Below are 57,288 nucleotides of genomic sequence, written 5' to 3' on the forward strand. Positions count from 1 at the left end.
AGGTGGAGAATCCTGTTTCTTTTTTCATCAGCTGTCGTATTGTAGATGACGCGCTTTCTTGGCGACGGTCTCTCCTGTGTAATAGCTCCATCATAGATCGCGTCGGCGCTGCGAATGCCTGGCCATGCCGTTCCGTAACCACTCATTCGTCATTGAGCTTGTTGAGCGGGTACGGACTGTTCTGCCGTTTCCCGTTCGGGTCTCGATACGATAGCGACAACGATACTGCGTTCGTGAACGAGGCCGTGTTCGACTTCTGCAAGGCGACGGTATCGAGCTGACCCGCTCACGCGCCTACAAAAAGAATGATCAAGCCTGGGTCGAGCAGAAGAACGGTGATTGTGCGACGGTTGGTCGGCTACGGCAAACTGAGAGGCATGGAAGATACCGAAACACTCGCGTCGCTCTATCGAACCTCGCGGCTGTACATCAACTATTTCCGGCCGTCATTCAAGCTGAAGTAGAAGACGCGCCACGGCGCGCACGTCATGCAATGCTACGAGCCACCGCTGACGCTGCTCGATGCCATGACGAGACGACGCAGGACAGTCGAGCACGTGTTCGGCACACACAAGCGCTGGATGGGTTCGACGCGCTGCCAGACGCGCGGGCTTGGTCCTGTTGCAGCCGAAATGAGTTTGCATGTGCTGGCAAGATTCTCGGATTCGCGAAGACGATGCGCGCAATGAAGCTGGCAGGCACGTGAACTCGCGCGCCGACGTTGTTCACCAGAAATGCACAATCACGTCATCCGCTTGCGTCGCGGTCCAAAGCAATCGTGCTCCCGGCAAGACTTCACCAACCGGCCGTTCTGCGCGTTTTTACACGGCCTCGGCCAAAGTATGACAGGCGGCAAGCTCAATCTAAACTGGCTGAACAGGACACCCGGTGACGCGATGCATGCGGAGCTCTGCACTGCTGGTCAGGACCTAGCCTCCGGAAGCGGGGGATCCTCTCGAAGCCAGTTCCTTGATTAGCTCCCTATTTTGGAACAAAGGCCACATTGATTAGATCGAACGCTTCGTGGCCGGTGATAGCTCGGCCGAGATCACCATGACCGCCTGCAGCGATTTCGTGACATTCATATCCGAGGCTCGACATAAACTCGATGTATTCGACCGGATGCACTCTACTTACGCGAGCTAGTTGTCCACGATGGATTTCGGACATGACGACTGGCTTAGTTTGCGCGATGTAATCTTTGCAGCTATTCAATACCATGTGTTCCGCGCCTTCTACATCGATTTTGATAAAATCGGCATGAATATCACCAACAAAATCTGTAAGTGGGGCGGTCGGAACTGTTACGCTTGCATGGTCCGGCAAACCAGTACCATCAAACGATAGGAATGCGCCGCCCCAATTGGGAGAGCCTGGTGCATAGATTAGCTGTGCCTGCCCTCTTTGGGAGGCCAAGGCAACGTTATGAATAATGCAGTGGTCAAATTGATTTTCCCTGACGGAACAAATAGCAGATTCGTGCAAAAAGGTCAGCGCCTCAAAGCCGATAACACGCCCCGTCGGACCAACGAGTTTAGAACATAATAGCGAAAAGAAGCCCAGATTTGCTCCGATATCGATCACGGAATTTCCTTTCTTCACATTCCGCATGACGAAATCCGTTTCATTTGGTTCAAAATCGCCATCGATAATGCACCACGAAACTGCGGTGTCCGCCGTATTTACCCAGATGCGGAACCCTAGCTTGTGTTCAACCATAACCCAGCGATCCTTAGCGGATACCAGATAGGGATGCTTGTCGAAGAATTCGGCTGACTCCATGAAGGCATCTGCAAGCGCTCTTATTGACGGGCAATGCAGTTTTTCTTCGATGACCTTTTCCGATTCAGGATCTCTATCCAACAAAATCCTGTACGCCCAAATGACTTGATCCCTTGTAAGCATAGATACCCCTCAGCGATTAGATGGCAGCGATAGCTCGCCCCGCAGAAACGTAATTTATTGTGACATAGGCGGCCTCTTGCTGATAGTACCTACACAAACTAACCTGCCTCGCCTAAACGCACCGGCTGCTCAACTTCGGACTGGAACCAGAATGCGTGCTCCCAGACAACGTCGATGACCACGCGATAAGTGCCAACACTGAGCCCGCTTGCGTCCAAGATCACGTCAACTACGACTGCAGCGCCAGGTGGCACATCGACGCCGCTGAGCTCGCCCCTGCCCTCCCGTATCACCTGATCGTCTGCTCCATAAAGCCTGACTCCAAGGCGGATGGGCTCATTCGCCGAGGCGATATTCCAGCCTTTCGTACCGTCATTACAAACAGAAATTCCACTGAACCTGATCTGCTCCCCATCAGATACACCAGGCGTCGAAACGGCAATGCTTGCCACATAGTTGTCTTGATCCCAGCGCGGAACCTTGTCATGATGCCGTTCCGACGCCGTTTTGAGCGACGGAGTCAGGTAAATGATTGACGCACTTCTGGAAAGTCGGTCCGAATCGGGCATTGACAACGGAACACCGCGTTTTACCTGGTCGATTAACGTCCTCGTCAACTGAACGTAGAAATCGCCATACTCCAACGTCGGCTCTATATTCGTGGTCTCAAAATATTCGTTCCAGCCATAGATTAAAATGTTTCCAGCTCCCGACTCCACTGCGCGAGAAAACTGAGAGAAAAGAGTCTTTCCGTCATCTCTATCAACGGTGGGCGCCAGTTGGGGAGTTCTGCGCATTAGGAGGTCATCGTAACCCGGCGCAATTGAGGCGAATCCGTTGACTTCCAGTGACTGATGCGTAGGCTGCCAAAACTGGACATAGTTGAGATCCTCAAGGATGTCTCGAATCGTTTTACGCTCACTTCGGTAGCCCTGGAAAAAGACATCAAACAGATGATTTAGTGTCGAGCTGTTCTGCTCAGAGATCCAATCATCCAGCTCTTGGAACGTTCCCCAAGTCGGCATCCAGACAGGAAAATAAACTCGCAGATCCGGGTATCGTGATGAAATTTTCGCTGCCTCGGCGCAGTCCGGACTAAAGCCGAATAAAATCGGTTTTTGAAATTCGTCACGCTTACACTTATCCAGCCAGCCTCGCGCATCGATTTCGGCGAGCATGTCCGAGAAGGAATCGGAGTAAGACTTTTGTTGATCGATGCGAACGTCTAGTAGAAAGGTGTAGCCGATGCCCAGTTCCAAGAGCCTCGGCATCATCGCGGCAATAGTGGACATCGTGGCGCTAAAGCACCAATCAGAAGTCGGCACAAGTTCAAAAACTATATAGTCGACCCCAGTCGAGGCCAACATCGCAGTTTGCCAATCAATGACCGCATCGTTCGCGGATTCATACCAGCCCACCACCGGCGTGTGTCGGACAGCGTGTTCGGACCACTTTTTCCCTGAGTACCAAGAGTAGAAGTACAAACCGAATTCTGGCACCACTTTTTGCATTAAAACTCCTTTGCCCCCTATTACGGAGCCGACGGTGAAGAGGACGTGAGACCCGTAGGTTCTCGGCAGCGCCAAGAAACGCTGTGCTGATGTAGTCACAGAGATGTAGTCATAGCCCGGTCGCAATGGACGGCAGATCTTCCTTCCGCTGGCCCGCAAACGCGGCTGCGCCGAGGTGCACAGCCGTTTCAGGGGGCAATCAAAATGCTCGGCGTCACGTATCGGACCGCACCTGCTTCAACCGTCAGTGTTATGAGTCGCGGTCCGCGGCAATGACTACGACATTCCCGTCCGTGATCGCTCGCAACGCGTCGAACGATTCAAAAATTATTCGGGTATGGGCAGGTGATCGGGCATTTCCACAATGTTCACCCACGCGCTGTCGAGAACTTGAAAGTCGCACGCGGAGCAGCGAAAGGCTTCCCAGCATGGAATTGGCTTCTCCAAGAGCTGGAACCCAGACTCCAAAACATTGCCGATCGATGCATAATGCGGCAGTGCCTTGTCACCGAACAACTTGGTTCGATCGATCGCGCTCATGCACGTGTACGCGTTGCCATCGCCGTCAACATTGATGCGGCGGCTGCCCGCACTGCAGTATATGGGTGCGTGCAGGTCCAGTTCGGAGCCATCTTCATCCCCCCAGTATGGCTTGTGTTCAAACTGATAGACCTCTTTGCGCCCAAGCTGCTCCACTAGCGCAGCAGCTTTTTTTGTCCAAACCTTCATCTGCTCGATCTGGCCCGGAGTGCGCTGAAGCATACTAATCTTCGCAGGAGTATATGGGTCAAATCTCAACTCGACCCGATGCTGCTCGCACCAGTCATAGACCCGCTGGGCATGCTCTAGGTGGGGAGGGTATAGCACCATCTCCACCTTCAGATTTCTGAAGCCGGCTTTGGCCAACCGCTCGAGCTTGGCAAAGTAGTCATCGAAGCTCGTTTGAGAAGGATGGAAACTGAACGTGAGTTCCTTGAATCTATCTAGCGCAACAAACTCAATGAACTTCTCCACCGAGAAAGACGGCCCGAGATTGGAGTGCATGACGAGCTCGATACTGCGATCGAGCAGCGAGATGAATTCTGGAAGAGCTTTGTAGAGGCTTGGCTCGCCGCCGGAAAGAAACAGTTCGGCCGGATTCAAGCGATTGAAGCTCTCCGCCCATTCCCGCGGCGACGTCTTCGAGATGGTACCGATCCGGTATTTGTCCGACTCCACTTCTTGCCAGCAGTATTCGCAGCTGTAATTGCAGTGCCATGTCACAAACCACTGGATCGACAGCGGAATGTGCCCGCTACGGTCCGTCGCGATCGCCAAACGCTCTTGGTTTGCACCAGACTGGTTGAGCTGCAGAAAATCGTAAAAATCTTTCCGCACCACAGCGGAAATCACTTCAAATTCGGTCGAAGATCGAAACGCCAGATAGCCATTTTCGATTGCATGGCGCGGCAGCATCACCGAGATCAATCGAGGACCTCCAGTAAGCAGGGCTGAAGTGACGGCTCCCCCGCAAAATTCGATACTTCCCCGTTGCTGCGTCGAATACGAGATGTCGACATACACCTGAGCGAGAACTTCGTTACTCTCGGCCACGCACAAAGCAATCTGTCCCGACACAGATAACGAAACATCGCTGATCGGAAAAATCCTCTTTGTTTTGCTCGCTGCGTCCATCGTGCATCCTGTGTTGGGTCCAAAGTGCCGATCCTTCCAGCCCTTTATTGAATTGAGTGCGTACACCTTGCCTCTCGTCCCTGTGTCGCGGAGCTTCACGCCTTCGCCAGAGACGGCTCCCAGGAATGGGCGAGTAGGCACGCCGCTAGTAGCTAGTATAATCGCGAGTTCACGCCGGTGGATGGTGTGGTGAACGCTCTGGATCGACACGTGCCGGTGTCACCCCGGATAATGGTACCTGGACGCGCTGCGGGGCTTGAGCGCCCCGCACTTTGATGCGGAAAAGTTCCAGGCCAACCTGTGGAGCAATACGCAAAAATCGTACGGCGCACAGTCTGCGGCGAATACGATTTGAGCGTCCGACGGAACCCAAACACGCTACCAGTTGACCGCCCCAAGAAATAAGCCTGTGACGAATACTCTGATGACACACGACAATATTGGCATCGCGAAGGGTGCTTACGCAGATGAATGGGATGCCGCTGCCGACGCGCCTTTCTGTTGGCTGTCGAGACAAGTGACGTTGGAAGTCAACGGCACGGGAATGCTCGTGATCGAAGGCGAATGCCCTGTGCCGCAAGGCACGGTCCGCATCACCACCCCTCAAAGCGCCTACACCGTCCCCCTAGCAGGCGGACATCAAGCCATCCAGGTGCCACTGGCGCATTCGCCCGATGCGCACCGCGTGACACTTGAGTTCGGCGCTGCGGCCGACGTTCCCGCCGACACTCGCGAACTCTGCTTCAAGGCTCGAAACATCCACCTGAGGGACTGCGCGGCGTCTACAACCGCAGCAACCAATGCGGGGCTCGTGGCGGACCGCGGTCTCCTCGAAGGTAATGTCAGCGTCACCTTCGCGAATGGCTGGCTGCGCCTGAACGCTCGCAAAACGGCCGCTGGTCGCCTGCACGTTAGCGGCATTCTGGTGCCGCCTCTGCACGCGCAGACGGGCCTTGAGCTGGTGGTGAACAGACGCCCCGTGTCTGGCATGACCTACGGTCTCTTCAATCCCGACTACGCGTTCCTAGGCAACGTCGCTTTCGAGGGCGAAATCGACCTTGCTCCCTACCGCGGTCAGCGCGAGCTGCGAATCGGCAGCATCGTTTCCGCTCAGTCGGAACCTGCTACGCCGTGGCATCAGGACTGGATCTACCCGCTCGACCCGCCGAACTTGCCAGTGCCCGGCAGCGAGAATATGCGTCGGATTGGATCGGGCGAGGTGGAGTGGTTCTTGCTGTCAGGCGCTACCTTCATCGGCAAGCTCGACGAGGTTCTTTCCCGCTACGGATCTGCTCCGCCTAGCACGTTTGACGTGCTCGATTGGGGATGCGGCTGTGGCAGGCTCACCCGCCATTTGCTTAGCCGAGGATTCAACGTCGTCGGGATCGACATCGACGAAACCAACATCGCGTGGTGCCGCGAAAACCTTCCGGCCGGCGATTTCAGGCTTGTGAGCCCCGACCTGCCGACATCGTTGCCGTCGGAATGCTTCGACCTTGTTGTCGGGCATTCCATCTTTACGCACCTGGCAGAGCTCGACCAGTTTCTCTGGCTCTGCGAGATCAACCGGGTGCTGAAGCCGGGCGGCTTGGCTGTCGTGACGGTGATGGCGAACTTCTCGGCCGCCATCGATCTGTTCACACCCCACGCATTTCATAAGCTTTCGGCAGATGGATTTCTCGACGTCGGCTGGCAGCAGGACGGCGTAGACACTCAGCGCCCAGGCTACTACCGCCGTATTTTCCATACTATCGACTACGTCCGGAGGCGCTGGTCTTCCTTCCTCGACATCGCGGCCATTCTCGAAGGGTATTCCGACCATCAGGCGGCAATCGTCCTCCGCAAAAGGCCATAACCGGCGACCGCGATTTCCCCATTTCAGGGCCCTCCGGGAGAACTGAGGTGGGACCCATATGTCGGGCCAGTTCATCGGCGAATTGATATGTAAAATCAGCGTGTAGAGTTCCGCTCAAGAAGGGAGGATCAGGCGCACGAGTCCGTTCACGACGGACAGTGACGAACCGGCGCGGCAGTGTCACTCGAACTCTCTGCCGCGCAGTGGAAGATTGCGCTTTACGACGGACAGCGCGAACGGCCGGCCGGGCACGGAGGCGCAGCTCCAGGCCCCCGTCTGACTGCAGGCGGTGCTGGGCCTGATCGACCGGCACAACGACAGATGGTCGCTCCATGCGCGGGCGTGCGCATCCTCGTCAACTACGAAGCCGGCTAGGACGCGTTCTGGATCTGCCGCACCCTGCAGGCTCGCGGCATCGAGTGTTACGTCATCGATCCGAGGAGCACTCCGGTCGAGCGCCATCGGCGACGCGCGAAGACCGGCCGGTTCGATGCAATCAAGGTGGTGGTCAATCTGCGTGGCGAGCATGACCGCTTGCACGTGGTGCACGTGCCGTCGCCCCAGGACGAAGGGTCGCGGCAGCTGATGCGCGATCGCGGGAAACTGCAGAAGGAAGTGCTGCAGCATCGAGCGGGTGCACAAACTGCTGGCCACGCTTGGCTGCTGGAAGGCGGTCGCCCGCAATACCGTGCGGTTAGGGGCAGAAGCGAACAGCGTCTAGGTTACGCCACAACGCGCCGACATAGGTACTGAACGGGCGAGCTACATGATTTCAGCGCATACTGCGCGCTCTGGCATGAGAAGCGTCAGGCGCCCGCGTTCTACCGGCGGGCCGTTTGTCGACGAGAGCAAGCTTCCCAGCAATATCTTCCCGCCCTGACAATCGAGGCTTTGACCAGCCACGCCCGGTATGGTTCGTGCGCCCGGTATGATTCGTGCACCCAGTTGCCCATGATCAGTTGGTGGGTACCGCGTCATGGACAAGATACTCGTGTTGGGTTTATTAACGGGACAGATCGGCTATGGTTCAGCGCGACGCCGATGTTAAACTAGCCGTCGCCTTCGCTTGGTGTCAGACCAACTAGGCGTGCGACAAGAAACAACATAAAGACTTGGGGGATTCATGGACAACATCGCCGAAATGAAAATACCCCGCTTTGGCATTTATTATTATCCTTGGTATAGTGCAGCGCGATGGCGCCAGCATCCGCGCCGCCACACCCCACGGATAGGCGAATATCACTCCGGAGACGAAAAGCTCGTCGCCCATCACGCGAAGCAATTGCAGGCGCTCGGAGTCGATTTTATCGTCATCGAGGCGCTACTCGAAACCGACTGGAATTTCGAGGAGACTTTCGCCGCCACGCTGCAGCTCTGCCGGACCCTAAAAGCGCATCAAATAGAATTTACGTTCCTCGTCGACACGTTCGGCGGGGTCTATCGCGAAGAACTGATCGACCAGTTTTCCTCCCTAGTGGACATGCTGAGGGAAAAATCGCTGATCTCCGATAATCACAAGTTACCCCTTTACTTCTTCTCCCCTCAATTACCGCTGGCCACAGATCTGACAGACAGGTTCGACGATAGCTTCGAGTGTTATTTTCCGATTTTCATCCCCGACTGGAACTACCCCAACGCACAACGTTTGGAAGCGCTGGCGCGTCTAGGCTACATCCCGTTTTGGACCCAGACAGACAGGATGTTTGCCTTGCATGGCCATGCCTCAGTTGTTCCAGGCTACGACGATCTGCTGCTCGCCCGTGACCCACAGCTTGCGCCAGTCGTCCCGCGCGAGGACGGACTGACGCTCGTCGAGCAGTTCAGGCGCGCGGTCGAAACAGGTGCAGACAACGTCCTTATCTATGGCTGGAACGAGTACTTCGAGACCACTACGATCGAGCCCACGCTCGAATACGGCGACTTCTACCTGGAGCTCACCCGCGAACTGATTGCGCAAGTCCGGCAGGGCCTGCCCATCCAGCTGCCCGCAGATATCGGGCAGCCCCGGCCAGCCGCTCCGGTCTATCTATCGCCAGAGCTCGAACTCGCGGCCCGGCGCCATCCCGACGGTGTCCCGAGGTGGGACCAGGACGACCACGTAGCCGACCTGGACGCTCCATCGGCCGCCGCGGTCGAGCAGGGTCACGCATTCTATCGCGATGTACTCGTCACCAATACCGGCATGAAGCCTTGGCGCATTGCTACCATGACACATGCCATCCGGCTCGGTATCCGCCTGCGTGCTCCCACCGGCGAAGTCGTCCGTGAAGGCCGCGCAGAACTCGGCACCCACGACATCCTTCCAAAACACAGCGTCAGAACCGACCTAGGGATTGAAGTGACCGGACTCCAGCAGGGAACGTATCAGGCGGAAATCGACGTCGTCTGGGAGGGGAAATTCTGGTTCGGATCCACACAATGCCGCACGCTCACCATCTAAAACGCAACATACCATCACCGATTCGATGCTGACCGTTGAAGATGTGATTGCTGCCTATGATTTCCTCCGAGGACGAGAGACCGAAGACGAAACCGTGGTTGAACACAATCGCGATAGTGCCCCCGGAGGAGAAACACTGCGGAATATCTTTTTTGAATCCGCGGAACACCGTAAAACCAATGAAAAACCGGGAACGCCCGCCGTCATCCATCTGCATGCTCCGAAGACAGCGTGTTCGACGATCGACCGCGTGCTGGTCGAGAATTGCCAAGCCAAAAGCACATACAACTACCATGACCATTTTCTGGGTCATGGACAGATGTCCGACTTTGTCCAGCTCGACGAAGAGTTCGCCATAAGATCGATCTGTTCGTTGGACACGCCCGGCATGGCGTACATAAATTTCTGCGCGAAAACTACATTTATGCACTCTGATTGCACAAGTACTATTCCCGGATACAGAGCCTTTTCTGCTACATGGAAAGGACTCCCGGACACGAATTCCACAAACGCGCGGCGGGGCACTCATTCTGCGAACTCCCGGAGCAATACGAAATTTGCCTGCACGTGCTTTTCGACAACGCCTAGGTCTTGCAGATCTCGGGGTCCTCGCCGCTGCACGGCTCGGTCGGCTATGAACAGGCTTCGCGTGCCGCGTCGACTTCAGACAACACGATTTGGACTAACCGAAAATGTGGCCGAACTGTTCAGACGCATGACCGAACGTGGCATCATCCAGCTTGTTCCTGACTACCGGGGAAAACTCTGCGACAAATCCGTAGCCTTCCGACGTAATTGCTCAGCTACCCGAACGGCAGAGGACGATTCTGGACCGATACGCGCACTACGACTAAAACTTTTTTGACATTTACTCCACCTATCTATGCCGTTGCGAAGCGACGGTATCTCCCCTGAGAGGCAACAGTTCCTTATCTCTAAAGGCCCACCGCTATCCCATTCATGAAAGCACGACTGTTTAAAATCTCCCTAGCAAAAATCCTGATACTTCAGGCATGCTTTTTATTCGTTACATCTGGCCTGACGGCAAATAATCTGGCCAATGCGGCCACGATCGCTGTCAAGGGCCATTCGGCTGAAGCCATCGAGCCCCTCGTCGGAGCTTACTATTACGGCTGGTACGATAAAGACCGCTGGCAATCAACTGCGGCAACCTTCACGCCGCGCCTCGGCCAGTACAAGAGTCTGAACGCGTCGGTGATCGATCAGCATATCGACCAGGCCAAGGAGGCCGGCGTCGATTTTCTGATGATGTCGTGGGTCGGCCAGGTCGATCCACGCGTTGGCGAGACCATCGGTCTCGTGCAGAAGGAATCGGAGAAGAAAGGAATGCACTTCGCCATTCTGTATGACACGGCGATCGCGCTTCGCTCTTCACCCGAACTCATCGATTTCGCCAGCAAGATGCCGGACGGAATGACCCAAGGCGATCGTTTCGTCTCCGACATTCTGCAATTGACCAATACGTATGCGAAATCGCCGGCTTATCAAAAGCAGGACGGCTGCCCCGTCATCGGCATCTATCTGACGCGCAATCTCGTGAATCAGGAGCCGGCTTTTGAGAAGTTGTTCTCGGAACTCAAGAAGCGCAACGAATGCGTCAATCTGGTCGCGGATGTCGTTTTCTGGAATCTCTCGCAGCGCCCGCTCGCACATAACAAGGGCAGTGCTGAAGAGCAATGGTCGTGGCTTGGCCGTTATTTCAAGGCGGTGACCGGCTACAACATGTATTCCGACGACACGAAGCTTTACGCGAGCGCATCGGACAAAGCCCGCCGCCCGCTCGACAAGGCATTCCTGGAGTCGACCAGCAATGAATATGACGCATGGGAAAAGATGGCGACCGCGCACGGTATGAGGTTGTATCCCTCGGTATTTCCGGGCTACGACGACAGAAAGCTGCGCGGATACCAGCGCCCCTATTTCGCGCGCTCGCCCGAATTCTATGCGGCGTTCTGGAAAACTGTCAAACAGCATCAGGATAAGGGGACGATTTACTTCATCACCAGCTTCAACGAGTGGCATGAAGGCACGGAAATCGAACCGAGCGTCGAAGACAAGGGCGACTTCATCAAGTTCACACGGCGGAACATCTCCGATCTGAAGCAGACCTTCAGCCTCAAAGCGGGCGCCGCGAAGCGATAAGCCGACGCCGCGTTCATTCGAACCGCGAGCGGGACATCGAACCAAAAGAAGACGGGAGCTTGCCAACAGCCCCCGTTCCCGCTTCGATCGCTCGATCAGGCCGCTGCCACTTCGCGGTACAGCTCGCTGTAGGCGCGGCCGAGCGCTTCACCCGAGAACAGCTGATCGTAGCGGCGCCGAGCCGCGATTCCCATCGCCACTCTCAAAGGCTTGTCGCTTGCGAGCCGATTCATCGCATCGGCGAGCATCTCCTGCTGACACGGTTCGACGACAAAGCCCGTCACTCCGGGCTCACTTAGGTAGGAAGTTCCCGTGCCGATTTCGCAGCACACCATCGGCTTCCCCAGCATCGCCGCTTCGAACAGCACCATGCCGAACGTTCGGAGCGCAAACGCGAGGGCAGCACCATCGCGCGACAGCCATTCATCAGCGCGACCTTTTCCTCATGCGTGACCTGCCCGGCAAACACGACGTTGCTCGCGCCATGCTCACGCGCCAAGGCGGCGAGCCACTCGCGCCCCGGTCGCGAACCCGCGGTGACGATTTTCGCCTGCACGTGGCGCGCGGCCTCGACGAGCGTATGCAGCCCCTTGTAGTAGCGCAACACGCCGAGCGCCAGAAAATAAGGCCCGCCCGGCGCGAGACCGAGCCGGCTCTCGAGCTTGCGCTGCGCGTCGGCCGGCTGCGGCTGCTCGTCGCGATAATCGATGATGCCGAGCGGAATCGTCTTCAGCCGCTCTTTCGACACGCAGGCGGCGAGCGTCTCGCTGGTCTGTGCATAGGCTGGCGATGTCGTGACCACCGCGGACATGCTGCGCAGCCTACGCCGCATCAGCGGTCAATACCCGGCGCCGAGCAGCTTCTGCCGAACGATGTCGGAGTGATACGTCATCACCGTCGGCTTGTTCGTACGCCCGAGCAGATGCAAGTCGTCGGCGAGCCCCGGCTCGACATGGCCGACGCGGATGCCACGCTGGAACACCGCGAAACCCGCGCAGAACGCAGTCGTCGTATCGCCCTGCACGATCATCCAGTCGGAACGCGTTTCGTCGAGCGCGGCGATCAGCCGCGACGCGAGCGCCAAAGTCGTTGCCTGTTCATTGACTAATAATTTCTGACTGCGCAAGACCGGCAGTGGTGCAACGTCCAAAAACTCAACGCTTTGCCCATCAGGCAAAAACGAACTTCTTGTCGAGCCGATATTTGATGACGTAACCAATCACCAGCCCAATTACGCCACCCGAAAAGCGAGCAGGCTCGGAGTGATAAATCGCATCTGCGCCGAATTCGAAGCCCCAGAAAATGGCGGTAGTTGCGAGCCCCATCACCGTGTATAACAGAAAACTCTGTATGCCGTGCGACAGATTGCGATGGCGATAGCGAAAGATCCAGATCTTATCGAGCGCAAACTTCACCACGAGCCCGACCCCCGTCCCCACGAAAACGGATATCGGCACGCTGAACGCTGCGGAATAGACCATCAGCGAAAGCTTCTGAAAGCCGATATTTGAGAGGATCGAAAGTCCCGCGAATAACGAATAAAAAATAACGAGACGCGACGCGCTCATCGGAGTGGCAGATGTGCTCACGAAAGGGACCACCGTTGTCAGAGAAGGCGAAAAGAACGTCCGCCGGGCGGCATGCGGCGCACTAAAGCGACAGACGCTTGAACACGCGGCCTGGGACGGAGCGGATGATCAGCATGATGGCCGACCAGAACCACGGCGTATAAACGACATCCCTGCCCTTCTCCACCGCTCGCACAATATCGCCGGCGACCTTGTCCGGCGTCGCCACGAGCGGCCCCGGCAATGGCAATCCCGCCGTCATCGGGGTCGCGACGAAGCCCGGCTTGATCGTCACGACATGCGCGCCAACCTTGAACAGGCGCACCCGCAAGCCCTCACAAAAGGCCGACAACGCCGCTTTCGCGCTGCCGTACAGATAGTTCGACTGGCGTCCGCGATCGCCGGCAACCGACGAAATCACCGCAATCGTGCCACGGCGCTGCGCTTCGATCACGTTCGCAACGCGCGTCAGCAACGCGATCACCGACACCGCGTTGGTGTTGAACTCGCGCACCGCAACGTCGGCGTTGTGCTGGCAAACCTGCTGGTCCGGCAAAGTCCCGGGCGCGACCAGCACGATGTCCAGCGCGCCGAGTTCGACGGCGCAGCGCTGCAGCATGGCCGCGTGCTCGCCAAGCTGGTCGATGTCCATCTGCTGGCACAGTACGGTCTGTGCGCCACGTGCCTTCAGGTCGTCCGCGACCTGCTGCAAGCGCTCCGCATTACGCGCGACGAGAAAAAACCGTGCGCCTTCTTTGACCCACTGACGCGCACAGGCCATAGCGATCGCCGAAGTGGCACCTACGATAACGATATTCTTCATACTCGAGTCGTTCGTTCCCAAAAGCTCGACAGCAAAGCCGGATCGCGCAGCGCTTCGACCTGCTGCCACTGCGGATAGCCGGCGCGAAAATCCTCGCCCGACATATGAGCGTCCTTCGCCGGATACATGCGGCCACCGCTCTCGCGCACGATCGCATCAAGCCGCTCGAACAGCTTGCGATTCGAGGCGTCGCGCTGCGGAAAATCGAGGGCAAGCGACGTCCCTTCCAATGGAAAAGACAGCAAGCCCGGCGATTGCAGATCGCCGCAGCGCTTCAGCACCGCGAGTATCGAGCCAGTGCCGCTGCGGGCGATCGCGTCGAGAATCGCGCGGGTGGCATCTCGTGCGACCGGCGCCGGCATCACGCATTGATACTGCTGGAAACCCGCTCGACCGTAAATGCGATTCCATTCGAGCAGGCTGTCGAGCGGGTAAAAGTAAGCATCGTAGCTGACCGTCGAGCGCACCGCGTCCGCACGTTGCCGTCGGTAGTACAGCTCGTTGAAGGCGCGCAGGGTCAGCCGGTTGAACACGGGTATCGGCGACGTGAACGGCACCGTGCGGGTCTTGCGGCGTTCGACGTCGAGCCCTCCGCCCGTCGCATGATCGGCCACCATGAAAATGCCTCTGCCCAGCGCGGCATCGCGGCTCTGACAGTCGACCCAGGCCACGCTGTATTCATGCAGCGCATCGAGCCGCTCGGACAGCGCGAAGAATTCGTCGAGATTGGCAAAGCGGATGCTGATCACGTCGAGCAGGCTCGATTTGATCGGCATCAACTGAATCTCTGCCCAGATGATCAGCCCGGTCATGCCGAGGCCGCCGATCGTCGCCGCAAAGAACTCGGCGTGCGTGTCAGGTGCGCATTCGAACTGCGAGCCATCGCTGCGCAGCAGACCAAACCGCAGCACATGACGGCCAAACGTGCCGCGCACGTGATGGTTCTTGCCGTGTACGTCGTTGGCGATCGCGCCGCCCAGGGTGGCGTATTTGGTGCCTGGCGTGACCGGCAACATCCAGCCGCGCGGGATCGCCACTTCAAGGATCTGCCCGAGCATCATGCCGGGCTCGGCGCGCAAAATCCCATTCTGCCAGTCGGCCGAAATCAGCCGGTCCATCGGCAGCGTCTGGATCACGTGCCCCGAGGAGGCGAGACAACTGTCGCCATAACTGCGTCCATTGCCGAATGCGAGCGTCGTGCGCTGCTCGTTGCCCACCTTGCGCCAGACCGAGTCGGCTGCATCGCGCCACGCGATCGGATGCGCATCTTGTGGCGCGTACGGATAGCGCCCCCAGGAGTGAACTTTCGGCATCGGCTAGATCGCCATCCAGAAAACAATGCCGCACAGCGCGAAGATCAGCCAACTACTGCGGTCCTTCGCCGCGAATACGATCGGATCGTCATGCATCTGCCCGCGATGCGCGATGATCCACGCCCGGCTCACCCAGTAAAGCAGCAACGGACAGGCAATCCAGATGAACTGCGGATGCCGGTACAGGCTCGTGGTATTGGCGTCCTGGATGTAGAGGGCGAGAACCAGTACGGAAAGATAGCCCGAGGCCGCCCCAAGCGACGAGATCAGCGAAAGATCGCCGGACACATAGCCTCGGCCGCGCGACTTCACGAGGCCGCGCTCCTGCAGCGCATGCAGTTCCGCATAGCGCTTGACGAGCGCGAGGCTAAGAAAAATGAACATCGAAAACGCGAGCAGCCAGAATGTGAGTTTGGCATCGATCGCGGCCGCGCCGGCGATGATTCGCGTCGTATAGAGCAAGGCCAATACGACCACGTCCATCATGACCTGGCGCTTGAGATAAAGCGAATAGGCGAGCGTGAGTATGTAATACCCCAGCAGTACCAGCGCGAATTCGTGCGGCAGGCAGAACCACCCAATCGCCCCGCCCAGCACGAGCAGCACAGGAAAAAGCGCCGCGCCCCAGGCGAGCGGCAAGGAGCCGGAAGCGAGCGGGCGTTTGCGCTTTGTAGGGTGATGACGATCGTCGTCGAGATCGAGCAGGTCATTGAGCAGATAGACGCTCGACGCGCACATGCCGAACGCGAGAAAGGCCAGCACCGCTGACAGCAGGAGCGCGGAATCCGACGCTCGATGCGCCGCCAGCAGCGGAACGAAGATCAGCAGATTCTTGAGCCACTGATGCAGCCGCAGCGACTTTGCCCACGTCTTCGACAACTTGGAGCGTCCATCGATAACGCGCGCGACGTTGCCCTGCTTGCGCGCCGCGCGCTCCACACCATTCGACGGATTGACGACATACGCGCGCTCGGCGGCCGCCCAAACAGCCACGTCGTCATGCGAATTGCCCGCGTAGTCGAAACCTTTCTCGCCGAACTCGGCGACCAGTTTGTCGCGCTTGCGATGCGCGGACAGGTTGGTCAGGCCATCGGTCGCGAAGGTCTTGTCGAAGAACCCCAAGTGCTCGGCAATCGCATTCGCGTAGCGCTCGTGGCTCGCGGTGGCGAGGACGAGCGTGCGCCCCGCGGCTCGCTCCTCCTTAAGCCACTCGATGACCGCGGCGTCGTAAGGCAGAACCGTGACGTCGATATTGGTGGCCGCGGCGAGGCGCGCTTTAAGCCCGGCTTTACCCTCACGCACGAGCCACAGAAGCGGCTCATAGAAACGATGCGGGGCGGAACGGGTAAAAGCAAAGCCGCACTCAATCAGCACGTCCGAACGAATGAGCGTTCCGTCGAGGTCGACGACGAGAGGTTTGCTGCTCATTCCGTCGGCCGCCGCTGCGTGGAAATAGGGTGAGAAACCATTGGAGATCGTGGAAACGTAACTTTGCAAAGTTGAGACTGGACGCGACATGCGGCGCACCCTGTCCGCATTGGCGCAAGTATTACAACATCCGATGTGCGCGGCGGCTCCGCACCCATCTTTCAACAGAAGAAAGCGAAAAAATAAAGCTTCAGGAAGACAATACTTGTTCATACAGCGATTTATATGCGCTTCCCAACGCTGGCCCCGAAAATAACCGCTCATACCGCTCCCGCGCCGCCGCCCCCATCGCGCGCGCGAGCGGTTCGTCGAGCGCAAGCCGGTTGATCGCGGCGACGAGCGGCTCCGGCGCCTCGGGCGGCACGACAAAACCCGTCACCCCGTCCTCGTTCACGAACGATGTTCCGGACCCCACCTCACAGCACACCATCGGCTTGCCGAACATCGCCGCTTCGACCAGCACCATCCCGAACGCTTCGGAGCGCAAGTGCGACGGCAGCACCATGGCGCGACAGCCCTTGAGCAGGGCGACCTTTTCCTCATGCGAAACCTGCCCGGCGAACACGACGTTGCCCGCGCCATGCTCGCGCGCCAGCGCGGCGAGCCGCTCGCGCTCCGGTCCCGAGCCCGCGATGACGATCTTCGCCTGCACGTGACGCGCGGCCTCGACGAGCGTATGCAGGCCCTTGTAGTAGCGCAACACGCCGAGCGCCAGGAAATAAGTCTCGCCCGGCGCGAGACCGAGCCGGCTCTCGAGCTTGCGCCGCGCATCGGCCGGCTGGGGCGTGTCGCGATAGTCGATGATCCCCAGCGGAATCGTCTTCAGCCGCTCCTTCGACACGCACGCGGCGAGCGTCTCGCTGGTCCGCGCATAGGCCGGCGACGTCGCGACCACCGCGGACATGCTGCGCAGCGTGCGCCGCATCAGCGGCCCATAGACAGTGCCGAGCAGCTTCTGCCGCACGATGTCGGAGTGGTACGTCATCACCGTCGGCTTCTTGGTGCGTCCGAGCAGATGCAAGACGTCGGCGAACGGCCACGGGAAGTGAAAATGCACGACGTCGGCCCAGTCGGCCATCTCGCGATACCTGATCACCGAGCACGGCCCGCCGAGATCGCACGATGCCGGCGCGGCCCACGATTTCTCGCGGATCACCTGCCCTTCGGGACGCTCGACCACGGTCGGCGTCGGGCTCGGCGACAGGGTCAGGATGCGCGGTTCGACGCCGCGCTTGCGCGTCGCCAGCGCAATCTGGCGGATCGCTTCCTGCAGGCCGCCGGGCGGGTCCGGGAAGTAGGTGCGGTACACATGAACGACCCTCACGTGCGCACCTCCGCACCGTGTGGCTGCGCGCTGCCGCCGCCCGCTTGCGGGTAGCGGAAAGTAATCGCCAGCATCTTGTCCAGCCGCGCTTCCCACGTATTCTCGCCGACCGCCGCGCGCGCTTCGTCCGCGCTCAGCTTGCCGCGTGCAAGCTGCTTGTCGATCGCAGCGATGAACGCTTCCGCATCGCCGCCCACCTCGAGCCCCGCGCGCGGTTCCTTCGCGAAATCGAGCGGCGTCGACACAACCGGCAAACCGGCCGCCAGATATTCGTAGAACTTCATCGGAAACATCGAGTGCGTGTATTCGTTGATCAGCGTCGGCAGCACCCCGACCCGCATGCCGCGCAAATACTGCGGCAGCGCGCGATACGGCCGGTAGCCGAGCAGATGCACGTTCGGCAGACGCTTGAGCTGCGCGAGCAGGTCGCTGCGCTGCCCTTCGCGCTCCTCGCCGATGATCACCCATTGCCACCCCGGGCGCGCCTGCGCGGTCTGCAGCAGCAGCGGCAGGTCGACCTTGAAGTCCGACAGCACGCCGTGGTACACGAGCCGCGGCTCGTCGATCGCGGCGAGCTCGGCGGGCAGCGAGCCGTCTTCGCGCGCCGTGCCGAAGTGCGCGTCATCGACGACGTTGCCGAAGAAATGCGTATTCGGGTTGAACGGCAGACATACGTCCTTCAGCGACTGCGCGGTCGTAAACACCGCCTCGCAGCGGCCGAGCAGATCCTGCTGGGCATTGCGGAACGCGTCGACGTCGACACCGGGAATCGCCGCGATATCGTCGACACAGTGGTAAACCAACGGCCCGCGCCGCAGCGTCGCGATCGCATCGAGCATGTACGGGTGGTAGGTCCACACGACCGGCTTGTCGTAGCGACGCGACCTCGCGAAGCGGTTCACCGAACAGCGCAGCATCGCCTGATTCAGCGAGCGCACGAACGGCAGATGATGCCCGGCCGGCACCATCAGCGGCGACAGCACCCAGATGTTGTCGGCGCGGCGCGGCGGACCGAGCACGAGCGACTGCACGCCGCGCCACAGGCGCCGCCACAGTCGCGACCAGTCGCGGCCGCTGGCCACTTTCGGCGAACGGAAGCCGACGCTTTCCACATACAGGATCCGCCAGCCGCGCGCGGCGAGGATACTAGCGGTGTGCTGCTTGTTGGTCCAGTACGGCTCGTCCCAGTCGGCGGTCGAAAACAGCACGCAGTCTTGCGGGGGAAGCACGGGGTTCTTGCCGTCAGCCAACGAACACCTCGACCGGTCGGCCGCGCAGGCTGTCGACGATGCGCCGCGACGCCAGCCCGTCGCCGTACGGATTCGCGCGATCGCGCAGCGCGGCGCGCCGCGCCGGATCGTCGAGCCAGCCGATTACCGCGCTTTCGATGCTAGCTGCGCTCTGGCCCGCGAGTGTCGCGAAGCCGGCATCGACACCTTCGCGGCGCTCGGTGTGATTGCGCATCACGACGACCGGCACGCCGAAGGTCGGCGCTTCCTCCTGGATGCCGCCCGAATCGCTGACCACGACGGCGCTGCCGCTGATCAGGTAAAGGCTCGTCGGATAGTCGACCGGCTCGATCAGCGCGAGATTCGGAATGCCATCGAGCTCGCGATGCACGGGCTCGCGCACGGCCGGGTTCAGATGCACGGGGAACACCCAGCGGTATTCGCTATAGCGCTGACACAAATCGCGCAGCACGCGGCAGATGTCCTGCAGCACGTCGCCGAAATTCTCGCGCCGATGGCATGTCACGAGCACGTGCTGCTGCTGCGCGCCATGCCATGCGGGCAGCGGACTCGTCGGCGGCGTGACGCTCCAGCTCGCGCGCACTTCGCCGATCGCATCGACGACCGTGTTGCCGGTCACGACGATCTTCGCGGCCGCGACACCTTCGACAAGCAGGCTGTCGCGCGCGCGCGAGGTCGGCGCGAAGTGCAGCGTCGCGATGCGGCCGAGCAGGCTGCGATTCGCTTCCTCGGGAAACGGACTCGTGAGATCGCCGGTGCGCAGCCCCGCCTCGACGTGGCCGACGCGGATGCCACGGTGGAACGCCGCGAAGCCCGCGCAAAACGCGGTCGTCGTGTCGCCCTGCACGATCACCCAGTCGGGACGCACTTCGTCGAGCGCGCGATCGAGCGCGGCGATCAGGCGCGACGCGAGCGCGTTCAGCGATTGCCCCGGGTGCATCGTTTCGAGCGTGATGTCGGGTTCGATGCCGAAGAATTCGAGCGCCTGCGCGGCCATGTCCCTGTGCTGCCCGCTCGCGCAGACGATCGTGTCGAACTCGCAGCGCAGCGCTCTCACGAGCGGTGCAAGCTTGATGACCTCGGGGCGCGTGCCCATCACCACCATGACTTTCATCGCAGTGCTTTCCCCGCCTCGACCTTGGTATGAGCGCCCCGGAACTCGACGCCGAGCGCGAGCGGCGTCGTGTCGGCGCATGGCGTGACGACGCTGAATACACCGTCTTGTTCGACGATCTGCGCGAGCGAGCGAAAGCGCAGGAAATCGAGCGCGGCTTCCTCGTGCAGGAACAGAGGCCGTCGCGCCTTGCCGCGTATGTAGGCGATGAACTGCTCGTGCGCGTCGATGCGCGCCGCCTCGTCGGACCAGCCGTACGCGTAACGCTCGGAGAACGGATGGTCGAGATAGCCGAACAGCGTGTTGGTCGCGTATGCGGTGTCGAAAGCCTGCTTGAAGATCGCAAGCGGATCGCCGGCCTTCAGCATGCAGTCGCCGTGCAGCATGCACTGCTGGCTATGACCGACGAAGCCCGCGGGCAAGCCGGCCAGGGCGCCGCCGCGCGCGGTCAGGAACTCGGGATCGTTGCGGATGATGCCGCCGATGCAGCCCGCGTAGCCCGCGTCGATCAGGCCGCGCATCGCGTACGGCGGCGACTGGTGAAACGGCGACACCGCGTAGCGCACCGGCACACCGGTCGCGCGTTCGAGCAGTTCGGCCGATTGCACACCTTCCGCGATCGCGGTGTCGTAGCTGCCGCCCCAGTTCGGCGAATGCGTCGCCGTGTGCGACAGCACCGCGCCCTGTTGCCGATCGGCGAGCAGTTCGCGCAGGATGTCGTGCTGGCCGCCGCGTTGCAGGTTCTGCGTATGCACGGCGAGCGTGAACGGCACGCCGAGACGCCGATACGCGTGCCACAACGGGCGCGCCGATTCGACGTCCTCGTCGCAATCGAGCCGCGACGTGATCGCCGCGTCATAGCCCCACGGCAGTTCGCTCAGCACCGGCTGACACGGCAGCGAATCGGACCGGTAGCCGGACAGAAACTGCTCGACGAGGCGCCATTCGAACGAATCGCACGGGCCGACCGGACGGTTGAACCACAGCACGCCCGATGCGCCCGCATCCCACAGCGCCGCATACGCGAACTGCGGCTCGCCGTTCACGACGACCGCGGCCAATTCTGCCTCGGCCGGGACTTCAGGCGCTTCCGCGAGCGCCCAGATCGAACCGTCGGCGCGAATCGCGCCATAGCCGAGGTTGTTCCATTCGTCGGTGAAATCAAAGCGCTCGAACGGGCGATGCCATGCGGCGCCGCAGAGTGTCCGCGCGAGCGCGCCGTAGTGCACCGCCGCCGCGCTTTCGCGCGACTCGCCCGAAGGCGCCGATGCACTGCGGCTCGCTTGTGCCAGTTCGGTTGACAAGGCCGCTGGCCGATAGCGCAGATAGCCCGCGAGCGCGATCGGCATATGGCCGAATACGATCAGCTTGCGCGGCCGCGCATTCACGTAGGCGATCAGGTCGGCGCTCCACGCGTCGGGCGCGTCGACCGCGACCACGACGTCGGGCGCGATCTCGTGCAGCATGTTGCGCGTGATCGCGTGCGCCTGGGTCCCACTGACCGAGCGCCGCAGCGCCGCCAGCACATATTGGCCAGCGTCGGCGCGCGCATCGGGAAATGCGACGCCGATCATGCGCTCACCACGTGGCGAAATTTGGCGCGGCTGCCCACCCGCACGAAATCGTCGTGACCAACGTAAGCGATCGTGAACGCGTCCTGCCAGAAGTGGCGCAGCTTCGCGGTCGTCTCTTCCGCGTTCGCGTGCGGTTCGAGCACGATGCGCAAGGTGGGCGGCGTCGTGCGCAGATCGATCTGGAATTCCTGGATGCCGCCGACGCGGTGATCGAGCATGTCCTGGATGTGGTGCGTGGGATGCGCGACGCCGTTGATCGGCACGACGTCGTGAATCCGGCCGACCACGTCGGCCACGAAGAAACCTTTCTCGGTCTCCTGCACGCGGGCGAGGTCGCCCGTCGTGTAGCGGATCAGCGGCATCAGCCGGTTGCGGAAACCGGTGAACACGAGTTCGTGCGCGCCATCGGGGTTGTCGAGCCCGACGCGGCTTTCCGGCCAGCCTTCCGATTCGAGGATCTGGAAGCCGCCCTCATGACCGTCGAGCTCGTAGGCCATCACGCCGAGCTCGGCGAGGCCGTAACGGTCGATCACGCGGCAGCGCAACGCCTTCGCGATCATCTCGCGCGCATGCGGCTCGAGCAGCTCGCCGCTCGACTCGAACACCTGGAACGCCTTGCCGCCGCCGTACTTGCGTTGCACGTAGCAGGCGAGCGCGTACATCGTCGATGGATGCGAATGCGCGAGATACGGGCGGCGGCGCTTCAGCGTGCGCCACATTTCCTCGAGGCCTTGATCGTCGATGCGGTCGAAGAAGATGTTGCTGCGATTCATCGCGAAGCATTTGAAGTCTTCGCGCGATGGCCACTCGGGCACCGCCTGATCGGGGAAGCGGCACGCGAAGTGCAGCTCCGAACGATGGCGCAGCTTGCCGATCCGCTCGCGGCAATAGTTGGTGACCGCCGAGGAATAATCGGCGCCTTCCAGGTCGTAGTAGATCGTCGTGGACAGGCCGGTCGAGCCGCCGGTCTTGCACGTGTGGTGCTTGCCCGCCTCGAGCGGCCCCGACAACAGACGCGTCCCCTGCTCGCGGATGATGTCCTTGGTCAGATACGGCAGTTCTTCCAGGTAGCGCGGGTCGTCCTTGACCTTGGCGGGATCGAACTGCTTCGCATGGAATAGGTCGCGATAGTAAGGCACCTTCGCGCCGGCGAATTCGAGCGTGGCGACGAGCCGTTCGAGCGCGATGCGGCGGCGATGCGGCATCGGCAGCGAATAGTGCTCGTGCAGCTCGCGGATTTTCGGGCGCACGTTGCGCTTTTCGGCGTTCTCCGCAATCGGATACGCGATATAGCCGCCCACGAAACCCTTCAGTGTGCGAAACGGCTGACGCACCAGCAGGGATTCGGAGTAGCGCAGAAATGGGTGATTAGCTCGCATCAAATTCGAACCTTGTTACGCCTCGGGCGTCTGCCACGAGGGTGTTGCTGAACTACGGGACTGGTTGGCGCCGAAGAGCCGGTAAGCCGCCGAGCCACGAAGCCGTCGGATTTGGCTGCCGCCGGCGCATTCGCAGGCCGCACGTCGCGCTGCGGCGCGCATCCGGCAGGTGCACAACGCGCCGCGCCGGCCTCGCGCCCGTGCGCTCAGCTCAGTGCGGCAACTGCGCGGTGTGGCTGATGAGCGGCTCGTCGATCGGTTCCGGCGGCGGCAGCACCGGTTCGTCTGCGACCATCTTGCCGTGCTCCATCGAGATCTTGCGGTTGCACACGCGCGCGACCAGCGAAGGATCGTGCGACGCCACCACCAGCAGCGCCGCCTTGCCGACGAGGCCTTCCAGACGCTCGGCCGCCTTCACGCTGAACTCGGCGTCGCCGACGCTCAGCCATTCGTCCATGATCAGGATGTCAGCTTCGACGCTCGTGGAGATCGCGAACGCGAGGCGCAGCATCATCCCGCTCGAATAGGTGCGCACCGGCAGATTCAGGTAGTCGCCGAGTTCGCTGAAATCCGCGATCTCGTCGATCTTGCTGCGGATGCGCGCGGGCTTCAGCCCGTCGAGAATGCCACGCAGATAGATGTTTTCGAAGCCGGTCGCGTCGGGGTCGAGGCCCATCGACACGTCGAGCAGTGAGGCGATCTTGCCCTGCACCTTCAACTCGCCGCGCACCGGCGCATAGACGCCCGACAGCGTGCGCAGCAGTGTCGTCTTGCCCGAGCCGTTGTGGCCGATCAGGCCGATGCGCTCGCCTTCGCCGAACGTGAAGCTCAGGTCGTCGATCGCTCGCACGACCGCATGGCGACCCGCGTCCTGGCCGATCCGGCCGCCCGTCGTCAGATTGAGCACCGCCTTTTTCAGCGAGCGATGCGAGTTCTCGTAAATCGGAAATTCGACGGAGATGTTACGAGCGACAATCGATGAAGAACTCACAATATCAAAGCCAGTAAGGAACGCGATTACGGAAACGCTTCATCAGGATCTGCGCGAACGCGAATCCGACGATCAACAGACCAATCGACCACGCCCACGACTCCCAGTGGGTCGGGCGGCCGGTGAGCGGCGCGCGCACCGTTTCGATCAAGTGATACAGCGGGTTGTATTCGGCGACCCACGCGCGGTCCTTCAGGATTTCCGGCGACCACATGACCGGCGTGAAGAAGAACACGACCTGGATCAGATTCGTGACGATCGGCGGAATGTCGCGAAAGCGCGCGCACAGCACGCCGAGCGTGACGCCGAGCCATACGCCGTGCAACAGCAGGATCACGAGCGAGAACGGCACCAGCACGAATTCCCAGCCCGGCCAGTGACCGAATACGAGCAGCAGCACGACGACGACCGGTAGGCTATGCAGCAGGATCACGAAGTTGCGCCACGCGATGCGGCACACGTGCACGGTGAGCGGCAGCCTGATCTGCTTGATCAGATAGGCCGAGCCGATAAAGGCCATGCAACCCTCGTTGGCAACCGACGCCAGATACGCCCACACGACGAGACCCACCGCTAGATACGGCAGGTAGTCCGAGATTTCCTGGTTGAGCAGCGTCGAATACAACGCGCCGAGCACGACCACCATGATGATCGTGCTCAGCGTGAACCAGAACGGCCCGAGCACCGAGCGGCGATAACGCTGCCGGATGTCGTGCCAGCCGAGCGTGCCCCAGACCCGCACCGCTTTCATGCCGACCAGCAGGTCGTCGCGCTCGTTGTGACGGGTCAGGTCTTCAGAGTCGTTAGTAAAACTTACATCCATCTCAAGTTCGCCCGTAAATGTCTTCGAAGCGAACGATGTCGTCTTCGCCCAGATATTCGCCGCTTTGTACTTCGATCATCACAAGCTCTACGACGCCTGGGTTTTCGAGGCGATGTTTGTGGCCCGCGGGAATATAGGTCGACTCGTTAGTCGACACGAAGAACTCTTTCTCGCCGTTGACGACCTTCGCCATGCCGCTCACCACGACCCAATGTTCGCTGCGGTGATGATGCATCTGCAGGCTCAAACTTGCGCCCGGCTTCACCTCGATGCGCTTGATCTTAAAGCGCGCCCCCTCTTCGAGGACCGAGTACGCGCCCCACGGCCGATGCACGGTGCGATGCACCTTGTACGTCTCATGGCCACGCGACTTCAGCTCCGCGAAAATCTGCTTGACGTCCTGCGCACGATCCCTATGCGACACGAGCAGCGCATCAGGCGTGTCGATCACGATCAGGTTGTCAACGCCGACCGCGCCGATCAGGCGGCCGCTGCTGCGAAGATACGAGTTCTTTACGTCGACGAGCAGCGCCTCGCCTTCGACGCGATTGCCGCTCGCGTCGGCCGGCGACAGATCGGACAGTGCGGTCCAAGAACCAACGTCGGTCCATCCGAGGTCGCAACAGACTACCGCCGCTTGCTGGCACTTCTCCATCACCGCGTAGTCGAACGACAGTTCCGGTACCGCGCCGAAGCAGCCCGGCTCGAGGCGCACCTGCGCGCCGGTCTTGCCGGCGGCAGACGGGGATTTCTCGATGCATTCGGCGGCGGCGTCGAGGATGTGCGGGCAGTGCTCGCGCATTTGCTTCAGGATCGTGCCCGCGGTGAAGCAGAACATGCCCGAGTTCCACACGAAGCGCCCCGAAGCGAGATATTCGCGGGCATTCTCCAGCGACGGCTTCTCGACGAAACGCACGACGTTCTCGCCGTCGGCTTCGATATAGCCGTACCCAGTTTCCGGCGTGTCCGGCTGCATGCCGAAGGTCACGACCTTGCCGGCCTCCGCAAGCCCCTGTGCGCGCGCGACAGCCGCCGCGAATGCGGTCTGGTCAGCGATCAGATGATCGGCGGCAAGCACCAGCATCACCGTGCCCTCGCCGTGCGCCTTCGCGGTATGCAATGCCGCAGTCGCGACCGCTGCAGCGGTGTTGCGGCCAAACGGTTCGAGGATGAACGAGGTCGATATGCGGTGCGTATTGACCTCGCGAAAATCGTCTTCTGTTTTGAAGAACAGATCACGATTGGTAACCGTCAATACTTCTGTCACATCGGGCAGAGCAATCGCGCGCAGAAACGCTTTTTGCAACAGGCTTTCGCCGTCGGCGAGACGGATGAACGGCTTGGGGTGCGATTCGCGGGACACGGGCCAGAGCCTCGATCCCGCTCCACCGCAAAGAATGATCGGCAACAAACTCACAGATTCCTCTCGGTACAGTATTTATTACTCGGTTGCAGTTAATTTGCGCATGATCTACTAGCTACGCAAGTGCTGATCTGCATCCCCAATGCGCCCCATGAAACCGGCGCGTAGTACAGCCATGCTTACGCTTCTTGCATGCATTCGTCGAATATTGGTGCGCCGCGCCGTGCCGCGGGCCCTAGACATCGCCCTCACGTCGAGCGATATTCTACCGCTGTGCTCTTTCACCATTGTCAGATACTCGCACGATGGGTCTTCATCGACGTGAACAGCAGTAATAGGACCGCATCAGCGGCGAGCAGACCGCGATACAGTGCGTTCGACGCAACGCATTCGGTGGGATCCGTCACTGCGCAGCACGCCGCACAAACGTGCGACAACTCCGTTGAAGCCCGACTTCAGGCCCGCGCCGCCGGTGACTTCGGAAAACCGTCCGTCAAACACAGCTTCAGCGCGTCGCGCCAATGCGGCGCGGCCAGCCCGAACACGCGCGCCAGCTTGTCGTTGGACATTCTGGAATTGGCTGGGCGCCTGGCCGGCGTCGGGTAATACGAGGCGGGAATCGGCAGCGTGTTCGGCTTGTTCGGCAAATCCGCGAGTTCGAAAATCGCGGACGCGAAGCCGTGCCACGACGTCGAGTCGCCCGCGCACAGGTGATAGATGCCCGAACGCTCGCTCCACCACTTCGCACTGTCGTCGGCGGCAAAGGACTGCGCGCACAGATGCGCGGTCAGCGTCGCAATCGTGTTGCACCAGGTGGGCGCGCCGACCTGGTCGGCGACCACCTTCAGCTCGGGGCGATCGGCGCCGAGCCGCAACATGGTCAGCAGAAAGTTCTTGCCGCGCGTGCCGTATACCCAGCTCGTGCGCAATACCAGGTGATTCACGCCGTTCGCCGCGATCGCCTGCTCGCCCGCGAGCTTGCTGGCGCCGTAGACGTTCTGCGGATCGGTCGGATCGTCTTCAACGTATGCGCCTTCTTTCGTGCCGTTGAACACATAGTCGGTCGAATAGTGGATCAGCGCGGCGCCGAGCTTTTTCGCTTCCTCGGCGAGCACGCCCGGTGCTTCGCCGTTGATGCGCATCGCCAGATCGCGGTCTTCTTCGGCTTTGTCCACCGCGGTATAAGCGGCCGGATTGACGATCAGCGCGGGACGCACGTCGCGCACCACCGCGCGAATCTGATCGAGGTTCGACAGATCGAGCCGCGAGCGGTCGACCGCGACCACGTTGCCGAGCCCTTGCAGCGTGCGCGCGAGCTCATAGCCGACCTGGCCATTTACGCCGGTGACGAGAATCGTCCGTGTCGCGTCGTGTGCGCTCATGCGTTTCCTCTATGCGTAGACTTCGGCGTCGGCGAGACGCTTGCCCGCCGCATCCTTGGCCGCGAGCAGCGGCTCGAAGTCGATCGGCCATTCGATGCCGATCGACGGATCGTTCCATACGATGCTGCGCTCGTGCTCGGGAAACCAGTAATCCGTGGTCTTGTAGAGGAACTGCGCGGACTCCGACAGCGCGACGAAGCCGTGCGCGAAACCGGGCGGCACCCACAGCTGCCGGTGGTTTTCGACCGACAGCGTCACGCCGACCCACGTGCCGAAATTCGGCGAACTCTTGCGGATATCGACGGCGACGTCGAACACCTCGCCCTCGACCACGCGCACGAGCTTACCCTGCGCATGCTGGATCTGATAGTGCAGACCGCGCAGCACGCCGCGAGCCGAGCGCGAATGATTGTCCTGCACGAACTCGACACCTCGCTCGACCTTCTCGGCGAATTCGAGCGCATTGAAGCTTTCGAAGAAAAAGCCGCGCGCATCGCCGAACACCTTCGGCTCGATGATCTTGACTTCGGGCAGCGAGGTTGCGGTTACCTGGATGGCCATGCGACTCGATCCGTCAGAATGTTTTGCAGGTACTGGCCGTAGCCATTTTTGGCGAGCGGCCTGGCGAGCGCGAGCAGTTGCTCGCCATCGATCCATTGGCGCCGGTAAGCGATCTCTTCCGGACACGCAACCACCAGACCCTGGCGCTTTTGCAGCGTGGCGATGAAGGTCGCGGCTTCGATCAGCGAATCGTGCGTGCCGGTGTCGAGCCACGCATAACCGCGGCCCAGGATTTCGACGTTGAGCGTCGCGTTCGAGAGGTAGCGCGAGTTCACGTCGGTAATTTCGAGCTCGCCGCGCTGCGAAGGCTTGATGTCGGCGGCGATGTCGCAGACCTGTTTGTCGTAGAAATACAGGCCCGTGACCGCGTAGTTCGAACGGGGCCTCGCTGGCTTCTCTTCGATCGACAATGCGCGGAACTGCCTGTCGAATTCGACGACGCCGTAACGCTCCGGATCCTGCACGTGATATGCGAACACGGTCGCGCCTTCGGTCTGAGCGTCGGCGCGCTCCAGTTGCTTCGCGAGATCGTGGCCGTAGAAGATGTTGTCGCCGAGAATTAGCGCCGACGGATCGTTGTTCACGAACTCGCGGCCGATGATGAACGCCTGCGCGAGCCCATCCGGCGACGGCTGCACCGCGTACTGGATGTTCATGCCCCACTGGCTGCCGTCGCCGAGCATCGCCTCGAACCGTGGCGTGTCCTGCGGCGTGGAGATGATCAGCACGTCGCGAATACCCGCCACCATCAGCGTGGACAGCGGGTAGTAGATCATCGGCTTGTCGTACACCGGCAGCAGCTGCTTGGAGACGACGTGCGTGATCGGATACAGGCGAGTGCCCGAACCGCCCGCGAGAATAATGCCTTTGCGCGCCATTGCCGTGCCTTTACGCGCGCTGCGCGTAGTTGGTCTCTACCCACTTCCGGTATTCGCCCGAAGCGACTTCGTCGACCCATTGCTGGTTGTCGAGATACCACTGGACCGTTTTGGCGAGCCCCGTCTCGAACGTTTCCGCCGGCTTCCAGCCGAGTTCGCGCTCGAGCTTGCGGGCGTCGATCGCGTAACGGCGGTCGTGGCCCGGACGATCCGTCACATAGGTGATCTGGTCGCGATAGGAGCCCGCCGCCTTCGGACGTTGCTGGTCGAGCAGGTCGCACAGCGTGTGCACGACCTCGAGATTCTTCTTCTCGTTCCAGCCGCCGACGTTGTACGTCTCGCCCGGGGTGCCCCGCGCGAGCACTTCGCGGATCGCGCTGCAGTGGTCGCCGACGTACAGCCAGTCGCGCACGTTCTGCCCGTCGCCATACACCGGCAGCGGCTTGCCGCCGAGCGCGTTGGCGATCATCAGCGGAATCAGTTTTTCGGGGAACTGGTAGGGACCGTAGTTGTTCGAGCAGTTGGTGGTCAGCACCGGCAGGCCGTACGTGTGATGGTAGGCGCGCACGAGGTGATCCGAACCGGCCTTGGTCGCCGAATAGGGGCTATTCGGCGCATAGGGCGTCGCTTCGGAGAACTGCAGATCGGTTGCGGACAGCGAGCCGAACACTTCGTCGGTCGACACGTGCAGGAAGCGAAACGCGGCGCGCTCCGCTTCACCCAGCGTGTTCCAGTAGCTGCGCGTCGCTTCGAGCAACGTGAAGGTTCCGACCACGTTGGTCTGCACGAAATCGGCCGGACCGTGAATCGAGCGATCCACATGGCTCTCGGCCGCGAAATGCAGCACGGCGCGCGGCTTGTGTTCCGCCAATAGCGCATCGAGCGCGGCGCGATCGCAGATGTCAACGCGCGCGAAAATGTGTTTGGAATTGCCCTGTAGCGACTTCAGCGTGCCCAGATTGCCGGCGTAGGTCAGTTTGTCTACGTTGAGCACCGTTTCGTCCGACGCATTCAGCCAGTCGAGCACGAAATTAGCGCCGATAAATCCGGCACCGCCCGTTACCAGGATCATGTAATTCCCTTGTCGATGTTAGTGACAGGCAGCGAAAAACTTGCGACCTGTTCACCACGCGTGGCGTCCAATTCTCTGGTCGTCCGAGGCGTCTCGCGGAGAGCGGACACTCAGACGCCAATTTTATGAAGCCCCAATTATAAAGCTGCCCAGTGCAAAAACTAGAACCCTAACAACTTGAAACAGCTTGACAGAATTCGTTGCCGCTGGTCTGCAAAATGGAGTCTTTCGGTGCGGTTACGCGCATTTTGACGCTTGTAATGATCTGCACGACATACTGTGCGGGACGGCGCGCAAAGACTGGGAAACGAACAGGAAGAACGGGCAAAAGCGCCGCGAAAGGCCGCGAATGCAGACCATCAGAAGATTGCTCGCGCGAACGCGCTCAGGCCGCGAGCATCCATCGCAGCGTATCGATGAACGGGATCGACTCGACCGCCGGCACCAGCGACTGCAATTTGGCGGGCGATCCGGCAAGCATCTTGACGTCCGTTTGCCGGACAAAGGCGGGATTGACCTGGACTTCGATGTCGTGACCGGTGAGTTCGCTCGCGGTCGTCAGGATCTCACGCAACGAATACGGCTTGCCGGTGCAGACGTTGACGATCTCGGCGGCGACATCGGAGTCGAGCAACGCCTCATACGCACTCGCCACATAGCGCACGTCGGAGAAGTCGCGCGCGATGTCGATATTGCCGAGTTCGATCGACGCCGCGCGACGTGCGAAGTGGCTGACGATCTTCGGCACGAGGAAGTTCACCGCCTGGCCGCGGCCGGTGTAGTTGAACGGCCGCACGATCAGGATCGGCAGACGGTCGAACCATGTGCGCACCAGCGCTTCCATTGCCGCCTTGCTGGCCGCGTAATGATTGACCGGCGTCAGCGCAAAGCTCTCGTCGATCGCGGCGCTGCTGACGTTGCCATACACGTTCGCGCTGCTTGCGATCAGCAGCTTGCGCGGCACGTGGCCGATCGCGGCGCAGGCTTCCAGCAGGTTCAGCGTGCCGATCACGTTGACGCGATAAAAGTCGAGCGGATCGTTGTGTCCCACGAAGCTGATCGCGGCCAGATGCACGATGTAATCGGGCCGCACGGCGTCGAGCACGCGCCGGCAGTCTTCCGGTGAGGTGATATCGAGCTTGACGCGTGTCGGCGTGTCGGGCTCGTCGCGGCCGGACACCGCTTCGATCAGGGTGTACCCACGCCCGATCAGCTTCTCGACCAGATAGCGGCCGGTAAAACCGTTCGCACCGGTGACGAGCGCGCGAAATGATTGCTTCGCGGCGGGAGACGACATGCTGGCTTCGTTCACGAGAGAGTCATCCTGTTGTTGTATTGGAATAGCGCGCGGTCCATAGCGCGATATCCGAACCGCAAACGGGCTATTATGTCACGCTAGCTTGCTGCTCTGCCCAGCGTGGCACGCGTCGTGCAACAGCGCGCGTATCGAATCGATCCGATTTTCTCGATGACACCCCACAACGCTTCCAGTACGTCCGCTCCCCTCGTTCCTCTTGCATTCGGCGATCTGCAAGGCTGCCGTGCGCCGTTTCAGCAACTGCTCGCCAAAGCCGCGCCTCCGGACGGCACACCGCTGTGGTTCGCCGGCGATCTGATCAACCGCGGCCCCGACTCGCTCGACACTTTGCGGGACGTCATCGCGTTCGGCGAGCGCGCGGTGCCGGTGCTCGGCAATCACGATCTGCATCTGCTGTCGGTGTCCGCGGGGATTCGCAAGTCGAAGAAAGGCGACACGATCGAAGACATCCTCGCCGCGCCCGATGCCGCCGATCTGCTCGAGTGGATTCGCCACCGGCCGCTCGCGCATTTCGACAACGGCATGCTGATGGTGCACGCGGGCGTGCTGCCGCAATGGGATACGACGCTGACGCTGGAACTCGCCGACGAATTGCAGCGCGCGCTGCGTGCGCCGAACTGGAAAGAAACGCTTGCCGGCCTGTACGGCAACGAGCCGAACCGCTGGAAGCCGGGCCTGAAGGGAATCGAGCGTCTGCGCGTTACGTGCAGCGCGTTGACGCGCATGCGCTTTTGCAGCGCCGATGGGGTGATGGATTTCAGCAGCAGCGGCACGCTCGCATCCACGCCGAGCGGTTGCATGCCATGGTTCGACGTGCCGTCGCGCCAGACCGCCGACGTGACCGTCGTGTTCGGTCATTGGGCCGCGCTCGGCCTGATGCTGCGCGACAACCTGATCGGCCTCGACTCGGGTTGCGTGTGGGGGCAGAAGCTGTCGGCGGTACGGCTCGCGCGAAATCCTGCGGAGCGTACGTTGACGCAGGTCGATTGCGATTCGTGCGGTGTGCCGCGCGGGGGCAATTAAACAGAAGCCGGCGACGCTGCCCGGCAGCGCCGCCGCTCAGGCCGAGCGGCGCGGCTGATCGACGGGCTCGATCAGCGTTTCCGGCGTCTCGGCGGCGTCGCTCGACGACGCGGCAGCTACCACGTCGCCTTCTTGCGCGACCGTCCCCGCCACTGCGTTGCCGGCCTGCATGTCCCGCAACGCGTTCGCCACCACGTGCTGAGCCTGCGCCGCGAGCACCCGCCGGTCGGCGTTCGGCGCGAGCGGTGCGCCGACATAGACGTGAGCGGTTAGCGGACCGCCACGCAACAGCATATCGAGCGAGTCGGACAACGAGACATCGTCGATATACGCGGGTGCGGTCGACTGCCGGCCTTGCGCATCCTCGTACATGATGCACAGCGGCTGCACCGGCACACCGGCCGACACCGCCGCCTGAAACATGTTCGCGTGAAACGGCAGCAACTCGAGCCCGTTCGACGTCGTGCCTTCGGGGAACACGCACATCAGTTCACCCGCACTGAGGCGATCGGCGAGTTCGTGCATGATCCGCTTCGCGTCGCTGCGCTTCTCGCGCTGGATGAACACCGTGTCGAGCTGCTGCGCGAGCCAGCCGACCACCGGCCATTGCCGGATCTCCGCCTTCGACACGAACGGCGTCGGCCGCCACGCGTTGATCACGTAGATGTCGATCCACGAGATGTGATTGGCGACGACGAGCGCGCCACGATCGAGCCGCACCGCATCGTTATGCACGACAAGGCGCATGCCGCACAGCCGCAGCATCTTCAGCGACCACGCGCGATTGAGCGCGTGACGCCGCTCGGCGCTCGCGTTCGGAAAGCGCGTCGCGACGGTCCACATGCCGTGCAGCAGATGCGTGATGAGACGGATCTTGCGTAACGCGAGCTTCATGGGCGGGGCCTTCCTTGACTGGACCGAGACGATGCCGCTCAGCGCTGCTCGTACGCGAGCTGACCCGACACGACGGTCGCGCGCACCTGCGCCGGCAGCTCGTAGCCGAGGAACGGCGTGTTGTGACCCTGGCTCTTCAGCGCGCGCGGCTCGACGCGCCAGTGAGCATGACGGTCGAACACGCAGAGGTCGGCTACCGCGCCGACCGCGATGCGGCCAGCCGCTTCGAGGCCGAGCACCTGCGCCGGCGCCGCGGTGATGCGATTGAGCGCGCTCGCGAGCGGCACGCCCGCTTCGTCGGCCCACTTGACCGTCAGCGACAGGAACAGTTCGAGGCCGGTTGCGCCCGGCGTCGCTTCGGCGAACGGCAGCAGCTTTTCGTCGTCGTCGACCGGCGTGTGCGCCGAGCAGATCGCGTCGATCGTGCCGTCGACGAGGCCTGCGCGGATCGCTTCGCGATCGCGCTGCTGACGCAGCGGCGGATCGAGCCGGAACTGCGCGTCGAAATAGCCGATGTCGAGGTCGATCAGATGCACGTGGTTCACGGTGACGTCGCACGACACCGGCAGGCCTTCGGCCTTTGCCGCGCGCACGAGCGCGACGCCCGCCGCCGACGACACATGCGACACATGCACGCGCGCGCCGGTCACGCGCACGAGTTCGAAGATCGTATGCAGCGCGATCGTTTCGGCCGACACCGGCACGCCCGACAAACCGAGCCGCGACGCCAGCGCGCCGCTCGCGGCGACGCCGCCCTTGCCGAGGTACGCATCGACGGGACGCAGCCACACGGTGAAGCCATAGGTCTTCGCGTATTGCAGCGCGCGCATCAGCACCTGGGTATCGACGATCGGCGTATCGGCCTGCGAGAAGCCGACGCAGCCCGCCTCGGTCAGCTGGACCATCTCGGTGATCACCTGCCCCTTCAGACCGACCGTCAGCGCGCCGAGCGGATACACGTGCGCCTTGTTCAGATTGCGCGCGCGGAACTTCAGCATTTCGACGAGGCCCGGTTCGTCGAGCGTCGGATCGGTGTCCGGCGGACATACGAGGCTCGTCACGCCGCCCGCGAGCGCCGCGGCCATTTCCGAGCCGAGCGTCGCCTTGTGCTCGTAGCCCGGCTCGCGCAAACGCGCGCACAGGTCGACGAGACCCGGCGCGATCGACAGACCGTGGGCGTTGAGCGTGCGCTCCGCCTGGAAGCCGGCTGGCGCCTGGCCGAGAGCGGCGATCTTGCCCACCTCGATAAAAATATCCTGCTGCTGTTCGGTGCCCGCTGCCGGATCGATCAGCGTGCCGCCTTGAATATGAATCTTCATGCGCTGCCTTTGTTAAACCTGTGGTTCAGCCTGTGCTTCGGCTTCCTGATGAGTCGCTGCTTAATCGTTATTGCCCGCGACGATCCCCATCACCGCCATGCGCACCGCGATGCCGAACGTCACCTGATTCAGGATCACCGATTGCGGGCCGTCCGCGACCTGCGAGTCGATCTCGACGCCGCGGTTCATCGGGCCGGGGTGCATCACGATCGCATCCGGGGCGGCGAGCGCGAGACGCTCGGGCGTCAGCCCCCAGCTCTTGAAGTACTCCTGCGACGACGGCAGCAACGCGCCGCTCATGCGTTCGTTCTGCAGGCGCAGCATGATGATGACGTCGACGTCCTTCAGCCCTTCGTCGAGGTTGTGGAACACGCGCACGCCCATCTGTTCGAGGCCGCCCGGCAGCAGCGTGCGCGGACCGATCGCGCGCACTTCGGGCACGCCGAGCGTGGTCAGCGCATGAATGTCCGAGCGCGCGACGCGCGAGTGCAGGATGTCGCCGACGATCGCCACGCGCAACTGCGTGAAGTCTTTCTTGTAGTGGCGGATCGTGTACATGTCGAGCAGGCCCTGCGTCGGGTGCGCGTGGCGGCCGTCGCCGGCGTTGATCACGTGCACGTGCGGCGCGCAGTGCTGCGCGATCAGGAATGGCGCGCCGCTCGACGCATGACGCACGACGAACAGATCCGCGTGCATCGCCGACAGGTTGTTGATCGTGTCGAGCAGCGATTCGCCCTTGCTGGTCGATGACGCGTTGATGTTCAGATTCAGCACGTCGGCCGACAGCCGCGTGGCCGCGATCTCGAACGTGGTACGCGTGCGCGTCGAGTTCTCGAAGAACAGGTTGAACACCGACTTGCCGCGCAGCAGCGGCACCTTCTTCACTTCACGATCGGTCACGCTGACGAACTGGTCGGCGGTCTCGAGAATGTGATTGACGATGGCTTTGGGCAACCCCTCGATCGACAACAAATGTTTGAGCTCGCCGTTTTTCGTGAGCTGCGGGTTGCCCTTCAGGAAGCCGTAGCGGAAGCGCTCGGATGCGCTAGCGGAGGAATCTTGCGGAGCCTGGGTGGCGGTGTTCATGATGTACCTGCTTCAAATACGGACTGCAACGTGATCGAGAACGCGGCGCGTTGCTCGCGCAAGATTCAATCAACGCGTGCTTCAGTGTGAAAAGAGAACCGCTGGCCGCCCGCGCCGTCGTCTTCGTGGGCCAGCACGAGCGTCGTGTCGGCCGGCACGTCGACCACGCCGCCGACGAAGCGCGCCGCCACCGGCAACTCGCGTCCGCCGCGATCGGCGAGCACCGCGAGTTCGACCGACGCCGGCCGGCCATAGTCATACAGCTCGTTCACCGCCGCGCGAATCGTGCGGCCGGTGTACAGCACGTCGTCGACCAGCACGATGCGACTGCCATCGACGGCGAACGGCAGCGAGGTCGGGCTCGCCTGCGCGTGCAGCCCTTTCTTCGCGTAGTCGTCGCGATGCAGCGCGACGTTCACCACGCCGAAGCTCGGCAGGTTCAGGTCGCGCGCGAGCCGCTCGGCGAGCCATGCGCCGCCGCTATGGATACCCGCGAGCACCGCCGCCTGGGCGCCGTCGTGCGCTGCGGCGAGCTGGTCGCCATAGGCCGCGCGAATCTGGTCGAGCAACGCGCGATACAGCGCTTCGGCGTCAATGGAACTCATGATCGTCGGAAAGTCCGTCAAGATATTGCTGGAGGATGATGCTCGCGGCTTCGGCATCGAGCATGTCGGCGCGGGCGTTGCCCGCACGGATTTGCGCCTCGGCCTCGACCGACGAGTAGCGCTCGTCGACCCACGTGACCGGCAGATTGAAGCGGCCGTTCAGCTGGTTGCCAAAGCGCTTCGCGAGTTGGGTGCGTTCGTGCGGCGTGCCGTCGGGGTGCATCGGCAAACCGACCACCAGCGCATCGGGCTTCCATTCGGCGATCAGCTTGCCGAGCGCTTCGAAACGGTACTCCTTGCTACGGTTCTGCACGACGACGAGCGGCCGCGCGCGGCGCGTCAGCGAATTGCCGACCGCCACGCCGATGCGTTTCACGCCGTAGTCGAACGCAAGCAGCGTCGCCTCACGTCCGGCCGGCAGATTCATGCGCGGCCCCTCATGCGTGCCCGGCCTCGCCCGACAGCATCGACAGCGACACGCCGAGCAGCGCGAGCGCCGCTTCGAGACGATCTTCGGCCGGCACGTCGAAGACGATCTTCGGATCGGCCTCGACCGTCAGCCAGCCGTTCTTCGAGATTTCGTCTTCGAGCTGACCGGCGCCCCAGCCGGCGTGGCCGAGCGTCAGCAGGAAACGCTCCGGACCGTTGCCGCTCGCGACGGCCTCGAGCACGTCTTTCGAGGTGGTCATTTCGAGCCCGCCCGGCACCGACATCGACGACGTGTACGCGCTGCCGCCTTTCGGATCGTGCAGCACGAAGCCGCGCTCGGTTTGCACCGGGCCGCCGAAATACACGGGAACATGGAGAAGAGGTTCGATCTCGAGCTTCAGATCGATGCGATTGAAGAGCGCTTCCAGGTCGATATCGGTCGGCCGGTTGATCACGAGGCCGAGCGCGCCGCGCTCACTGTGATCGCAAAGGTAGACCACCGTTCCTGAAAACGTCGGATCGGCCATGTTCGGCATGGCGATCAGGAACTGGTTGGTCAGATTGATGCGATCGGTACTCTTGGACATAGTTCGGATTTTAGCAAAGACGATGCGCGATGGCGGGCTGCTTTGAGCATTGCAACGCGTTGGGTTGCACGCTACGTGCGGCGTCAGCGACGCCGGATCAAGTTCCACTCTATCACGCGCACGACTCGCGCCATGCCGCGATCAGGCGCCGAAACACCGCGTAGAACGGCAGGTTCGGCGCGTGTCGCGAAGTAGCGGGATTGTGACTCGTCAAAATGGGTTTCAGCGGATTCGGCGCGCGTCGGTCGAGGCGTTGCGGACGCAATTCGCGCGCCACGTCGCGCGTTCGGTTCGGCCTGGCTTGCGCTTCACGCGCCGCCCTGCTCGATCGCGCGCGTGAGCGCGGTGAGCGCCGCCTGCGTGAAGCTGCCGCCGGCCGGCCCAACGCCCGCGGCGACCTTGTGCAGCGACGCGCGCAACGCCTCGGCGGCCTGCTCGAGCGTGTCGGCCGCCGGCGCGCCGACGATCACGTGTACGCGCACCGCCGGCGTCGCGACGGCCGCATGCGCACGACGCCGCCATGCGAGCCCGAGCGCATCGGCGAGCAGCGCGACGTGACCGAGGCCGAGCGCGCAGGCGGCCGAGCCGAGCCGGTAGGCGGCGTCGCCCGCCTGCAGTGCTTCGCTCGGGTCGGCTTTCTCTGGCTGATCGGCCGCGCGGGCATGCGCGGCGAGCGCCTCGATCGACGCTTCGGCGGTCTGCAGGAAATCTTCGTACGCGTTCGCGTTGACACTCAGCACGCCGAGATCGCGCGTGTGCGGCAGCGACTGCGCCTCGAGCGCGCGCGCCTCCCACAGCGCTTCCGACGACTGCGTGCCGGCGACGTGCCAGTCGACGGTCAAGCCGTAATCGTGCAGCACCTCGACCTGGTCGGCGTCCTGGGCGGCCGCGCCGAACAGCGCGAAGTCGCGCCACAGCAGCGCGAGCGTCGCGCGCACCAGCGAACGGGGCGCGCGCTCGATGCCGCGGGCGTGATCGGCGAGCGCCAGGTTGCAGCGCGCGTAAAAGCGCCGTGCCTCGATATCACGAATTGCGTGGCCGCGCGCGCGCAGCGCCTTCGAGCAGGCGCGCGCGAGCCGCCAGAAGTCGTAGGGATCGGGGCCGGCGAGTTCGGTGAACACGGCGTCGAGCTCGTCGAGCGCGGCGTTCGTGACCGCAAGCGCCACCGCGCTACCCGTGTCGGCCTGCGAGCGCAGCACCGGCAGCAGAGCGCGCTCGTAGCGCGCCCGCAGATGTGCCAGCTGATCGGCCGATTGAGCGTGCAGCGACGCCGGGGGTACCGGCCGCGCGCACAGCGCGAGCTCTTCGAACGCGACGGCGGAGCCCGGCGTGGGTTCGACGAGTTGCGCGCACAGCTCGCGGTAATGGTTGAACAGCGTCGGCGAGCAGCTGAGCTCGCGCAGATTGTGACGTTCGAGCGCCGCGCGGAAGTCGCGCAGCGCCGCGCCGAACACCGGCCGGGCGCTTTGCGCTTCGGCCGACTCGTCGCTCGCGAGCGGCGAGAGCCGCACCAGCGCGTCGGCGAAACGCTGCGCGCTAAGCCAGCCCGCCGTGCGCAAGGCATGCGACGCACGCAGCAGCGCGGCACCGCTCTCGTGGCGCTGCTCGAACGCGAGCGACGCCTCGGCGAGCGCCAGTTCCGCCGGGCGGACCGCGCCGCCGCGCGGGTTCGGCAGTGCATCGATGGAAACGGGTGCTGCGGATCGAAGAGTCATGGGCAGGCGACACGAAGCTGACGGCGCCGTCGCTTCGCGCCGCGTGCCGAGTGAGCGGCCACCGCGCGAACCGGCGACAGGACAATGACAGACTACCGTTGCGACACGACGCGTCCGGCGATGTTCCGCGCCAGCGCGCTCAGACAGGCGCCGGGCGCGCCGGACGCATCAAGCGATTGCAGCAATTGTGCGGTGGCGACACCGCTCACTTTCGGGATTGAAGCTCAGGGTTCAGGTTCGGGACCGAACCTCGGGACAGCGTTTTGGGGCCGAAGCTTCCGGGGGCTTGCCGTGCTTCAGATCTGGACCATTTCGAAGTCTTCCTTGCGCGCTCCGCACTCGGGACACGTCCAGTTGATGGGCACGTCTTCCCAGCGCGTGCCCGGCGCAATGCCTTCGTCGGGCAAGCCGGCCTCTTCGTCGTAAATCCAGCCGCAAATCAGGCACATCCAGCTTTGATATTCCATTCTTTTGTCGCGTCGTTGAGTCCGTGGAAACGGGAGCCATGATGGTACCGTGTTGGCGCCCCCATGCCTAGCAATCGAAAACGCGCAACCGTAGCGTGGACCGGCCTTCGGCGGGGCGCCCGCGCGCCGTGCCAGCGCCGTTTGCGGCGTCTTGCCACGCGTTGGGCGGGCGCCAGCGACACGGTAGAGTGGGCCCTCGGGCAAGCCGCGCGAAAAAACGCCCTGTCAACGGTTTAGGCCGCATAATTGAGCCAATTGCGCACTGTGCGCCGAAATCCTGCTTTTCTTATCCATTTTCATGCCCAGCGACACGCCTCCGATTGTCCTCACCTTCGGCCTCTCCGATCCCACTGGCGGCTCCGGCCTGCAGGCGGACCTGATGACACTTGCCAGCATGGGCTGCCACGGCGTATCCGTGCTCACGGGCTATACCGTTCGCGACTCGGCGAGCTGCGATGAGGTCACCGGCCTCGACCCTGACATCGTCGCGACGCAGGCGCGCATGCTGCTCGAGGACATGCCGATCGCCGCCTTCAAGGTCGGCGCGTGCACGCGCGCCGAGGTGGTCAGCGCGATCGCGGAAGTGGTGGCCGACTACGACGATGTCCCGCTGATCCTCGCCCCGGACTTCACGCTCGACGACGAACACGTGCTCGCCGCCGACGAACTGCGCGAAGCGATCGCCGATCTGCTCGCCCCGCAAACCACGCTGCTGGTCGCCGACTCGTCGACGCTGCTCGCGCTTGCGCAGCCCGACGGCGACGCGGAGGCGCCGAGCCTCGACGCCGCGATCTCGCATCTGCTGTCGCAGGGCTGCGAGTACATTCTGTCGACCGAAACCGGCACGCACCGGCTCGTCAACACGCTCTTCAGCGAGGACGGCCAGTTGCGTCAGGACTTGTGGGACCGTGCGCCCCATCGGCTGACGGGCCTGACCGATACGCTTGGCGCGGCGATCGCCGCGCTGCTCGCCAACGGCCAGGAGCCCGCGGAAGCGGTGCGCGAAAGCCAGGAGTATCTGTATCAGGCGGTGCGCAATGCGTTCCGGCCCGGCATGGGGGCGTACATGCCCGATCGTTTCTTCTGGGCACGCAGCAGCGACGACGACGAAACCCCGCCGGCCCAAGGCAAGGGCGCAGCGCCGGGGGAAGCGCGGCACTGACCTGGTCATTCATCGGTAATCGATCGCGGATTCCACGGAACGCCTGCACAACGCTGGCACGTGGCGACAGGGCTGGCACTGCGAGTGAGCGAAAGGAGTCAGGAGAACTTATACATGAAAGAGCCGCCCATCTTCGTGCAACGCTTCACCGGCAAGATCGCGGCGCAGGACCGCATGCGCATATTCGGTCAGACGCCCGCCACGATCTGGCTGACCGGCCTGTCCGGCGCCGGTAAATCCACACTGGCGTTCGCGCTCGAAGAGCGGCTAATCGCGCTCGGTCATGCCTGCTATGTGCTCGACGGCGATAACATCCGCCACGGTCTGGCGAGCGACCTGGGCTTCGAGCGCGACGACCGGCGCGAAAACATCCGCCGCGTCGCGCACGTCGCCCAGTTGATGAACGATGCGGGTTTGATCGTGATTACCGCGCTGATTTCACCGCTACGCGAAGACCGCGCAATGGCGCGCGAGATCATCGGAGCCGACAAGTTCGTCGAAACCTACGTGTCCGCCTCGCTCGCCACCTGCGCAAGCCGCGATCCCAAAGGTCTTTACGCGAAAGCGAGGTCTGGCGAGATCAGCTCGTTCACCGGCGTATCGGCGCCCTATGAAGCACCGATCGATCCTGACCTGCACGTCGAAACCGGAACGCTGAGCCCCGCGCAAAGCGTCGCGCAGATTTTCCACTACCTGCGCGAAAAGTGTCTCGGAAGATCGGCTCAGCGTACGGCTCACGTCGCGGGCGCCTGATCCGGACAAAGGGCGTCCGGAAGCGCTTGCTGGCCGCCACATCAACGCCGGCTCCAAACGAAAAAACCCGCCTGAGCGGGTTTTTTCGTTTGAGGAAACGCCTCGCGGCGCACTCCCCACATGATCTTCCAAGCGGGCCTCGTCCGTGATCCAGACGCGCGGCAGTTCAACCACGCGGCCGGACCACGAGGCCCGAGCGGAATTACATGTCCATGCCCATGCCGCCCATGCCGCCGGGCATGCCGCCAGGCATCGGAGCATCTTCCTTCGGCAGTTCGCAGACAGCTGCGTCGGTCGTCAGCAGCAGGCCAGCAACCGAAGCTGCGTTTTGCAGCGCCGTGCGCGTCACCTTCGTCGGGTCCACGACACCTGCGTCAACCAGGTCGACGTACTCGCCGGTCGCTGCGTTGTAGCCGTAGTTGCCCTTGCCAGCAGCAACCGCTGCCACGACGACGCTCGCTTCTTCGCCACCGTTGGTGACGATCTGGCGCAGCGGCTCTTCCATTGCACGCAGAACGATCTTGATACCTGCGTCCTGATCGGCGTTTGCGCCCTTCAGGCCAGCGATCGCTGTACGCGCACGGATCAGCGCGACGCCGCCGCCAGCGACGATGCCTTCTTCCACAGCTGCGCGCGTTGCGTGCAGTGCGTCTTCGACACGTGCCTTCTTTTCCTTCATTTCGACTTCGGTCGCAGCACCGACCTTGATCACTGCAACGCCGCCTGCCAGCTTGGCAACGCGTTCTTGCAGCTTTTCACGGTCATAGTCCGAGGTCGCTTCTTCGATCTGCTTGCGCACTTGCTTGACGCGAGCTTCGATGTTCGCTGCTTCGCCAGCGCCGTCGATGATCGTGGTGTTTTCCTTGCCCACTTCGATACGCTTCGCCTGGCCCAGTTCAGCCAGCGTTGCCTTCTCGAGCGTGAGGCCGGTTTCTTCTGCGATGACCTGGCCGCCGGTCAGGATCGCGATGTCTTCCAGCATTGCCTTACGACGATCGCCGAAGCCCGGTGCCTTCACAGCAACGGTCTTCAGGATGCCGCGGATGTTGTTGACGACCAGCGTTGCGAGCGCTTCGCCTTCGACGTCTTCAGCGATGATCAGCAGCGGACGGCCAGCCTTCGCGACTTGTTCCAGAACCGGCAGCAGATCACGGATGTTCGAAACCTTCTTGTCGTGCAGCAGCACGAACGGGTTGTCGAGCACTGCAACTTGCTTGTCCGGGTTGTTGATGAAGTAAGGCGACAGGTAGCCGCGGTCGAATTGCATACCTTCGACGACGTCCAGCTCGTCTTGCAGCGACTTGCCGTCTTCGACGGTGATGACGCCTTCCTTGCCGACCTTGTCCATTGCTTCAGCGATGCGCTCGCCGATCGACGAATCGCTGTTCGCCGAGATCGCGCCGACCTGGGCGATTTCCTTGTTGGTCGTGCACGGCTTGCTGATCTTGCGCAGTTCTTCGATTGCGGCTGCAACAGCCTTGTCGATACCGCGCTTCAGGTCCATCGGGTTCATGCCCGATGCGACGTACTTCATGCCTTCGCGGACGATCGATTGCGCGAGAACCGTAGCGGTCGTCGTGCCGTCGCCTGCGTTGTCGCTGGTCTTGGAAGCGACTTCCTTGACCATTTGCGCGCCCATGTTCTGGAGCTTGTCTTTCAGTTCGATCTCTTTTGCGACCGACACACCGTCCTTGGTGACCGTCGGGCCGCCGAAGCTGCGCTCGAGGACCACGTTGCGGCCCTTCGGACCCAGCGTGACCTTCACGGCGTTGGCGAGAATGTTCACGCCTTCGACCATCTTGGCACGGGCGGAATCACCGAATACGACGTCTTTAGCTGCCATCTTCTAACTCCTTGAATACTTTGGATATAACCGGGGAAGTAGCGACTTTGCGCTTACTTCTGCACCACGGCCATGATGTCTTCTTCGCGCATCACCAGGAGTTCGTTGCCGTCGACCTTGACGGTCTGGCCTGCGTACTTGCCGAACAGGACGCGGTCGCCGACCTTCACGTCGAGGGCGATCGCTGCGCCCTTGTCGTCGCGCTTGCCCGGGCCGACTGCGAGGATTTCACCTTGATCCGGCTTTTCCGCTGCGGCTTCGGGGATCACGATGCCCGACGCGGTCTTAGTTTCCTGATCCAGACGCTTGACGATCACGCGATCATGCAAAGGACGAAGGTTCATACATACTCCTCTCTGATTGAGACTGAAGAACGCTGAGAAAACCCGGCTGGACGAGCCAACCGGAGATGTTGTTAGCACTCTCGTGCAGCGAGTGCTAATTATATGGACGGGTAGTGACAAATTCAAGAAGTAGGGAGCAGCGGCGCTGCGGGCGAGGTTTTGGACGACCGGCGCGGTGCCGGCGCGCCGGCGCAATCATGCGTCTGAGCTGCGAACCCGAGCAAAAACAAATAGTTGCGGCGAGATTTGCGGCTTGTCGCCGCACGGCGAAAGGGCGCTATCGCAGACAAACAGCGGCCGCGCACCGTACTCGATACCGTCGGATCTGCCATTTCCAGGGAAAACCCCCGTCCGATCGAGCATGAGGTCGCAACGCCCGTACGGCCCGCGACACCGACCGGCTCGTCCCGTTCGACTCACTTCTGCGCAGGCGGGCGCAACGCGTTACCTGCCATCCACTTGAGCCGTTCGCAATTGACCTTGATACGCGCCGCGAATTCCTTCGGGTCTCGCTCGCGTAGTGCGTTCATCTGGCTATTGGTGTCGTCGGCGCGATGCCAGCCCGCGTCCCAGTGCTGATCGAAATCGGTCGCTCCGGTAAGCACCTTTCGGAGCCGCTCCTTATAGGCGCCGATGCGCTCGGGCGACACGTCGCAAAACGCCTGCGCGAAACTCGCCCGCTCGCCCGCCGTCTCCGCGCTCATGTTGGCGTCGCTCGCGTCGCTCGCGAGCGGCACGGCGAGCGACAGCATCGACAAACAAAGCGCAGCGCAAAGCGGTCGATAGCGATACGATGGATTCTTCATCTTCGACTCCTGACGATCCTTCGTGGCGACCAGGGATTGTCCCGATCTTCAACGCCGCCTCGCCGATTGTGTCCTGATTGCACTGCACGATGGCGTTTTCGCGCGCTATTCGATGCATCGCGTGGCCAAGCCGCGGTGCTACGCTCGTTAAAGCGGCATTCGCGACGTGCCCTTCCGGGGAGCCGTGGCACGAGCACCGCAACGCCACGGCCTATCGGCAGGCCGCGACAGAAGCACGAGCGCCAGGCATCGACAACAAGCTCGAACACGACACGAAATCAAACACAAAAGGCGAGACATCGCTGCGGGAGTGACTGCGATGGCATTTAAAACATATACCGTACTGACGCTATTGGTGACGAGCACTGCCGCGTTCGCGTGGCGGCCAGTCACCTATCCGATCCGAAGTCAGAGCCCTTACGAGCGCAGCATCGATAACGCGATGTGCTACGCCGAGGCGAACCGCGTGACCGGGGTCAACATGGCCCACGAGTCGCAGATTCCGCCGCGTCATCCGCCGGCGGCCAAAGGTGCGTCGACCGGCGTACCGTCGAAACCCCCGCTTCCCCCCAGTTCCTTCTCGGCCACGCCGCTGCCGTGGAACGCGAGCGCGCCCGAAGCCGCGAGCGCGCCGCTCGCCGGCGCGCAAGCGCCTGGCGGCGCAGCGTCGGCGAAGCCCGTGAACGAAGCCGCGAACGGCGCCAGCGCGCCAGGGGCACCGGCCACCGCGGCGGCGAACGCACCGCCGAGCGCATCGGCGGCGACACTGGGCGCGAGCGCGGCAGCCGGCGCGTCGGATGGAGCGGGCGCTTCGATGCAGGCCAACGCGGCGTCGAACGTGAAGCTGCCGCCGCTGCCCGCGCCCGAGCCTCCGATGACCCGCTATTGGGCCGCCTACGGCGCGTGCATGCAGGCGCGCGGTTACGTCGTCCAGTAGTTCGGCCGACGCCGCCTGCGAGCGTCGTCGCATTCATTCTTTTTAATGGCGCCGACCTTCGGCGCCAGTGGAGCGACACGGCCATGCCGCGCGACTCGACTTCCGACCAGCCATTTTTCCATCACTGCGCATACTGCGGCGTGCCGCTGCGGGGCCGCTTTTCGCCGTGTCCCGCATGCCATGCGCTGCCGATCGATTCGTTCGATACGGACGACAAGCCCGGCGAGCGCACCGCGCGATCCCGGGCGCTGAGTACATCGCGCGCGCAACTCGACCCGCTGCCAGCGGCCGCGAGCTTGCCCGCGGACCGTGCCTCGCGGCGCTCCGCGCAAACGAAGATGAGCCCCTACGAATTGCTCGACGAGGCCACGTTCGAGCCGGGCGGACGTCGACGGCGGCACCCGCTTGCGCTAACCGCCGCCGCGCTCGCGACGCTCGGCGCGGTGTATATCGGCTTCGTTCTTCTCGACGACGATGCGAGCGTCGACACGCCAGTGACGGCCTTCGGCACGGTGCATCCGGACACGCCTGGGCAAGTCCCTGCGCAGAGCGTTGCGCGGAATGCGGCACCGTCGGTTGCCGCGGCGCCGACGCCCGCGTCGATCGTCGCGCAAGCGCCGCGTCCCGTGATCGTCGCGCGGCAGCAACCGGCGAACGTGAGCGCGCCTGTCGCGTCATCGGCGCCGCAGGTCGTGGCGACCGCGCCTGCCGTGGCGCGCTCGTCACCGCCCGTCGTCGCGTCCGCGCCCCCCGTAGCGCGATCGTCACCGCCGGCCGTGGCGGCCACGACGAACGTCGCGCCATCCTCGTCGCCCGTCGTGGCGACCGCGCCCACCTTGGCTCGGTCGTCACCGCCAGTCGTGGCCACCACCTCGACCGTCGCACCATCCTCATCGCCCGTCGTGGCGACCGCGCCAATCGTGACGCGCTCGTCACCGCCGGCCGTGGCGACCACGCCCACCGTAGCTCGCGCAGCACCGCCCGTCGTCGCGTCCGCGCTAACCGTAGCGCGATCGGCACCGCCGGCCGTGGCGACCACGCCGACCGTAGCTCGCGCAGCACCGCCCGTCGTCGCGTCCGCGCCCACCGTGACGCGCTCGTCACCTCCCGTCGTGGCGACCACGCCGACCGTAGCTCGCGCAGCACCGCCCGTCGTCGCGTCCGCGTTAACCGTAGCGCGATCGGCACCGCCGGCCGTGGCGACCACGCCGACCGTAGCTCGCGCAGCACCGCCCGTCGTCGCGTCCGCGTCTACCGTGACGCGATCGGCACCGCCAGCCGTGGCGACTGCACCCGTCCCGGCCCGACCGTCACCGTCAGTCGTTGCGACTACGCCGGCCGTCGTGCCATCGTCTCCACTCGTCGTCACGGCCGCACCCACCGCAGCGCCAACCACGAAATCGGGCGCGGGCGTCGCCGCGCCCACGCCGCGCGGCACGGCGGTCGCGTCGATCAACACCAACCCCAGCAGCAACACCGACACGTTGGCCGCGCCGCTCACGCTGGCCGACAAACAGCGCGCCGACGCCGAGCGCAATCTGAAAGCCGCGCGCGGCTATCTGCAACGAGGCAATCTGTCGGCGACCAAAGCGCGCCTCGCCGCAGCCATCACTGCGCAGCCCAACAATCGCGACGCGCGCGGCATGCGCGCCCAGGTCAGCACGCTAGAGCAGCAACGGGACGCGTTGCTGAGTCTCGCGCGCGGCTGTAGCAACGTCGGACGTTGGGAGTGCGCGTCGCACAACGCCAACGAAGCGTTGCGGATCGATTCGAGCAGCAAGGCCGCGCAGCGCCTCGTCTCGCTCGCGTCGCACGAATCGGCGTGGCAGACCATCCCGCCGTCGGCGTGGCAGACCGTGGAGCCGCCGGCGGAAGAGTCGCACGCATTGCGCGATCTGCTGCGCCACCACTGAGCTAAGGATTACGAGGGATCTCGCGAGATGGCGGCACGAGCATGCCGCCAATCACGCCTGCCCGCGCGGCGCTCCCCAAAAGACGCGCCGCGCGGGCAGCCGTGTCAACCGACGATGCTGTCGTAGCCGTAATAGCCGCCCTGATACCCCGAGCCTAGGAACGCGGCTTCCTGCGGCACGTCGGTGAGCAGCACGCCGCGCAGGCCGACACCGCCGTTACGCAGGCGTTTGGCGGTTTCGATGATCTCGTGCAGCGGCTGACGCCCATGCCGCACGACCAGCAGCGACGTCGCCGCGTATTTGCCGATCAGCGTCGAATCGGTCACGGCGAGCACCGGCGGCGTATCGATGATCACGACGTCGTATTGCGGCTTCAGCAACTCGAGCATCGCCTCGAAGCGTCGGCTCATCAGCAGCTCGGCCGGGTGCGAGGGCAGCGTGCCTTTCGCGAGCACGTCGAGGCCCGGCAGTACGTCGCGCTGGATCATCGCGTTGAGATCGCCACCGCACAGCACGTCGGACAGTCCCGGCCGATGACTGACGCCGAAATGCGAATGCACGTCGCCGCGCCGCATGTCACCGTCGATGATCAGCACGCGCTTGTTTGCCGACGCGACCAGCGTCGCCAGATTCACCGACAGAAACGACTTGCCCGCATCGGGCCGCGACCCGGTGATCATCACGACGTTGTTGGCCGCATGATCGAGCGACAACTGCAGCGACGTGCGCAGATTGCGCACGCCCTCCACCGCGAGATCCTCGGGCGCCTGCTGCGCGAGCACATGCTGCCCGCGCTGGCGCAATGACACCTTTTCCTGCAGACGCAATTGCGTCTGGCTGCGCGGCACCACCGCGAATACCGGCACGCCGAGCATCCCCTCGAGTTCGTCCGGGCGCTCCACGCCGCCGCGCATCGCGCGCTTCAGGAACACCAGCAGCAAGCCGAGCACGAGGCCGCCGCCGAGCGACATCAAAATCACCAGCATCCGCTTCGGCCGCACCGGATCGTCGGGCGTTTCGGCGAAGTCCACCACGCGCACGCCGCCCACCTGCCCGGCCTGCGCCACCCGCAGCCGCTGCACGCTGTTGAGCAGGTTCGTGTAGAGATCGGTGTTCACGTGCACGTCGCGCTGCAGACGCAACGCGGTCTGCTCGGTGTCGGGCATCGTCGAGACGCTGCGGTTCATCGTGCTCTGCGCGCCCTGCAATGCGGCGATCTGCGCATCGAGCGCGGCGACCGTCGGATGGTTCGGCGTGAACTTCTGCAATAGCTCCGCGCGCTGCTGCTGCAGATCGAGCAGCTTCGTCTTGTTGTCGACGATCTGCTGCAGCAGCAGCTTGCTTTCTTCGCCGAGATCGACGGTGCCATGGGTATTGCGGAACTTGCCGTAGCGTTCTTCCGCATCGTCGAGCGCCTTGCGCGCGGCGGGCAGTTGCTGCTCGAGATACGCGAGCGTGTGATCGGACTCGCTCGAACGGCTCGCCAGATCCTGGCGCACGAACTGGCGCGCCACGTTGTTGACGATCGCCGCGGTCAGCGCCGGGTCGGCGCCTTCGAGGCTCACGCGGATCACGCCGGAGTCCTCGGCCGTCTCCTGCACGACCATCGTCTTCGCCAGACGCTCCACCGTGCCGAGCGTCGAAGCGCGCGTCAGTTCGAAACGCGAGCCCGGCGCGCCGACCAGTGTGTCGACGTGCAGCGTGATCGGCCCGACCGCGGTATCGGTCTGCACGGTCTCGCCGACGCGCCCTGACAGAATCGCGCTGCCGTGCGGATCGCGCAGCATGAAGGTGTTGCCGGCGCCCGCAACCAGCGTGAAGGTCTCGCCATACAGGTCCTTCGACACGTCGAAACGCGACACCGCGATGCTCTCGTTGCCCCACGCGAATCCGCGCAGGTTGATGAACGACGGCAGCCGGAACCACCAGTGCCCGTTCACGAGTCCCGCGATCCTGCTGCCGATCACCGGCAGATAACGCGGCTTCGCCGTGATGTCGAGGTGCAGCGCGCGGACCGCTTCCTCGGTGACGAGACGCGACTTCAAAAGCTCGATCTGCGCCGCGGTCGACGGCTTCGAATCGTACGCGCCGGGAAGCGGCGATGCCGCATCCCGGCCGTTCGCATTGACGTTCGCCGCATTCGCCGTCCTGTCCTGAACGTGAAACAGCACGTCCGAACGATAGACCGGCGGCGTGAGGAACGCGTACGCGCTACCGAGCGCGAGCGCGATCAGCGTCACGATGAGGATCGTGCGCCAACCGCGCACGATCGTGCGCACGTAGTCCGACAGATGCAACTGCCCCGGTTCATACACGCCGGCGTAGCAATTTTCGTAATTGATTGCCATGTTTTCACCCAACAAGGCCTGCCGGTTCAGATATCGCGTCACGCCTGCGTTACTTCGACACGACGACTCCCGTCACCGCCGCGTTGATCGCCGGCAACAGCAGGTTCAGCACGCGGTTGAAGCGAACGAGACCGCCCTGGCCGACGTACACGATGTCCTTCGGCTGCAGCTCGAACTGGTTCGCGAGCAGCATTGCCACCGGCGAGGTCGCGTCGAGGTGATAGATCTGCGGCGACTCGCTGGTCGAATTGCGGATCACGAACAGTTGCTGCCCCGAGGCCGTGTTCGAGTCGAAGCTGCCGCCGTCCGAGATCGCCTGCGACAGCGTCAGCGAGCCGTTGCGCAGCGGCAGCACCGTGGCCGGCTTGTTGACTTCGCCCATTACGTAGACGCCGCTGTCTTCGCGGGCGTTCACGCGCACGGTATCGCCCGGCTGCAGATAGATTTCCGACGGATTGCGGCCGCGTTTGACGAGGTCGTCGATGTTCAGCCTATAGGTCGTGCCGTTGCGGATCAGATCGACGCGGCTGCGATCCGCGGTCGTGGTGAAGCCGCCGCCCAGGCCGATCGCGTTCGTCAGCGACATCGGGACGTCGTTGATCGATTGCGTGCCCGGCGTGCGCACTTCGCCATCGACATACACCGTCGCGTTACGGAACGACGCGACGCGCACCGTTATCTCAGGCTTCTGGTACACCTTGCTCAAACGCTGATTCAATTCGCGCTGGATCTGCGAGACGGTCTTGCCCACGACGTGCAGTGTGCCCGCATACGGAAACTGGATGTCGCCGGTTTCATCGATCAGGAAGCCCGGCATCGCATCGCTAGGGCGCGAATTGCTCGGCGGCTGGCCAAGAGCGGCCGCGAGTTCCGGGTGATCCCACACGACGATCTGCAGCACGTCGCCAGGGCCCAGCTTGTACGGCGCCGGCTTGCCGAACAGCCCCGCCGTCTCCGGCGGCAGTTGGGAAGCCTTCTGATCGGCACCTATCTTCCTAAGCAGTTCCAGATTGATATCGGTGATCGGAATCTGCTTCTGCTGCGAAGCTTCGGTACTGAATTCGCCACCCGTGTCCTGAATCCCGGCCGGCGTGATCATCCGTTGTCCCGGCACGATTTGGCATCCGGAAAGCAATACTGCTGCACTAGCGAAAACCACAAGACTTCCTGTGCGAAAACCAAGTGAGCTCATGATCTTTACTCCTTCGCCCCGAGGCGTTGTTATCGACTTTCTAATAAGCGTTTCGATGCACCAGTCCGGCGACAATCGTCGCGCCGATGATCCGCATATCGAGTGCGAACGACCAGTGACCCAGGTAGTACAGGTCATGTTCGACGCGACGCTCCATCTTCTCGATGCGGTCGGTTTCGCCACGGAAGCCGTTGATCTGCGCCCAGCCCGTGATTCCCGGTTTGATCCGGTAGCGATTGATATAGCCCGCGACCACCTTCTGATAGAGGTCGTCGTGCTCGAGCGCATGGGGACGCGGTCCTACGACCGACATGTCGCCACGCAACACGTTGAAAAATTGCGGCAGCTCGTCGAGGCTCGTGCGGCGCAAAAACGCGCCCACTTTCGTCACGCGCTTGTCGTTGCGCGTCGCCTGGCTCAAGGTACCCTTCGCTTCGGTATGCACGCGCATCGAGCGGAACTTGTAGATCGTAAACACGCGGCCGTCCGCGCCCTTGCGCTTCTGTTTGAACAGCACCGGTCCGCGCGACGAGAGCTTCACCGCGATCGCGATGCAAACGAGCAGCGGCGCGAGGGCCACGATCGCAGTCGCCGCGAACAGCCGGTCGAAAATTTCCTTCTTCAGCATCGCGTTGGCCGACAGCGGCGAGGCGACCAGATTGATCGCCGGCACGCCGAGCAGATCGACCACGCCGCTGCCTTCGAACAGCGCATGGCTGCGCACGTCCGGCATGAAGCGGATATTCACGAGGTCGTCGCGGAACTCGTCGATCAGCGCGCAGATCAGCGGCTCTTCGGACAGCGACAGCATCAGCCATAGTTCGTGCACGTCGTTGCTGCGGATGTAGTCGGCCAGCAGATCGACGCGATCGAACACCGGCACGCGCGGATTCGTCACGCCAGAGTCGTCCGGGCGCGTGTTGTAGACGGCGGTCGCGCGAAAGCCCGCGCTCGGCGCCGACTCGATGCGGCGCAGGATCGCATCGCACTGCGAGCCGCTGCCGACGATCGCGACCTGATGCAGGTTCATGCCCGCGCCGCGCGCCCGCGCGAGCACCGCGTGCGTAATCACCCGATTCGCGATCAGCAGGCCGCCCGTCGTCGCCGTCCAGTACGAGAACCACAGCCGCGACACGATATCGATGCGATGCAGCGAGTACATCAGCACGAGCGCGCAGGCCTGCACGATCAGCCACGCGAGCGACACCTGCCCGGCGAGCCCGAGCTTCGAGCGGCCGCGCCATGATTCATATACCCCGAACGCGGGGAAGATCGCGAGCGCGAACGCAGCCGAGAACATCACCAGCACCCAGTAGAAACCCGACTGGCCGAGATAGTCGAAGCGAATCCGTGACGCCACGGTCGCGCCCGCCAATACCAAAGCGACATCGAAAATCCGCGCGAGCAGATCCTGAAACTTGCGCATTTTCCTTACCTCGTTCCGCCTTCCTGTACGCAAAAAGGGTGTGCATGGGCTGCCTACGGGCAGCGGCCGTAGTTGTCGTCAAACCTCACGATGTCGTCTTCGCCGAGATAGGTACCCGACTGAATTTCGATGATTTCAAGCGGCACCCTGCCCGGGTTTTCGAGCCGGTGACGCGTGCCGAGCGGAATATAGGTCGATTCGTTTTCGCTGAGCAGGAACTGCTCTTCGCCGCGCGTGACGAGCGCGGTGCCGCGCACGACCACCCAATGCTCGGCGCGGTGATGATGCAGTTGCAATGACAGCTTCGCGCCGGGCGTCACGACGATGCGCTTGACCTGGAAGCGCTCGCCGCGATCGATCGAATCGTAGAAGCCCCACGGGCGCCGCACCTTGCGATGCGCGTCGGCCTCCGGCGCGTGCTGCGCCTTGATGCGCGACACGAGCCCCTTGACGTCCTGCACATGCGAGCGGTCCACCACGAGCACCGCGTCGGCGGTCTCGACCACGACGACGTTGGCGGTGCCGACGCACGCGACGAGCCGCCCTTCCGAATGCGCATAGCAGGACACCGCGCCTTCGAACGTCACCCGCCCGCGCCCGGCGTTGCCGTTCGGGTCCTTCTCCATCGCGGCCCATACCGCGTCCCACGAGCCGAGGTCGGACCAGCCGGCTTCGAGCGGGATCACGACGCCGGGCGGCATGCCCGCGGCCGGGTTTCTAGCTTGCGTCTCGCTCGGCGCCGCGCCTTGCGTGTCGGCGTTGCTCGCGCTGTCGCCTTCTGCCGGCGGTGGTTCGGTCAGACGCTCCATCACCGCGTAGTCGATCGAATCGGCGGGCACGTCGAGGAACGTGTCGTGCGACGGCCGGAACACGTCGCCGTCCTGCTTGCCGCTCGCGAACGCGCTCGTGCAGGGCGCATGCATGTCAGGCCGCAGCGACGCGAGCGTGTCGAGCCACACGCGCGCACGCACGATGAAGATGCCGCTATTCCACCAATAGGTGCCCGCGCTCAGGTATTGCCGCGCGATTTCCTCGGCGGGCTTCTCGACGAAACCGTCGATCGCGTGGCCGCCGGCGGCCAATGCGACGCCGATGCGGATATAGCCGAAGCCGGTGTCGGGACGCGTCGGCGGCACGCCGAGCGTCGCGATCGCGCCCTCGCTCGCGTGGTGCGCCGCGCACGCCAGCGCGCGCTGCAGCGCGGGCACGTCCGCGATCGCGTGATCGGCCGGCATCACGATCAGGATCGCGTCGTCGCCGGCGGCGCACGCGAGCGATGCCGCGAGTGTCAGCGCCGGCGCCGTATCGCGGCGCGCAGGTTCGACGATCAGACGCGCGTCGACGCCGTTTTCATGCAACTGTTCGGCGATCACGAAGCGATGTTCCTCGCCGCACACGACGATCGGCGATGCGTCGACGCTCCAGCCCGCCGGGAAGCCCTCGAGCCGCCGCGCTGTCGCCTGCAGCAGCGAGTCGGAGCCGACCACGTCGATCAGCTGCTTCGGAAAGTTTTCGCGCGACACCGGCCAAAGCCGCGTGCCCGAGCCACCCGCGAGAATGACCGGGACGATGTGCGCGCAGCGCGCGCCAGCAACCCCGGCGCTTGCGCCGTTCGGCTCGACGGATCGGGCGCTCACACCTGCCTGCGTCAACATATCGGGAATCCTTATCGGTCTGCAAGGTACAACGAACAACGGACCCGTCCCAGCCTGCACTGCGCGGTGACCGGGTTGGCTCCGTCGGTGCTACTCGCCCGCCATGCGGCGGCTTTGAATCCTGAACTCGGTCGGCGAAATCCTCATCCGCTTGCGAAACACTTTCGCGAGCCGATCGCCGTTGCCCATCCCGGTTCGACGGGCGATCTTGTCGACCGGCAATTCCGATTCGGTCAACAGGCTGCACGTCACCGCGAGGCGCTCGTGCAACAGGAAATTCGACGGCGTAATACCCATTTCCATCTTGAAGCGGCGCAGAAAGTTGCGCTCGCTCATCGCCGCGAACTGCGCGGCATCCGCAATCGAAATCGCCTGCTGGCAGTTTTCCTGCAGCCAGCGCGCCGCCGCGCGAACCTTGTCGCCGGGACTCATGCCGCCGTCCTCGCCGAGCAGCGGCGCGAGGTTCGTGCACGAGTCCGACAGCAGCCGTTCGGCTGCCGAGCGTGCGGTCGCGTTGCCCAGATCGCGCTTGATCATCGCGAGCGCGCTGCGCATCGATTCCAGCCGGTCGCTCAGTTCGACGGCACCCTGCTCTGCCGAACCCGTACCATTCCTGGCCATAGTTGGCTGGCGCAGGTCGCTCGCATCCTTGTCTTCGGGCAGCGCCGCCGCGTCGAGCACCGCGCGCCCTTCGGCGATCGAGCGGATCATCGCGGTGTTGCGACGCACCCGCCGCAGCCATCCGAGCACACGCTCATCGCGCGCTGCGGACGCCGCGCCCTTGCCGCCCGCCACATAGAGCGCATCGAAGCCGACGTAATGGCGCGCATCGAGTCCGTCGGTCCATACGCGCAACCCCGACGACGAACTCACCATGCCGCCGTCGGCGGATAAAAACGATACGTCGTACAGCCACGCGCCCGAACCGGAAGTGGAGAGTTCGTTGGCAGCCTGGAACACCTCGGCGATAACTCCCGCTCCTTGCAGCGAGCAGTCGTTGAACAACAGAATCGCGACACGACGCACGCCCTTGTTCGGCGCATGCACCCAGCGCAGCATTGCAGACTCGAGACTCGCGCAGGTCATAGTCATCCTCTCGAACAGAAAACGATCAACTACACCTTTGACGATCACGCGCAATGCGAACTCCGCGCAGTGCATCATAGCGACGACCTCCGGCGCTCTGCCGCCATGTCCGAAAGTGCGGACATATTGGCGCTATGACTACATGATCGGCCAGTGCAATTCGGCTCAATACCGAAGCGACCGTCTTTTCAATGGATTAATCGTCTATCCGCATATGGTTGAATATGCACTCGTGAAGCTTAAAGCAATTTGAAAAATGAATGCGTACGCCAGCGCACACTGTCGGGCTACTCGAAAAACGGCGCACCTCCGCTTTATTCACCCACTGTCGCGTATTCTAAAAGCGATTTTTTGCCGGAATTCGCCGAGGGTGAGTGGAACGTACCCCACCCTCCCTGGCGAGCCCGGCTTCATCGGCAAGCTCCGCTGACCATCGGCGCAAGCGCCGCGCGACCGCCGATTCCACCGTCCAATACAAGCACTCAACGCGCCAGAAAAGATTATTTAAATCATTTTTATTGACGGCTGGAATATAAACATGGCGATTAACGTTTCAGACCTGAAACATGGATATCGGACAACTTTAGCGTCACCGCAATAGGCGGGCCAATGGCGGAATACATCGGGTGCGACCGGGTGCATTTCCGCCAACCGATTGCGGAAAGGCACTATGAGGTTCTTCGCAATGATGGTCGCGGACAGCGAACGAAGCCCGCTTCCCGGTACGCAACGAAGGTGACACCCATCCAGAACGCGCCGCGTAATGGCACGCTGCGACGATAGTTCGGCGTCGCCTGACAGGCTTACGGCGGGCAAGCGCACATAGAAATGATGTTGAACGGGCTACGATGCCCCCGACAAACGCGCTGGAACCGCTCACATGAACGGCATTTCATGGATCACGCTGATACTTGCCACGATGATCGGCGGGTTCCTGTTCGCCATGATCGGCGTCGTGCTGCTCGCGCTGCTGCTCGGCAACGTGTCGGACCGGCTGTCGAGCAACGACGAGACTCGCCAGGACTCCTAGCTACTTCGAAATATCCTCGAGCGCGACATCGCGCGTCTTCGGCCCCAGCGTACCGATCGCGACCATGACGATCGCCATCGCCCCCGAGATGAACACGAACACGCCGTTCACGCCGAAGCGGCCGAGGCAGGCGGCGATCACGAACGCCGAGAACATCGCCGAAATCCGGCTACACGAATAAACGAAGCCGACCGCGCGCGCCCGGATGCCGGTCGGAAACAGCTCGGCCTGATACGCGTGATAGCTGTACGAAATGATGTTGCCCGCGAGCACGAGGCACACGCCGAGACTCACGAGCAGCACCGTCTCGCGCGCCTGGCTGAACGCGAGTCCGCACACGACGTTGACCGCCGCCATGCAGATGATGACGCTCTTGCGCTCGAAGCGATCGGCGATCAGCAATCCCAGCAACGGACCGAGCGGCGCCGCGATCGCGATGATGCTCGCGTACATCAGACTCGTCGTCACCGTGACGCCCTGCTTGATCAGCAGCGTCGGAATCCAGTTCGCGAAGCCGTAGTAGCCCATCGTCTGGAACACGTGAAAGATGACCAGCATCAGCGTGCGCTTGCGATACGGCGGCACCAGCAGATCGCGAAACGCCGCCCGCGCGCGCACCGGTTCGGGCAGCGCGGGCTCGGGCAACGGCAGGCCGCATTGGCGCTGGTACTCGCGCGCGACGCGTGCTTCGAGACGCGTCATCACCGCGTCGGCTTCTTCGAGGCGGCCCTTTTGCGCGAGCCAGCGCGGGCTCTCCGGCAAACCTCTGCGAATCCACCACACGACGATCGCGCCAATCGCGCCGATCAGCACAACCACACGCCAGCCATCGAAACCGAACACCCGTTGCGGCACCAGCAGATACGACAGAAACGCGACGATCGGCACCGCGCAGAAGCCGACCGCCTGCGAACACGCCGAAGCGCGCCCGCGAATGTGCTTCGGCACGAGCTCGGAGA

The 57,288-nt window shown here is 62.8% G+C and carries 52 protein-coding genes and 2 pseudogenes (1 of these 54 only partly in view); 11 read left to right on the forward strand and 43 right to left on the reverse strand.

Annotation, left to right across the window (positions count from 1 at the left end):
* The first annotated feature begins 335 nt into the window (after positions 1–335).
* Positions 336–464, forward strand: coding sequence for a hypothetical protein (locus AB3X94_RS09025; protein ID WP_368611324.1), 129 nt, complete (start codon positions 336–338; stop codon positions 462–464).
* Positions 465–527: 63 nt separating this feature from the next.
* Positions 528–706, forward strand: a pseudogene (locus AB3X94_RS09030) (IS5/IS1182 family transposase); the annotation flags it as partial.
* A gap of 275 nt (positions 707–981) precedes the next feature.
* On the opposite strand, the gene AB3X94_RS09035 reads toward AB3X94_RS09030, so the two are convergent.
* The 3 genes from AB3X94_RS09035 to AB3X94_RS09045 form a co-directional block, all read right to left on the reverse strand.
* Positions 982–1,863, reverse strand: a complete 882-nt coding sequence (locus tag AB3X94_RS09035; RefSeq protein WP_368611325.1) for an FkbM family methyltransferase — start codon at positions 1,861–1,863, stop codon at positions 982–984.
* A gap of 140 nt (positions 1,864–2,003) precedes the next feature.
* Positions 2,004–3,416: a hypothetical protein gene (locus AB3X94_RS09040; RefSeq protein ID WP_368611326.1), complete on the reverse strand. Its 1,413-nt coding sequence runs from the start codon at positions 3,414–3,416 to the stop codon at positions 2,004–2,006.
* Between the two features lie 327 nt (positions 3,417–3,743).
* Entirely contained in the window at positions 3,744–5,090 is a 1,347-nt protein-coding gene (locus AB3X94_RS09045) for a radical SAM protein (protein WP_368611327.1), read from the reverse strand.
* 424 nt (positions 5,091–5,514) lie between these two features.
* Here AB3X94_RS09045 and AB3X94_RS09050 point away from each other — a divergent pair, with 424 nt between their 5' ends.
* Entirely contained in the window at positions 5,515–6,945 is a 1,431-nt protein-coding gene (locus AB3X94_RS09050; protein WP_368611328.1) for a class I SAM-dependent methyltransferase, read from the forward strand.
* Between the two features lie 180 nt (positions 6,946–7,125).
* On the opposite strand, the gene AB3X94_RS09055 is transcribed toward AB3X94_RS09050, so the two are convergent.
* Positions 7,126–7,599 (reverse strand): hypothetical protein, encoded by a 474-nt coding sequence (locus tag AB3X94_RS09055; protein WP_368611329.1) that lies wholly within the window; start codon positions 7,597–7,599, stop codon positions 7,126–7,128.
* Positions 7,600–8,068: 469 nt separating this feature from the next.
* Between AB3X94_RS09055 and AB3X94_RS09060 the strand changes: the two genes are divergently transcribed.
* Entirely contained in the window at positions 8,069–9,385 is a 1,317-nt protein-coding gene (locus tag AB3X94_RS09060; protein WP_368611330.1) for a hypothetical protein, read from the forward strand.
* On the opposite strand, the gene AB3X94_RS09065 is transcribed toward AB3X94_RS09060, so the two are convergent.
* The gene (locus AB3X94_RS09065) at positions 9,375–9,698 is read right to left on the reverse strand and encodes a hypothetical protein (RefSeq protein WP_368611331.1); all 324 of its coding nucleotides are present in this window, start codon (positions 9,696–9,698) and stop codon (positions 9,375–9,377) included. The genes AB3X94_RS09060 and AB3X94_RS09065 overlap by 11 nt on opposite strands.
* 647 nt (positions 9,699–10,345) lie before the next feature.
* On the opposite strand from AB3X94_RS09065, the gene AB3X94_RS09070 reads away from it, so the two are divergent.
* Positions 10,346–11,548, forward strand: coding sequence for a glycoside hydrolase family 99-like domain-containing protein (locus AB3X94_RS09070; RefSeq protein WP_368611332.1), 1,203 nt, complete (start codon positions 10,346–10,348; stop codon positions 11,546–11,548).
* A gap of 95 nt (positions 11,549–11,643) precedes the next feature.
* Here the strand turns inward: AB3X94_RS09070 and AB3X94_RS09075 are convergent, their stop codons facing one another.
* The 20 genes and pseudogenes from AB3X94_RS09075 to AB3X94_RS09170 all read right to left on the reverse strand — a co-directional run bounded on the left by AB3X94_RS09075 (position 11,644) and on the right by AB3X94_RS09170 (position 31,688).
* Complete coding sequence (locus AB3X94_RS09075) at positions 11,644–11,919, reverse strand: glycosyltransferase (protein ID WP_368611333.1); 276 nt, start codon at positions 11,917–11,919, stop codon at positions 11,644–11,646.
* Positions 11,844–12,359: a glycosyltransferase gene (locus AB3X94_RS09080; RefSeq protein WP_368611334.1), complete on the reverse strand. Its 516-nt coding sequence runs from the start codon at positions 12,357–12,359 to the stop codon at positions 11,844–11,846. The genes AB3X94_RS09075 and AB3X94_RS09080 overlap by 76 nt, the downstream gene beginning before the upstream one ends.
* 126 nt (positions 12,360–12,485) lie before the next feature.
* Positions 12,486–12,635 (reverse strand): annotated as a pseudogene (locus AB3X94_RS09085) (UDP-N-acetylglucosamine 2-epimerase); the annotation flags it as partial.
* An 82-nt stretch (positions 12,636–12,717) separates the two neighbouring features.
* Positions 12,718–13,116 carry a GtrA family protein gene (locus AB3X94_RS09090; protein WP_368611483.1) on the reverse strand — a complete coding sequence of 133 codons (399 nt, stop codon included), beginning with the start codon at positions 13,114–13,116 and terminating at the stop codon, positions 12,718–12,720.
* Positions 13,117–13,198: 82 nt separating this feature from the next.
* Entirely contained in the window at positions 13,199–13,939 is a 741-nt protein-coding gene (locus AB3X94_RS09095) for an SDR family oxidoreductase (protein WP_368611335.1), read from the reverse strand.
* A complete protein-coding gene (locus AB3X94_RS09100; protein WP_368611336.1) occupies positions 13,936–15,252 on the reverse strand; it encodes an FAD-dependent oxidoreductase in 1,317 nt (438 codons plus the stop codon). The genes AB3X94_RS09095 and AB3X94_RS09100 overlap by 4 nt, the downstream gene beginning before the upstream one ends.
* 3 nt (positions 15,253–15,255) lie before the next feature.
* Positions 15,256–16,680, reverse strand: coding sequence for a UbiA family prenyltransferase (locus tag AB3X94_RS09105; RefSeq protein ID WP_368611337.1), 1,425 nt, complete (start codon positions 16,678–16,680; stop codon positions 15,256–15,258).
* 190 nt (positions 16,681–16,870) lie between these two features.
* Positions 16,871–18,004: a glycosyltransferase gene (locus tag AB3X94_RS09110; protein ID WP_368611338.1), complete on the reverse strand. Its 1,134-nt coding sequence runs from the start codon at positions 18,002–18,004 to the stop codon at positions 16,871–16,873.
* Positions 18,001–19,254 carry a glycosyltransferase gene (locus AB3X94_RS09115; protein WP_368611339.1) on the reverse strand — a complete coding sequence of 418 codons (1,254 nt, stop codon included), beginning with the start codon at positions 19,252–19,254 and terminating at the stop codon, positions 18,001–18,003. The genes AB3X94_RS09110 and AB3X94_RS09115 overlap by 4 nt, the downstream gene beginning before the upstream one ends.
* A complete protein-coding gene (gene wecB, locus AB3X94_RS09120) occupies positions 19,247–20,368 on the reverse strand; it encodes a non-hydrolyzing UDP-N-acetylglucosamine 2-epimerase (RefSeq protein ID WP_368611340.1) in 1,122 nt (373 codons plus the stop codon). The genes AB3X94_RS09115 and wecB overlap by 8 nt, the downstream gene beginning before the upstream one ends.
* Positions 20,365–21,942, reverse strand: a complete 1,578-nt coding sequence (locus tag AB3X94_RS09125; RefSeq protein WP_368611341.1) for a polysaccharide deacetylase — start codon at positions 21,940–21,942, stop codon at positions 20,365–20,367. The genes wecB and AB3X94_RS09125 overlap by 4 nt, the downstream gene beginning before the upstream one ends.
* Positions 21,939–23,321 (reverse strand): phenylacetate--CoA ligase family protein, encoded by a 1,383-nt coding sequence (locus AB3X94_RS09130; RefSeq protein WP_368611342.1) that lies wholly within the window; start codon positions 23,319–23,321, stop codon positions 21,939–21,941. Before AB3X94_RS09130 ends, AB3X94_RS09125 begins: the two co-directional genes overlap by 4 nt.
* Before the next feature lie 211 nt (positions 23,322–23,532).
* On the reverse strand, positions 23,533–24,312 hold the full coding sequence (locus AB3X94_RS09135) for an ABC transporter ATP-binding protein (RefSeq protein WP_368611343.1): 780 nt from the start codon (positions 24,310–24,312) through the stop codon (positions 23,533–23,535).
* A gap of 4 nt (positions 24,313–24,316) precedes the next feature.
* Positions 24,317–25,135, reverse strand: coding sequence for an ABC transporter permease (locus tag AB3X94_RS09140; RefSeq protein WP_368611344.1), 819 nt, complete (start codon positions 25,133–25,135; stop codon positions 24,317–24,319).
* A gap of 1 nt (position 25,136) precedes the next feature.
* On the reverse strand, positions 25,137–26,552 hold the full coding sequence (locus tag AB3X94_RS09145) for a mannose-1-phosphate guanylyltransferase/mannose-6-phosphate isomerase (protein ID WP_368611345.1): 1,416 nt from the start codon (positions 26,550–26,552) through the stop codon (positions 25,137–25,139).
* A gap of 401 nt (positions 26,553–26,953) precedes the next feature.
* Positions 26,954–27,880 carry a dTDP-4-dehydrorhamnose reductase gene (gene rfbD, locus AB3X94_RS09150; RefSeq protein ID WP_368611346.1) on the reverse strand — a complete coding sequence of 309 codons (927 nt, stop codon included), beginning with the start codon at positions 27,878–27,880 and terminating at the stop codon, positions 26,954–26,956.
* Between the two features lie 9 nt (positions 27,881–27,889).
* Positions 27,890–28,441 carry a dTDP-4-dehydrorhamnose 3,5-epimerase gene (gene rfbC, locus AB3X94_RS09155; RefSeq protein WP_368611347.1) on the reverse strand — a complete coding sequence of 184 codons (552 nt, stop codon included), beginning with the start codon at positions 28,439–28,441 and terminating at the stop codon, positions 27,890–27,892.
* A complete protein-coding gene (gene rfbA / locus AB3X94_RS09160; RefSeq protein WP_368611348.1) occupies positions 28,426–29,319 on the reverse strand; it encodes a glucose-1-phosphate thymidylyltransferase RfbA in 894 nt (297 codons plus the stop codon). Before rfbA ends, rfbC begins: the two co-directional genes overlap by 16 nt.
* A 10-nt stretch (positions 29,320–29,329) precedes the next feature.
* Positions 29,330–30,391 carry a dTDP-glucose 4,6-dehydratase gene (gene rfbB, locus AB3X94_RS09165; RefSeq protein WP_368611349.1) on the reverse strand — a complete coding sequence of 354 codons (1,062 nt, stop codon included), beginning with the start codon at positions 30,389–30,391 and terminating at the stop codon, positions 29,330–29,332.
* Between the two features lie 385 nt (positions 30,392–30,776).
* Complete coding sequence (locus tag AB3X94_RS09170; protein WP_368611484.1) at positions 30,777–31,688, reverse strand: GDP-mannose 4,6-dehydratase; 912 nt, start codon at positions 31,686–31,688, stop codon at positions 30,777–30,779.
* 171 nt (positions 31,689–31,859) lie between these two features.
* Here AB3X94_RS09170 and AB3X94_RS09175 point away from each other — a divergent pair, with 171 nt between their 5' ends.
* Positions 31,860–32,732 (forward strand): symmetrical bis(5'-nucleosyl)-tetraphosphatase, encoded by an 873-nt coding sequence (locus tag AB3X94_RS09175; RefSeq protein WP_176122579.1) that lies wholly within the window; start codon positions 31,860–31,862, stop codon positions 32,730–32,732.
* 36 nt (positions 32,733–32,768) lie between these two features.
* Here AB3X94_RS09175 and AB3X94_RS09180 read toward each other — a convergent pair whose 3' ends face one another.
* From AB3X94_RS09180 to AB3X94_RS09215, 8 genes are all read right to left on the reverse strand, one after another.
* The gene (locus AB3X94_RS09180) at positions 32,769–33,626 is read right to left on the reverse strand and encodes a lysophospholipid acyltransferase family protein (RefSeq protein WP_368611350.1); all 858 of its coding nucleotides are present in this window, start codon (positions 33,624–33,626) and stop codon (positions 32,769–32,771) included.
* A gap of 38 nt (positions 33,627–33,664) precedes the next feature.
* Entirely contained in the window at positions 33,665–34,945 is a 1,281-nt protein-coding gene (locus tag AB3X94_RS09185) for a dihydroorotase (protein ID WP_368611351.1), read from the reverse strand.
* Positions 34,946–35,005: 60 nt separating this feature from the next.
* The gene (locus AB3X94_RS09190) at positions 35,006–36,031 is read right to left on the reverse strand and encodes an aspartate carbamoyltransferase catalytic subunit (RefSeq protein WP_368611352.1); all 1,026 of its coding nucleotides are present in this window, start codon (positions 36,029–36,031) and stop codon (positions 35,006–35,008) included.
* A gap of 65 nt (positions 36,032–36,096) precedes the next feature.
* A complete protein-coding gene (pyrR, locus tag AB3X94_RS09195) occupies positions 36,097–36,636 on the reverse strand; it encodes a bifunctional pyr operon transcriptional regulator/uracil phosphoribosyltransferase PyrR (RefSeq protein WP_368611353.1) in 540 nt (179 codons plus the stop codon).
* A complete protein-coding gene (gene ruvX, locus AB3X94_RS09200) occupies positions 36,623–37,063 on the reverse strand; it encodes a Holliday junction resolvase RuvX (RefSeq protein WP_368611354.1) in 441 nt (146 codons plus the stop codon). The genes pyrR and ruvX overlap by 14 nt, the downstream gene beginning before the upstream one ends.
* Positions 37,064–37,073: 10 nt before the next feature.
* Complete coding sequence (locus tag AB3X94_RS09205; protein WP_013088593.1) at positions 37,074–37,652, reverse strand: YqgE/AlgH family protein; 579 nt, start codon at positions 37,650–37,652, stop codon at positions 37,074–37,076.
* Positions 37,653–37,960: 308 nt separating this feature from the next.
* Positions 37,961–39,367 carry a hypothetical protein gene (locus tag AB3X94_RS09210; RefSeq protein ID WP_368611355.1) on the reverse strand — a complete coding sequence of 469 codons (1,407 nt, stop codon included), beginning with the start codon at positions 39,365–39,367 and terminating at the stop codon, positions 37,961–37,963.
* Positions 39,368–39,663: 296 nt separating this feature from the next.
* On the reverse strand, positions 39,664–39,834 hold the full coding sequence (locus tag AB3X94_RS09215) for a rubredoxin (RefSeq protein WP_006047743.1): 171 nt from the start codon (positions 39,832–39,834) through the stop codon (positions 39,664–39,666).
* A gap of 298 nt (positions 39,835–40,132) precedes the next feature.
* On the opposite strand from AB3X94_RS09215, the gene AB3X94_RS09220 reads away from it, so the two are divergent.
* Together AB3X94_RS09220 and cysC are read left to right on the forward strand one after the other, a co-directional pair.
* Positions 40,133–40,996, forward strand: coding sequence for a hydroxymethylpyrimidine/phosphomethylpyrimidine kinase (locus AB3X94_RS09220; RefSeq protein WP_176122572.1), 864 nt, complete (start codon positions 40,133–40,135; stop codon positions 40,994–40,996).
* 114 nt (positions 40,997–41,110) lie between these two features.
* The gene (cysC, locus tag AB3X94_RS09225; RefSeq protein WP_368611356.1) at positions 41,111–41,749 is read left to right on the forward strand and encodes an adenylyl-sulfate kinase; all 639 of its coding nucleotides are present in this window, start codon (positions 41,111–41,113) and stop codon (positions 41,747–41,749) included.
* Positions 41,750–41,951: 202 nt separating this feature from the next.
* Here the strand turns inward: cysC and groL are convergent, their stop codons facing one another.
* The 3 genes from groL to AB3X94_RS09240 form a co-directional block, all read right to left on the reverse strand.
* Positions 41,952–43,592: a chaperonin GroEL gene (gene groL, locus AB3X94_RS09230; protein ID WP_013088588.1), complete on the reverse strand. Its 1,641-nt coding sequence runs from the start codon at positions 43,590–43,592 to the stop codon at positions 41,952–41,954.
* A gap of 53 nt (positions 43,593–43,645) precedes the next feature.
* Positions 43,646–43,936: a co-chaperone GroES gene (gene groES / locus AB3X94_RS09235; RefSeq protein ID WP_008923887.1), complete on the reverse strand. Its 291-nt coding sequence runs from the start codon at positions 43,934–43,936 to the stop codon at positions 43,646–43,648.
* A gap of 416 nt (positions 43,937–44,352) precedes the next feature.
* Entirely contained in the window at positions 44,353–44,742 is a 390-nt protein-coding gene (locus AB3X94_RS09240; RefSeq protein ID WP_368611357.1) for a hypothetical protein, read from the reverse strand.
* Between the two features lie 319 nt (positions 44,743–45,061).
* On the opposite strand from AB3X94_RS09240, the gene AB3X94_RS09245 reads away from it, so the two are divergent.
* Positions 45,062–45,679, forward strand: coding sequence for a hypothetical protein (locus AB3X94_RS09245; RefSeq protein ID WP_368611358.1), 618 nt, complete (start codon positions 45,062–45,064; stop codon positions 45,677–45,679).
* A gap of 346 nt (positions 45,680–46,025) precedes the next feature.
* Here AB3X94_RS09245 and AB3X94_RS09250 read toward each other — a convergent pair whose 3' ends face one another.
* A complete protein-coding gene (locus tag AB3X94_RS09250; RefSeq protein WP_368611359.1) occupies positions 46,026–47,048 on the reverse strand; it encodes a hypothetical protein in 1,023 nt (340 codons plus the stop codon).
* Here AB3X94_RS09250 and AB3X94_RS09255 point away from each other — a divergent pair.
* Positions 47,023–47,592, forward strand: coding sequence for a hypothetical protein (locus tag AB3X94_RS09255; RefSeq protein ID WP_368611360.1), 570 nt, complete (start codon positions 47,023–47,025; stop codon positions 47,590–47,592). The genes AB3X94_RS09250 and AB3X94_RS09255 overlap by 26 nt on opposite strands.
* A gap of 104 nt (positions 47,593–47,696) precedes the next feature.
* On the opposite strand, the gene AB3X94_RS09260 is transcribed toward AB3X94_RS09255, so the two are convergent.
* The 5 genes from AB3X94_RS09260 to AB3X94_RS09280 form a co-directional block, all read right to left on the reverse strand.
* Positions 47,697–49,940 carry a polysaccharide biosynthesis tyrosine autokinase gene (locus AB3X94_RS09260; protein WP_368611361.1) on the reverse strand — a complete coding sequence of 748 codons (2,244 nt, stop codon included), beginning with the start codon at positions 49,938–49,940 and terminating at the stop codon, positions 47,697–47,699.
* 49 nt (positions 49,941–49,989) lie between these two features.
* Positions 49,990–51,132 (reverse strand): polysaccharide biosynthesis/export family protein, encoded by a 1,143-nt coding sequence (locus AB3X94_RS09265; protein WP_368587666.1) that lies wholly within the window; start codon positions 51,130–51,132, stop codon positions 49,990–49,992.
* Between the two features lie 40 nt (positions 51,133–51,172).
* Positions 51,173–52,558: an undecaprenyl-phosphate glucose phosphotransferase gene (locus tag AB3X94_RS09270; RefSeq protein ID WP_368611362.1), complete on the reverse strand. Its 1,386-nt coding sequence runs from the start codon at positions 52,556–52,558 to the stop codon at positions 51,173–51,175.
* A gap of 53 nt (positions 52,559–52,611) precedes the next feature.
* Entirely contained in the window at positions 52,612–54,213 is a 1,602-nt protein-coding gene (locus AB3X94_RS09275) for a sugar phosphate nucleotidyltransferase (RefSeq protein ID WP_368611363.1), read from the reverse strand.
* 90 nt (positions 54,214–54,303) lie between these two features.
* Positions 54,304–55,299: a GlxA family transcriptional regulator gene (locus AB3X94_RS09280; protein ID WP_368611485.1), complete on the reverse strand. Its 996-nt coding sequence runs from the start codon at positions 55,297–55,299 to the stop codon at positions 54,304–54,306.
* An 880-nt stretch (positions 55,300–56,179) separates the two neighbouring features.
* Between AB3X94_RS09280 and AB3X94_RS09285 the strand changes: the two genes are divergently transcribed.
* Entirely contained in the window at positions 56,180–56,329 is a 150-nt protein-coding gene (locus AB3X94_RS09285; RefSeq protein ID WP_176109418.1) for a hypothetical protein, read from the forward strand.
* Here AB3X94_RS09285 and AB3X94_RS09290 read toward each other — a convergent pair whose 3' ends face one another.
* Positions 56,330–57,288 carry the 3' portion of an MFS transporter gene (locus tag AB3X94_RS09290; RefSeq protein WP_368611364.1) on the reverse strand. The gene runs 547 nt beyond the window's last position, so the window shows 959 of its 1,506 coding nt (coding positions 548–1,506); the start codon falls outside the window, past its right edge; it ends in the stop codon at positions 56,330–56,332.

The sequence above is a fragment of the Paraburkholderia sp. BR10923 genome (assembly GCF_040948765.1).
Classification (GTDB): Bacteria; Pseudomonadota; Gammaproteobacteria; order Burkholderiales; family Burkholderiaceae; genus Paraburkholderia; species Paraburkholderia youngii.

Excerpts from the sequence above, each read along its gene's own strand:
- AB3X94_RS09040 (WP_368611326.1), bottom strand. The coding sequence starts at position 3,416 with ATGCAAAAAGTGGTGCCAGAATTCGGTTTGTACTTCTACTCTTGGTAC.
- AB3X94_RS09045 (WP_368611327.1), bottom strand. The coding sequence starts at position 5,090 with ATGGACGCAGCGAGCAAAACAAAGAGGATTTTTCCGATCAGCGATGTT.
- AB3X94_RS09050 (WP_368611328.1), top strand. The coding sequence starts at position 5,515 with ATGACACACGACAATATTGGCATCGCGAAGGGTGCTTACGCAGATGAA.
- AB3X94_RS09060 (WP_368611330.1), top strand. The coding sequence starts at position 8,069 with ATGGACAACATCGCCGAAATGAAAATACCCCGCTTTGGCATTTATTAT.
- AB3X94_RS09065 (WP_368611331.1), bottom strand. The coding sequence starts at position 9,698 with ATGACCCAGAAAATGGTCATGGTAGTTGTATGTGCTTTTGGCTTGGCA.
- AB3X94_RS09070 (WP_368611332.1), top strand. The coding sequence starts at position 10,346 with ATGAAAGCACGACTGTTTAAAATCTCCCTAGCAAAAATCCTGATACTT.
- AB3X94_RS09075 (WP_368611333.1), bottom strand. The coding sequence starts at position 11,919 with ATGGTGCTGTTCGAAGCGGCGATGCTGGGGAAGCCGATGGTGTGCTGC.
- AB3X94_RS09080 (WP_368611334.1), bottom strand. The coding sequence starts at position 12,359 with ATGTCCGCGGTGGTCACGACATCGCCAGCCTATGCACAGACCAGCGAG.
- AB3X94_RS09090 (WP_368611483.1), bottom strand. The coding sequence starts at position 13,116 with ATGAGCGCGTCGCGTCTCGTTATTTTTTATTCGTTATTCGCGGGACTT.
- AB3X94_RS09095 (WP_368611335.1), bottom strand. The coding sequence starts at position 13,939 with ATGAAGAATATCGTTATCGTAGGTGCCACTTCGGCGATCGCTATGGCC.
- AB3X94_RS09100 (WP_368611336.1), bottom strand. The coding sequence starts at position 15,252 with ATGCCGAAAGTTCACTCCTGGGGGCGCTATCCGTACGCGCCACAAGAT.
- AB3X94_RS09105 (WP_368611337.1), bottom strand. The coding sequence starts at position 16,680 with ATGAGCAGCAAACCTCTCGTCGTCGACCTCGACGGAACGCTCATTCGT.
- wecB (WP_368611340.1), bottom strand. The coding sequence starts at position 20,368 with ATGAAAGTCATGGTGGTGATGGGCACGCGCCCCGAGGTCATCAAGCTT.
- AB3X94_RS09125 (WP_368611341.1), bottom strand. The coding sequence starts at position 21,942 with ATGATCGGCGTCGCATTTCCCGATGCGCGCGCCGACGCTGGCCAATAT.
- AB3X94_RS09130 (WP_368611342.1), bottom strand. The coding sequence starts at position 23,321 with ATGCGAGCTAATCACCCATTTCTGCGCTACTCCGAATCCCTGCTGGTG.
- AB3X94_RS09140 (WP_368611344.1), bottom strand. The coding sequence starts at position 25,135 with ATGGATGTAAGTTTTACTAACGACTCTGAAGACCTGACCCGTCACAAC.
- rfbD (WP_368611346.1), bottom strand. The coding sequence starts at position 27,880 with ATGAGCGCACACGACGCGACACGGACGATTCTCGTCACCGGCGTAAAT.
- rfbC (WP_368611347.1), bottom strand. The coding sequence starts at position 28,441 with ATGGCCATCCAGGTAACCGCAACCTCGCTGCCCGAAGTCAAGATCATC.
- rfbA (WP_368611348.1), bottom strand. The coding sequence starts at position 29,319 with ATGGCGCGCAAAGGCATTATTCTCGCGGGCGGTTCGGGCACTCGCCTG.
- rfbB (WP_368611349.1), bottom strand. The coding sequence starts at position 30,391 with ATGATCCTGGTAACGGGCGGTGCCGGATTTATCGGCGCTAATTTCGTG.
- AB3X94_RS09170 (WP_368611484.1), bottom strand. The coding sequence starts at position 31,688 with ATGTCGTCTCCCGCCGCGAAGCAATCATTTCGCGCGCTCGTCACCGGT.
- AB3X94_RS09175 (WP_176122579.1), top strand. The coding sequence starts at position 31,860 with ATGACACCCCACAACGCTTCCAGTACGTCCGCTCCCCTCGTTCCTCTT.
- AB3X94_RS09180 (WP_368611350.1), bottom strand. The coding sequence starts at position 33,626 with ATGAAGCTCGCGTTACGCAAGATCCGTCTCATCACGCATCTGCTGCAC.
- AB3X94_RS09185 (WP_368611351.1), bottom strand. The coding sequence starts at position 34,945 with ATGAAGATTCATATTCAAGGCGGCACGCTGATCGATCCGGCAGCGGGC.
- AB3X94_RS09190 (WP_368611352.1), bottom strand. The coding sequence starts at position 36,031 with ATGAACACCGCCACCCAGGCTCCGCAAGATTCCTCCGCTAGCGCATCC.
- pyrR (WP_368611353.1), bottom strand. The coding sequence starts at position 36,636 with ATGAGTTCCATTGACGCCGAAGCGCTGTATCGCGCGTTGCTCGACCAG.
- ruvX (WP_368611354.1), bottom strand. The coding sequence starts at position 37,063 with ATGAATCTGCCGGCCGGACGTGAGGCGACGCTGCTTGCGTTCGACTAC.
- AB3X94_RS09205 (WP_013088593.1), bottom strand. The coding sequence starts at position 37,652 with ATGTCCAAGAGTACCGATCGCATCAATCTGACCAACCAGTTCCTGATC.
- AB3X94_RS09210 (WP_368611355.1), bottom strand. The coding sequence starts at position 39,367 with ATGACTCTTCGATCCGCAGCACCCGTTTCCATCGATGCACTGCCGAAC.
- AB3X94_RS09215 (WP_006047743.1), bottom strand. The coding sequence starts at position 39,834 with ATGGAATATCAAAGCTGGATGTGCCTGATTTGCGGCTGGATTTACGAC.
- AB3X94_RS09220 (WP_176122572.1), top strand. The coding sequence starts at position 40,133 with ATGCCCAGCGACACGCCTCCGATTGTCCTCACCTTCGGCCTCTCCGAT.
- cysC (WP_368611356.1), top strand. The coding sequence starts at position 41,111 with ATGAAAGAGCCGCCCATCTTCGTGCAACGCTTCACCGGCAAGATCGCG.
- groL (WP_013088588.1), bottom strand. The coding sequence starts at position 43,592 with ATGGCAGCTAAAGACGTCGTATTCGGTGATTCCGCCCGTGCCAAGATG.
- groES (WP_008923887.1), bottom strand. The coding sequence starts at position 43,936 with ATGAACCTTCGTCCTTTGCATGATCGCGTGATCGTCAAGCGTCTGGAT.
- AB3X94_RS09240 (WP_368611357.1), bottom strand. The coding sequence starts at position 44,742 with ATGAAGAATCCATCGTATCGCTATCGACCGCTTTGCGCTGCGCTTTGT.
- AB3X94_RS09245 (WP_368611358.1), top strand. The coding sequence starts at position 45,062 with ATGGCATTTAAAACATATACCGTACTGACGCTATTGGTGACGAGCACT.
- AB3X94_RS09260 (WP_368611361.1), bottom strand. The coding sequence starts at position 49,940 with ATGGCAATCAATTACGAAAATTGCTACGCCGGCGTGTATGAACCGGGG.
- AB3X94_RS09265 (WP_368587666.1), bottom strand. The coding sequence starts at position 51,132 with ATGAGCTCACTTGGTTTTCGCACAGGAAGTCTTGTGGTTTTCGCTAGT.
- AB3X94_RS09270 (WP_368611362.1), bottom strand. The coding sequence starts at position 52,558 with ATGCGCAAGTTTCAGGATCTGCTCGCGCGGATTTTCGATGTCGCTTTG.
- AB3X94_RS09275 (WP_368611363.1), bottom strand. The coding sequence starts at position 54,213 with ATGTTGACGCAGGCAGGTGTGAGCGCCCGATCCGTCGAGCCGAACGGC.
- AB3X94_RS09280 (WP_368611485.1), bottom strand. The coding sequence starts at position 55,299 with ATGACCTGCGCGAGTCTCGAGTCTGCAATGCTGCGCTGGGTGCATGCG.
- AB3X94_RS09285 (WP_176109418.1), top strand. The coding sequence starts at position 56,180 with ATGAACGGCATTTCATGGATCACGCTGATACTTGCCACGATGATCGGC.